The 49,935-nt window shown below is 68.4% G+C and carries 31 protein-coding genes (1 of these 31 cut by a window edge); 14 read left to right on the plus strand and 17 right to left on the minus strand.

Annotation, left to right across the window (positions count from 1 at the left end):
- The 3 genes from ACK4FB_RS03115 to katG form a co-directional block, all read right to left on the minus strand.
- Positions 1–679, minus strand: the 5' portion of a protein-coding gene (locus ACK4FB_RS03115) for a FecR family protein (RefSeq protein ID WP_409747741.1). 272 nt of this gene lie to the left of the window's left edge; only the first 679 of its 951 coding nucleotides appear in the window; the start codon lies at positions 677–679; the stop codon falls past the left edge of the window.
- Positions 676–1,149: an RNA polymerase sigma factor gene (locus tag ACK4FB_RS03120; RefSeq protein WP_409747743.1), complete on the minus strand. Its 474-nt coding sequence runs from the start codon at positions 1,147–1,149 to the stop codon at positions 676–678. Before ACK4FB_RS03120 ends, ACK4FB_RS03115 begins: the two co-directional genes overlap by 4 nt.
- A 163-nt stretch (positions 1,150–1,312) precedes the next feature.
- Complete coding sequence (gene katG, locus ACK4FB_RS03125) at positions 1,313–3,565, minus strand: catalase/peroxidase HPI (RefSeq protein ID WP_409747745.1); 2,253 nt, start codon at positions 3,563–3,565, stop codon at positions 1,313–1,315.
- 272 nt (positions 3,566–3,837) lie between these two features.
- On the opposite strand from katG, the gene ACK4FB_RS03130 reads away from it, so the two are divergent.
- Together ACK4FB_RS03130 and ACK4FB_RS03135 are read left to right on the plus strand one after the other, a co-directional pair.
- A complete protein-coding gene (locus ACK4FB_RS03130; RefSeq protein WP_409747747.1) occupies positions 3,838–4,227 on the plus strand; it encodes a BlaI/MecI/CopY family transcriptional regulator in 390 nt (129 codons plus the stop codon).
- On the plus strand, positions 4,224–5,834 hold the full coding sequence (locus ACK4FB_RS03135) for a M56 family metallopeptidase (protein WP_409747749.1): 1,611 nt from the start codon (positions 4,224–4,226) through the stop codon (positions 5,832–5,834). The genes ACK4FB_RS03130 and ACK4FB_RS03135 overlap by 4 nt, the downstream gene beginning before the upstream one ends.
- 18 nt (positions 5,835–5,852) lie before the next feature.
- Here ACK4FB_RS03135 and ACK4FB_RS03140 read toward each other — a convergent pair whose 3' ends face one another.
- On the minus strand, positions 5,853–6,260 hold the full coding sequence (locus tag ACK4FB_RS03140; protein WP_409747751.1) for a hypothetical protein: 408 nt from the start codon (positions 6,258–6,260) through the stop codon (positions 5,853–5,855).
- A gap of 130 nt (positions 6,261–6,390) precedes the next feature.
- Here ACK4FB_RS03140 and ACK4FB_RS03145 point away from each other — a divergent pair, with 130 nt between their 5' ends.
- Both ACK4FB_RS03145 and ACK4FB_RS03150 read left to right on the plus strand, forming a co-directional pair.
- Positions 6,391–7,596 (plus strand): pyridoxal phosphate-dependent aminotransferase, encoded by a 1,206-nt coding sequence (locus ACK4FB_RS03145; protein ID WP_409747753.1) that lies wholly within the window; start codon positions 6,391–6,393, stop codon positions 7,594–7,596.
- A 72-nt stretch (positions 7,597–7,668) separates the two neighbouring features.
- A complete protein-coding gene (locus ACK4FB_RS03150) occupies positions 7,669–8,916 on the plus strand; it encodes an NAD(P)/FAD-dependent oxidoreductase (RefSeq protein ID WP_409747755.1) in 1,248 nt (415 codons plus the stop codon).
- 259 nt (positions 8,917–9,175) lie between these two features.
- Here the strand turns inward: ACK4FB_RS03150 and ACK4FB_RS03155 are convergent, their stop codons facing one another.
- The 3 genes from ACK4FB_RS03155 to ACK4FB_RS03165 form a co-directional block, all read right to left on the minus strand.
- Entirely contained in the window at positions 9,176–11,335 is a 2,160-nt protein-coding gene (locus ACK4FB_RS03155; RefSeq protein WP_409747757.1) for an alpha-glucuronidase family glycosyl hydrolase, read from the minus strand.
- Positions 11,336–11,443: 108 nt separating this feature from the next.
- Positions 11,444–13,066, minus strand: a complete 1,623-nt coding sequence (locus tag ACK4FB_RS03160) for an alpha-L-fucosidase (protein WP_409747759.1) — start codon at positions 13,064–13,066, stop codon at positions 11,444–11,446.
- The gene (locus ACK4FB_RS03165; protein WP_409747761.1) at positions 13,063–15,273 is read right to left on the minus strand and encodes a WD40/YVTN/BNR-like repeat-containing protein; all 2,211 of its coding nucleotides are present in this window, start codon (positions 15,271–15,273) and stop codon (positions 13,063–13,065) included. Before ACK4FB_RS03165 ends, ACK4FB_RS03160 begins: the two co-directional genes overlap by 4 nt.
- Before the next feature lie 356 nt (positions 15,274–15,629).
- On the opposite strand from ACK4FB_RS03165, the gene ACK4FB_RS03170 reads away from it, so the two are divergent.
- Genes ACK4FB_RS03170 through ACK4FB_RS03180 form a run of 3 tightly spaced genes read left to right on the plus strand, consistent with a single transcriptional unit; the run spans position 15,630 to position 19,697 of the window.
- A complete protein-coding gene (locus ACK4FB_RS03170) occupies positions 15,630–18,176 on the plus strand; it encodes a glycoside hydrolase family 3 protein (RefSeq protein ID WP_409747763.1) in 2,547 nt (848 codons plus the stop codon).
- A 10-nt stretch (positions 18,177–18,186) separates the two neighbouring features.
- Positions 18,187–19,065 carry a 2-dehydro-3-deoxygalactonokinase gene (locus ACK4FB_RS03175; protein WP_409747765.1) on the plus strand — a complete coding sequence of 293 codons (879 nt, stop codon included), beginning with the start codon at positions 18,187–18,189 and terminating at the stop codon, positions 19,063–19,065.
- A complete protein-coding gene (locus ACK4FB_RS03180; RefSeq protein ID WP_409747767.1) occupies positions 19,062–19,697 on the plus strand; it encodes a 2-dehydro-3-deoxy-6-phosphogalactonate aldolase in 636 nt (211 codons plus the stop codon). Before ACK4FB_RS03175 ends, ACK4FB_RS03180 begins: the two co-directional genes overlap by 4 nt.
- A gap of 39 nt (positions 19,698–19,736) precedes the next feature.
- Here ACK4FB_RS03180 and ACK4FB_RS03185 read toward each other — a convergent pair whose 3' ends face one another.
- The 9 genes from ACK4FB_RS03185 to ACK4FB_RS03225 all read right to left on the minus strand — a co-directional run bounded on the left by ACK4FB_RS03185 (position 19,737) and on the right by ACK4FB_RS03225 (position 37,947).
- A complete protein-coding gene (locus tag ACK4FB_RS03185; protein WP_409747768.1) occupies positions 19,737–21,482 on the minus strand; it encodes a glycoside hydrolase family 9 protein in 1,746 nt (581 codons plus the stop codon).
- A gap of 220 nt (positions 21,483–21,702) precedes the next feature.
- Positions 21,703–24,627, minus strand: coding sequence for a TIM-barrel domain-containing protein (locus tag ACK4FB_RS03190; RefSeq protein WP_409747770.1), 2,925 nt, complete (start codon positions 24,625–24,627; stop codon positions 21,703–21,705).
- A gap of 14 nt (positions 24,628–24,641) precedes the next feature.
- The gene (locus ACK4FB_RS03195) at positions 24,642–26,345 is read right to left on the minus strand and encodes a DUF5597 domain-containing protein (RefSeq protein ID WP_409747772.1); all 1,704 of its coding nucleotides are present in this window, start codon (positions 26,343–26,345) and stop codon (positions 24,642–24,644) included.
- Positions 26,346–26,429: 84 nt separating this feature from the next.
- Complete coding sequence (locus tag ACK4FB_RS03200; protein WP_409747774.1) at positions 26,430–29,441, minus strand: TonB-dependent receptor; 3,012 nt, start codon at positions 29,439–29,441, stop codon at positions 26,430–26,432.
- Positions 29,442–29,699: 258 nt separating this feature from the next.
- The gene (locus ACK4FB_RS03205) at positions 29,700–30,980 is read right to left on the minus strand and encodes an MFS transporter (protein WP_409747776.1); all 1,281 of its coding nucleotides are present in this window, start codon (positions 30,978–30,980) and stop codon (positions 29,700–29,702) included.
- A 31-nt stretch (positions 30,981–31,011) separates the two neighbouring features.
- A complete protein-coding gene (gene manD, locus ACK4FB_RS03210; RefSeq protein WP_409747778.1) occupies positions 31,012–32,223 on the minus strand; it encodes a D-mannonate dehydratase ManD in 1,212 nt (403 codons plus the stop codon).
- A gap of 14 nt (positions 32,224–32,237) precedes the next feature.
- The gene (locus ACK4FB_RS03215; protein ID WP_409747780.1) at positions 32,238–33,383 is read right to left on the minus strand and encodes an endo-1,4-beta-xylanase; all 1,146 of its coding nucleotides are present in this window, start codon (positions 33,381–33,383) and stop codon (positions 32,238–32,240) included.
- The gene (locus ACK4FB_RS03220) at positions 33,380–34,693 is read right to left on the minus strand and encodes a cation:proton antiporter (protein ID WP_409747782.1); all 1,314 of its coding nucleotides are present in this window, start codon (positions 34,691–34,693) and stop codon (positions 33,380–33,382) included. Before ACK4FB_RS03220 ends, ACK4FB_RS03215 begins: the two co-directional genes overlap by 4 nt.
- Before the next feature lie 104 nt (positions 34,694–34,797).
- Entirely contained in the window at positions 34,798–37,947 is a 3,150-nt protein-coding gene (locus tag ACK4FB_RS03225; protein WP_409747784.1) for a TonB-dependent receptor, read from the minus strand.
- 363 nt (positions 37,948–38,310) lie between these two features.
- Here ACK4FB_RS03225 and ACK4FB_RS03230 point away from each other — a divergent pair, with 363 nt between their 5' ends.
- The 7 genes from ACK4FB_RS03230 to ileS all read left to right on the plus strand — a co-directional run bounded on the left by ACK4FB_RS03230 (position 38,311) and on the right by ileS (position 49,437).
- The gene (locus ACK4FB_RS03230) at positions 38,311–39,828 is read left to right on the plus strand and encodes a tryptophan halogenase family protein (protein WP_409747786.1); all 1,518 of its coding nucleotides are present in this window, start codon (positions 38,311–38,313) and stop codon (positions 39,826–39,828) included.
- A gap of 2 nt (positions 39,829–39,830) precedes the next feature.
- Positions 39,831–41,183 carry a tryptophan 7-halogenase gene (locus tag ACK4FB_RS03235; protein WP_409747788.1) on the plus strand — a complete coding sequence of 451 codons (1,353 nt, stop codon included), beginning with the start codon at positions 39,831–39,833 and terminating at the stop codon, positions 41,181–41,183.
- Positions 41,170–42,702 (plus strand): tryptophan halogenase family protein, encoded by a 1,533-nt coding sequence (locus ACK4FB_RS03240; RefSeq protein ID WP_409747790.1) that lies wholly within the window; start codon positions 41,170–41,172, stop codon positions 42,700–42,702. Before ACK4FB_RS03235 ends, ACK4FB_RS03240 begins: the two co-directional genes overlap by 14 nt.
- On the plus strand, positions 42,699–44,210 hold the full coding sequence (locus ACK4FB_RS03245) for a tryptophan halogenase family protein (protein WP_409747792.1): 1,512 nt from the start codon (positions 42,699–42,701) through the stop codon (positions 44,208–44,210). Before ACK4FB_RS03240 ends, ACK4FB_RS03245 begins: the two co-directional genes overlap by 4 nt.
- 86 nt (positions 44,211–44,296) lie before the next feature.
- Positions 44,297–45,997 (plus strand): glycoside hydrolase family 43 protein, encoded by a 1,701-nt coding sequence (locus ACK4FB_RS03250; protein ID WP_409747794.1) that lies wholly within the window; start codon positions 44,297–44,299, stop codon positions 45,995–45,997.
- A gap of 56 nt (positions 45,998–46,053) precedes the next feature.
- Positions 46,054–46,395: a phage holin family protein gene (locus tag ACK4FB_RS03255; RefSeq protein ID WP_409747797.1), complete on the plus strand. Its 342-nt coding sequence runs from the start codon at positions 46,054–46,056 to the stop codon at positions 46,393–46,395.
- 177 nt (positions 46,396–46,572) lie between these two features.
- Positions 46,573–49,437, plus strand: a complete 2,865-nt coding sequence (ileS, locus tag ACK4FB_RS03260; RefSeq protein WP_409747799.1) for an isoleucine--tRNA ligase — start codon at positions 46,573–46,575, stop codon at positions 49,435–49,437.
- A gap of 30 nt (positions 49,438–49,467) precedes the next feature.
- Here the strand turns inward: ileS and ACK4FB_RS03265 are convergent.
- Positions 49,468–49,935 (minus strand): TlyA family RNA methyltransferase (locus tag ACK4FB_RS03265; protein ID WP_409747801.1); only part of this gene is annotated, 468 nt, incomplete at its 5' end.

The following is a 49,935-nucleotide window of genomic DNA, read 5'->3' on the forward strand; positions in this document are numbered from 1 at the left end:
CCTGGGGCTCGGTCAGGCGCTCGCCGGGACGCAGGACCATGGCCGCGTCAGGCGCGCCCGGCGCCCCTTGCTCGCTTCGGCTGACCGCGACCTCCCCCTTGATCAGGGTGACGATGACCTCTTCGCGCGTGCGCCTGACGATGAACACCGTGCCCAGCGCCTCGATGCGGGTGTCCCCGGCGATCACCACGAACGGGCGGTCCGCGTCGTGCGCGACCTCGAACATCGCCTCGCCGCGATCAAGCCTGATGTGACGGCGGCTCTGGTCGAACTGGACCCCGACGCGGGAGTCGGTGTTCAGGGCGATGCGGCTTCCATCGCGCAGGGTCGCCACCTGTTGCTCGCCCGGGCTGGTGGAATACCGATCAGGCCCGCCCAGCGACCACCACAGCACTCCAAGGCCGAGCACCAGCGAGGCGGCGAGGGCCACGAGGGGTCGAAGACGCATCCCGCTGCCCGCCGTGCGGTGCATCCGGGCTTCTTCCTCGCCGTAGCGCGCCGCCCGCGGCAGGATCGCCCAGATCTCGCTCGCCCGCGCGAAGGCCGACGCGTGAGCAGGATCCTTGGCCAGCCAGGCGTCCAGCGCGGGAGACACGTGCGGATCAGGCTCCCCTTCCAGCCGGGCCAGCCATGCGGCGGCTTCAGCGTCGATACGCCGGGCGTGATTCAGGCGGCTCATGATCGCAAGCCCCCCTTCATGAGCTGGAGGGTGGCGCGGGCGACGGTCTTCTCCACCGCCGCAACGGTCATGTCCTCGGACATGGCGATTTCGGCGTAGCTCATGTTGTCCAGTCGGCGCTTCAAGAGAATCCGTCGTGTGCGTTCGGGCAGCAGAAACAGGTCGGTCGTCACCTGACGCAACCGGGCCCTCGCCTCCATTATGCGGGCCGGGTCGGGAGCGGCGTCGGCGATTTCGTGCAGTTCGGCCCCCTCCGCAAGGGGCATGAGACTGTTTCGCCGGCGGCGGTCGATGGACAGGTTCACCGCCGCCCTGACCAGAAGCGCTTCCTGGCTGCGAACCTCGTGAGCCTGTTGATAGCGCTCCACCTTCAGGAACGCTTCATGCACGATGTCATCGGCGTCGTGGGCGGATATCCCCTGACGTATCACGGCCCGTCTCGCTTTCCTGAGTATGTCCGTGAGCGCCATTCAAACCCCCGTCTCAACTTAAGCAGACGTTCGGGCCGGTGAAAACGGACGCGAGTGCGGGCCTAAATCTTTCCCGCTCCCCGCCGGGCTCAAAAAAAGCGACAGACAAAGGGACGGCCGGGCGCGCTGGGCGCCCGGCCGTCGATGGCCTTGCCGTGAGGCCTCAGGCCGCGCGGCGCAGGGCCGGGGCCAGGTCGAAGCGGTCGGCGTTCATCACCTGCACCCAGGCCGCGATGAAGTCCTTGACGAACTTCTCCCTGGCGTCCGAAGCGGCATAGACTTCCGACAGGGCGCGCAGTTGCGAGTTGGAGCCGAACACCAGATCGGTGCGGGTTGCGGTCCACTTCTCCTCGTGGGTCTTGCGGCAGGTGCCGAGGAAGACCTCGTCGCCCCGATCGTCCACTTCCTTCCAGGCCGTGCCCATGTCGAGCAGATTGACGAAGAAGTCGTTGGTCAGCTGACCCGGACGATCGGTGAAGACGCCGTGCTTCGAGCCGTCGTGGTTGGCGCCCAGCACCCGCAGGCCGCCCACAAGAACCGTCATCTGCGGGGCGCTGAGGCCCAGCAGCTGGGCCCGGTCCACCAGCACCTCCTCGGTCGGGACGTTGTAGCGCACGCCCAGATAGTTGCGGAAACCGTCCACCTTCGGCTCAAGCACGTCGAAGCCGTCGGCGTCGGTCTGTTCGGCGCTGGCGTCGGTGCGGCCGGGGGTGAAGGGAACCTGCGCCTCGTGGCCGGCGGCCCTGGCCGCCTGCTCGATGCCGACGGAGCCGCCAAGGACGATCAGGTCGGCGATGGAGACCTTGCGGCCGCCCGCCGCCGTGGCGTCGAAGTCGGCCTTGATGCGCTCGTAGACCTGCAGCACCTTGGCCAGCTGTTCCGGCTGGTTGACCTTCCAGCTGCGCTGGGGCTCCAGGCGGATGCGCGCGCCGTTGGCCCCGCCCCGGTGGTCGGACCCGCGATAGGTCGAGGCGGAGGCCCAGGCGGTGGTGACCAGCTCGGACACGCTGAGGCCCGAGTCCGCGATCTTGCCCTTCAGCGTCCTGATGTCGTTGGCGTCCACCACCGGGTGGTCCAGCGGCGGGATCGGATCCTGCCAGATCAGGTCCTCGGCCGGCACTTCCGGGCCCAGGTAGCGGGCCTTGGGCCCCATGTCGCGGTGGCACAGCTTGAACCAGGCGCGGGCGAAGGCGTCTGCGAACTGGTCCGGATTGGCGCGGAAGCGCTCGGAGATGGCGCGATACGCCGGGTCCATCTTCATGGCCATGTCGGCCGTGGTCATCATGGTCGGGACGCGCTTGCCGGGCGTATGCGCGGCGGGGGCCAGGGTCTCGTCGGGATTGCCCACCGGCTGCCACTGCTGGGCGCCCGCCGGACTGCGGACCAGTTCATACTCGTGGTCCAGCAGCATCTCGAAATAGGTCATGTCCCACTGGATCGGCGTGGGGGTCCAGGCGCCTTCGAGGCCCGAGGTGATGGTGTGGTCGCCCATGCCGCTCTCGTGGCCGGACTGCCAGCCCAGACCCTGCTGGGCGATGTCGGCGCCCTCGGGCTCGGCCCCGATCTTGGAAGCGTCGCCGGCCCCGTGGCACTTGCCGAAGGTATGGCCGCCGGCGGTGAGGGCGACGGTCTCCTCGTCGTTCATGCCCATGCGGGCGAAGGTCTCGCGGATGTCACGGCCCGACTGGATCGGATCGGGATTGCCGCCCGGCCCTTCGGGGTTGACGTAGATCAGGCCCATCTGGATGGCGGCCAGCGGGCTTTCCAGCACCATTTCCTTGTCCGGCTGGATGCGGGTCGGGGCGCCTTCGGAGCCGACCCACTCCTCTTCGGTGCCCCAGTAGATGTCCTTCTCGGGCTCCCAGATGTCGGCGCGGCCGCCGCCGAAGCCGAACACCGGCCCGCCCATGGATTCGATGGCCACATTGCCGGCCAGGATCATCAGGTCGGCCCAGGACAGCTGGGCGCCGTACTTCTGCTTGATGGGCCACAACAAGCGCCGGGCCTTGTCCAGATTGGCGTTGTCCGGCCAGCTGTTGAGGGGCGCGAAGCGCTGCGAGCCGGAGGTGGAGCCGCCGCGGCCGTCGCCGGTTCGGTAGGTGCCCGCCGAGTGCCAGGCCATGCGGATGAAGAAGGGGCCATAGTGACCGTAGTCCGCCGGCCACCAGGGCTGGCTGTCGGTCATCAGGGCGTGCAGGTCACGTTTGACCGCCTCGTAGTCCAGCGACTTGAACGCCTCGGCGTAGTCGAAGTCGTCGCCCATGGGATCGCCGCTGATCCCTTGCTGGTGAAGGATTTCCAGCGACAGCTGATTGGGCCACCAGTCGCGGTTCGTGCGTCCCAGAAGCGAGCGCAGGGCGCCCTGTTTCTTCATCGGGCAGCCGCCCAGGGGGTCGCCGTTCTGTTCACCGTCCATGATGTTCCTCCTTTATCGCTGGCCAGAACATGACCCTATGTGCTTTCGAAGCAAAGAGAAAATCGATAAACTTTTTTTGAAACTATAAAAAAATCTATCGCACCGTTCTGTTCCCTGAACAGAAGTCACAGCGCCCCCTGCCCTGAGACCTATCTGTTCCGGCCGGACACCGTCGGCCGGGGACGCCTGCCTGACCGCCTTTTCATGTCGGCGCCCCACTGCCGCCCCAATTCGCTACAAGTGTAACGCTACATTTGTAGAGGATGCGGCCAATGATCGAGTCCCTGCCCCGGCGCGAGCGGGAGGTGTTCGAAACTCTCTGTCGGCTTGAGGCCGCCACGGCGGCTGATGTCCGCGCCACCCTGTCCGATCCGCTCAGCGACTCCGCCGTGCGCACCCTGCTGTCCCGGCTCGAGGCCAAGGCGCTGGTGCGCCGTGAACCGGGCCAGGGCGGTTTCGTCTACCGCCCGGCGCCCCGCCCCGACGCCCTGGCCGCCGGCGCCCTCAAGCGCATGGTGGACACGTTCTTTGCGGGGTCGGCCGTCAGCGCCGCCACCGCGCTTCTGGGCATGGGCGACCGCCTGACCCCCGACGAGGCCGAAGCCTTGCGCCGCCTGATCGACAAGACCCGGACAGACGGCGCCAAGGGGGACGGCTCATGACCCTCGATATCCTCATCGCGCTTGCGGCCAAGACCAGTCTCATCGCGGGCGCGGGGCTGCTGCTGGCCCGCTTCACCACCCGCCGCCCCGTCGAGCGCGTCGACATCCTGCGCGGAACGGTGGTGATGCTGCTGGCGCTGCCGGTCGTGATGGCGGCGGGTCCGGCGCTTCGCCTCGCGGTCCTGCCCGCCGCCTCCGCACCGCCTCGGGCCGCCCCTCCGGTCTGGGCCGGGCAGGTTCAGCCGCTGGAAGGCGTGGCCATTTCCGGCGCGCTTCCCATGCCGGACGCCGCCGTCATCCTTGCCTGCATCTGGACCGTCGGCGCCCTTCTGATCGCCGTCCGCTTCGCCGCCGGAGTCTGGACCCTGCACCGCTGGACCAGCGACGCCGCGCCCGTACGCTGCCCCCGCTGGCTGGCGGCCCTGGCCGCGCATCGCCCGCCGCCCCGCCTGCTGGCCAGCCGCGACGCGCCCGGCCCCCTCAGTTGGGGCGTCCGTCCCGGCGTGGTCCTGATCGACATCACCAGCCTCAAGGCGCCCCACACAGCGCCCGCCGTGCTCGCACACGAGACGGCCCACCTGCGGCGCGGCGACTGGGTCTTTCTGATCCTGTCGCGCCTGACCCTGGCCCTGTTCTGGTTCAACCCGCTGGTCTGGCGCCTGCACGCCGACCTCGCCGCCCGCTCCGAGGAAGCCGCAGACGCCATCGCCGCCGGCCGCATGGACCGGGCCGAGTACGCCGGCGCCCTGATCGGCCTGGCGTCCCAACCCACGCCTTCGGCCGCCCTGGCCATGGCCGCCCGGCCCCACGCCCTGAAAAGAAGGATCGCCTGCATCATGACCGCCGTCCCAACCCGCCGCCGTCCCGTGGTCGCCCTCGGCGCCCTGGCCCTGCTGGCCGCCATCGCCGCCCCCGTGGCCGCCCTGGAGCTGCAGGCGCCGCCTGCGCCGCCCCCCGCGCCGGAAGCGCCCCGAGCGCCCGCGTCCCCGGAACGGCTGGATCTGGCGCAGTTGATCCCGCCCTCGCCCCCGGCCCCTCCGGCGCCGCCGTCAGCCGCACCTTCGCCGCCGCCTCCCGCGCCGCCTGCTCCGCCCGCTCCTCCGGCGCCGCCAGCTCCGCCCGAACGGGGCGCGTATTACCGGGTCGAAGCGTCTTCTCCCGAGATGCGCGCCCATGTGGAGGCGATCCGCGCCCACGCCGAGGAAGCCCGACGCCGCGCGGAGCAGGTCCGGGCGCAGGTCGCCGCCAATGCGCCCGCCATCGCCCGGGTCCGCGCCGACGCCGAAGTCGCGCGGGTCCATGCGGCGCAAGCCCGGGAACAGGCGGCGGTCGCGCGCGAACAGGCCCGGGTCCACAGGGCCGAGGCCCGCGTCCACATGCGCGACGGCGCCGAGCAGATGCGCCGGGGTGCGGAACAGATGCGTGAGGAAAGCCGCCGCCTGCGCGACCCGGCCTATCGGGCGCGTCAGATCGAGGAGAATCGTGAGCGGGGAAACACCGTGACCGATGAGGAACTGCTCGCCCTCTCGCACCGCCTTGCCGAACAGGCCGGGGAACTTGAGCGTCAGGCCGAGCGCATGGCCCGACACGCGCTGGACGACGTCTGACGGGCGGACACCCCCGCCTTAGTCACGCCTGTAGGTGGCTCGAATTTCGGTCTCGTCGTCGTTAAGCGTGACCCGGCAACGGCGGCCCTCGTCGATGAGGGCACACCCGTGCCATTCGACCCGCCAGTCCGATCCGACGTCATGGGCCGAAAGCACGATTTCGGAACCGGCGGGCCGGCGTATCCAGCAGAGGCGGGGGCTGCCTGAGGCAGCATAGCGATGTTCATGCGCACCGCACCGCACGCCGGACGGGTCGCTGCGAACCAGGCTTTCCACGTCCAGGTCGCCGTCCACCATGACAGTCAATAATGGATCAATGGGCCGGGCGACGACCGTCACGTCCGAGACTGTTGTGTAGCGGTCTTGCGTGGCGGGGGCGGGAGCTGGCGGCTGAATCAGCGCGGCGGCGAGCATCGTCACAAGCATTACAATCTCCTCAAGGCGACTGCTTTATGCCTTCGCGCCCGGTTCAGCCACCCCGCGCGACGGTTGTTTGCGCGTCCTTTCGCGGTTGCGTAAGAAAGCGTTCCTCCCCACGCCAAACCACGGATCGCCCATGTCCAGCCTGCAGTCCTCCGCCCTCGCGCGCGTCAAGCCTTCGGCCACCCTGGCCGTGACCGCCAAGGCGCGTGAGCTCAAGCGCGCGGGCCGCGACGTGATCGGTCTGGGCGCCGGCGAGCCGGACTTCGACACCCCCGACAACATCAAGCAGGCCGCCATCGCCGCCATCCAGCGCGGTGAGACCAAATACACCGATGTGGACGGCACGCCGGAGCTGAAGGCCGCCATCGTGGCCAAGTTCGCCCGCGAGAACGGCCTGACCTACGAGACCAGCCAGATCCACGTGGCGCCCGGCGGCAAGGCGGTGCTGTACAACGCCCTCGTCGCCACCCTTTCGCCCGGCGACGAGGTGATCGTGCCGGCGCCTTACTGGGTCAGCTATCCGGACATGGTGCTGCTGGCGGGCGGCGAGCCGGTGGAGATCGTGGGCGAGGCCGCCGACGGCTTCAAGCTGAAGCCCGAGGTGCTGGAAGCCGCCATCACGCCCCGCACCAGGTGGCTGATCCTCAACAGCCCCTCCAACCCCACCGGCGCCGCCTACACCCGCGCCGAGCTGGAGTCCCTGGCCGAGGTGCTGCGCCGTCATCCCCACGTCTGGGTCATGACCGACGACATGTACGAGCATCTGGTCTACGGCGGCTTCGAGTACACCACCATCGCCCAGGTGGCCCCGGACCTGTACGAGCGCACCCTGACGGTCAACGGGGTATCGAAAGCCTACGCCATGACCGGCTGGCGCATCGGCTATGCGGGCGGACCCAGGCCCCTGATCGACCTGATGCGCAAGGTGGCGGGCCAGACCACCTCCAACCCTTCCTCCATCAGCCAGGCCGCGGCCGTCGAGGCCCTGAACGGTCCGCAGGACTTCATGGCCGTGCGCCGCGCCGCCTTCGAAAAGCGCCGCGATCTGGTGGTCGCCATGCTGAACGAGGCTGAGGGAATCGAGTGCGCCACCCCCGAGGGCGCCTTCTACGTCTATCCCTCGGCCGAAGGGGTGATGGGCAAGACGACGGAAAGCGGCGTCGTCATCGACAGCGACGAGGTCTTCGCCCGTGAACTGCTCGAGGCCGAGGGCGTGGCGGTGGTGCACGGCGCGGCCTTCGGCCTGTCGCCCTTCTTCCGCATCAGCTACGCCACGTCGGAGGACGTGCTCGAGGAAGCGTGCAAGCGCATCCAGCGCTTCTGCGCCTCGCTTTCCTGAGCGTCGCCGGGGGCTGGCTTGAGCCGGTTCGCATGCCATATGTCGGGCTGAACCGCTGATCAGGGACGCCCCATGACCGACGCCGCCTATCCCGCCGACGCCCGCATCGTGATCGTTGGCGCGGGCCATGCGGGCGGCTCGGCGGCGGCGTTCCTGCGTCAGTACGGCCATGAGGGCCCCATCGTCCTGATCGGCGACGAGGCGGCCATCCCCTATCAGCGGCCGCCCCTGTCCAAGGCGTGGCTGAAAGGCGAGGCGGACATCGAGGCGGTCGAACTGCGCCCCGCATCCTGGTACGCCGGGAACCGGGTGGACCTGCGCACCGAAACCGCTGTCACCGCAATCGATCGCGGCGCCAGAATGGTCACGCTCAACGATGGATCGGCCCTGCCCTATGACGCGCTGATCCTGGCCACCGGCTCGCGCGCCCGGCGTCTGGAGATTCCCGGCGCCGGCCTGCCCGGCGTCCTGTCCCTGCGCACCTTCGCCGACGCGGAGGCCCTGAAAGCGGTGCTGAAGCCGGGCGCGCGGCTGGCCGTGGTCGGCGGCGGCTATGTGGGGCTGGAGGCCGCGGCCTCGGCCCGCGCGTTGGGCGCCGAGGCCGTCATCATCGAGCGCGAGGCCCGCTGCCTGGCCCGGGTCGCCTGCGGGCCCCTGTCCGACTTCTTTCAGGCCCTGCACCGCAGCCACGGCGTCAACCTGGAGCTGAACGCCGCCGTCGCCGGCTTCGAGGATGCGGAGGGGATCCTCACCGGGGTTCGGCTGGAGGACGGGCGCGTCATCCCTTGCGACATCGCCCTGGTGGGGGTGGGCGGCGCAGCCAATGACGAGCTGGCCCGCGCAGCGGGGATTCCTTGCGAGAACGGCGTGGTGGTGGACCATCAGGCCCGGACGGGCGACCCCGCCGTCTTCGCCATCGGCGATGTGACCCGGCGCCCCCTGCCCCTTTACGAGGATCGCGCGTTCCGCCTGGAAAGCGTGCCAAATGCGCTGGAGCAGGCGAAACAGGCCGCCGCCGCCATCACCGGTCGCCCGCCCCCGCCGCCGGAAACGCCTTGGTTCTGGTCCGATCAGTACGACGTAAAGCTGCAGATCGCGGGCCTCCCGTTCGAGGCCGACGATGTGGTGGTGCGCGGCGACCCGGCCGCCGGGACCTTCGCCGTGTTCCATCTGAAAGGCGATCGCCTCCGCGCCGTGGAAGCGGTCAACGCGGCGCCAGAGTTCATGATGGGCAAGCAACTGATCGCCAGATCAACGCCGGTGGACCGCGCGAAGCTGGCGGATCCGGCTGTGTCCATGAAGGCCGTGGCGCAGGCGTAATCCCCCGTTTTTCACGGCCAAAGCCTTCGCCCACAAAGGGGCGGGATCTAATTCAGCGGCTTTTTTCCCGCCGCGTATGCGGCAGGCTCATACTGCTGGGATGTCAGACTGTCTGCTTCTCCCTGCTTCATGTCGGCGCCTCCACGGGCGGCATACCGCTTTCCCGCCGACAGCCCGACGACCAGTGCAACGCAGATCCACGTTTTTGCTGAATTCAATGGAGAATTTTCGAAATCTTGCACTCCTGTTGCACTGTTTTTCAGTCCCAATGCCCCGGCGCGTGCGGAAAGCTCAAACCCCGATAGTGCTCCAGATCCTGCGCCGGGAGGGCGCTGCCCTCGGGAATCTCCAGACCGTTCAGGCTCTGCCAGTAGGCGATCGAGGAATCGCGCCACCAGCGGGCCTCGTTCTCCTGAATGGCCAGGAAGTCCGCCACCTCCGAATGACGTCGGGCATCCACATGTCGGGCCAGCCCGCCCCAGGTCCGGCGCATCTCGCCCACGGCGGCCACCCCCCGGTCATAGCGCGCCACCAGTTCCGCCCACAGGGGCCGACCCGATGGCATCGGGTGGTCCCACGGCAAATGGTGGAACCACAGAAGGAACCGCTCATCGATCTGGGCAGGATCGGCGAAGCGGGCCGCTGCCTCCGGCGCATACTGGCTCACCGCGTCGCTGCCCGAGGCCGTGCGGTCGAAGCCGATCCCGTCTGCGTCGGCCCGGTGGAAATAGGTGGGGTTCCAGTCGGCCCGCGGCAGGTCGTCCACCCACGGCCCCGGCCCGTAGTGGTGCCCTGTCGCCATCAGGTGGTTCAGGCCCAGCGGCGTCATGTAGTCCACCACCGCCTCGCGCGAGCCCATCATCATCTCGACCACCGGCTCCACGAACGACGGGTCGGGCGTGAAGGTCATGGCCGCCCATTCGCGCGCGATCGCCTCGGCGCCCAGCCCGGGATCCCACGCCAGCCGCCCGAACAGGTACCAGTTGGCCTGATCGAACTGGGAGCCGGACCAGTTGCGGTCGCTGCCCGTATTGGCCACCCCCGCCATGCCGGTCAGCCGGTGGCCGAACAGCGAGCCGTCCACCACCTCCGCCACCGTCGAGCCCGGCCCGCGCACATGGGTGTCGGCGTCCAGAACCTCTTCGTAGAGCGGCCCCAGATAGGCCAGGTGGGTGGCGAAGCCGAGGTACTCCTTGGTGATCTGGAACTCCATCATCAGCGGCGTTTCAGGCGTCGCGCCGAACAGCGGATGGAAGGGCTCGCGCGGCTGGAAGTCGATGGGGCCGTTCTTCACCTGGACGATGACGTTGTCGCGGAACCGGCCGTCCAGCGGCACGAACTCGTCATACGCCTGCATGGCCCGGTCGGTGGGCACGCCGTCGTCATAGACGAAGGCCCGCCACATCACGACGCCGCCGTGGGGGGCCACCGCGTCGGCCAGCATGTTCGCCCCGTCCGCATGGTTGCGCCCGTAGTCCTGCGGCCCCGGCTGGCCCTCGGAATTGGCCTTCACCAGAAAGCCCCCGAAGTCGGGAATGAGGGCATGGATCTCGTCCGCCTTGGCCCGCCACCACGCCTGCACGCGCGGGTCCAGCGGGTCGGCCGTGTCCAGCCCGCCGATCTCCACCGGCGCAGAGAACCGGGCCGACAGATAGACCCGGATGCCGTACGGCCGGAACACCCCGGCCAGGGCCGCGGCCTTCTCCAGCCAAGGCGCCGTCAGGCTCAGGGCGTCGGTGTTGACGTTGTTGATGACCGTCCCGTTGATCCCGATGGAGGCGTTGGCCCGCGCGTAGTCTGTGTAGCGCGGGTCCAGATGGTCCGGCAGCTTGTGCCAGTCCCACAGCGACTGGCCTGCGTATCCCCGCTCCACCGTCCGGTCCAGATTGTCCCAGTGGTTCAGCAGGCGCAGGTTCACCGCCGGCGCCTCGCGGATATCCAGATCCGTCAGCGCCTGCCGCGTCTGGATCAGGCGCAGGAAATGGAAGGCCCCGTACAGCGCCCCTGCATTCCCACCGCCCGCGATCACCGTCGCCGCACGCCCGTCCACGTCCACGCTGCGGATCACATAGCCCTCGGCGCCCAGCCCCGTCAGGTCCAGCCCCAGCGCCGCGATGGCCGCATCCCCCGCGCGCCCGACCAGCAACGCCCCGTCCCGGCTGACCGCCCTCGCCCGTTCCGGCGCCGCGCCCAGCAGGCCCGACAGTCCGCGCTCGATCTCGCCGACCGCTACGCCCAGGGTCGCGGACTCGCCGGCCGTCACCAGCTGCGTCGCCGCCGCCCGGTAGTCCGTCACCGCCCCGGCTTCCACCGCCTGATAGCGCAGCCACAGGTCATAGCCGTCCTCGGCCTTCGCCGACCAGGCGTTGGTCAGGAACAGAGCGGCCGCGATCATCGCGGCGAGCAGGGCCCGCGTCATGGTCGTCCTCCCGTCGCCCGAGCGGCGATCATCAGCGTCTTTGGACGCCTCTTGTTATCGCTACCATTTCACAGCCTTCCCCCGGCGCCAATGGGGGGCCGGGGCGGGTCAGGTCAGGCCGCGCACCCTCAGCACCGGCGCGAAGGCGACCGGGCGCGCTTCCGGCAGGGCCACGATCAGGGCGTCGTCCGTCTGCTCGAAATCCACGCCGCCGGCGCCCAGAAGCGCCACCGCCTGAACGGCCCTGCCCTGCGTCACGCGCCGCCCGAGGCTGGTGATCTGCAGCGGCCGCCCATCCTCCGGCCAGTCCATGGCGATGGCGTAGAGGAGGTCCCCCTTCGTCGTAAAGCGCACGTCGGCCGCGGTGAAGGGCCCCACGGCTCCCTCGCCGTGCATGCCCTCGCGGATTTCCGTGGGGCCCTCGCCCCAGACCCGCCAGGGCCGCGTGCCGTGGATGGCCTCGCCGTTGACCGCCATCCAGGCGGCCATGTCGCGCAGGATCGCCTGCTCCTCGGCGTCGATGGAGCCGTCGCCCCGCTGGGGGATGCTCAGCAGCAGGGCCCCGTTCTTGGACACCACGTCCGCCAGACGCTGGATCACCGCCTTCGCGGGTAGATAGGACCGGTCGCGGAAACGGGCGCGGTTGTAGTGCCAGTCGCCGATGCAGGTGCAGGTCTGCCAGGGCTCGTCGCGGATTTCGGTCAGGAAGCCCCGCTCCACCGACTCCGTGACGCCTCGCCGCTGGTCGACCGTCAGCCGCTTGCCCGTGACCACAGGCAGTTCGCCGCGCCAGTTCAGCGATGCGTTGTAAAGGTGGGCCGTCGCCTCCAGCCCGTGATGCTCCAGCGGCAGGCCGTAGTTGTCGAAATAGACGAAGTCGGGCCGGTACCTGTCCACCAGATCCCGCTGACGCAGCGCCCAGTTCACAGCAAAGCCAAGGTTGTCGGCGGGGATGGTCTCGATCCACTGGCCGCTGTTGGCGTCGTGGAAGGCGTTCATGGCCGCGATGCTGTCGATGCCGTCCGGGGGCGCCATGGTCGCGCCGGTGTAGAGCGCCTGCGGGTCCAGCCCCTCCCACCAGGTTCCGACCCCGTCCTGACGCCGCAGCCGCGTCGCGTCATAGCGCACGCCCGCGCGCGGGCCTTCGGGGTCATAGCCATAGGCCGTCTGCCACCAGTGCCAGGCATGGGCGCCATGGTTGGAGACGCCGAAGCGCAGGCCCCGTGCCCGCACCGCCCGCTCCCAGGTCCCGACGATGTCGATCCCCGGCCCCACGCGGGTGGTGTTCCAGTCTTGGTGAGCGCTGGCGAACATGTCCAGATTGTCGTGGTGGTTGGCCATGGAGACGATGTATTTCGCCCCCGCCTCCTCATAGAGATCCAGCAGCGCCTCGGGGCTCCAGGCGTCCGCCCGCCAGCGCCCGATGAACTCGATGAACCCGAACTCCGACGGATGCCCGTATGTGGCCAGGTGGTGATCGTAAACCGGGTTGCCCTGCTGATACATCTGGCGGCCATACCAGTCCCCGGCCTCGGGCACGCACTGGGGGCCCCAGTGGGACCAGATGCCCAGCTTGGCGTCGCGGAACCAGTCCGGCGTCCGGTAGCCCGCGATCAGGGAATCCCAGTCCGCCCGGAACGGACCGCTCGCCGCCGGAACGCTGGCGCATCCCGCCAGAGCCAGTCCGCCCGCGCCGGCCAGCAGGCTGCGTCTGGAAAATTCGCCCGTCATCTCGGTTCTCCATAGACCACGCCCCGGCCGTCGGTGGCCACGTAGACTCGCCCCGGGATGCGCGGATCGCCCGCCACGGTCCGGTAGCGGCGGCCATACTCATGCCGGTCGTCGTTGACCCTCAGCCATGACCGGCCCGCATCGTCCGACCGATAGACCCCCAGCACGCCGTCCCGCTCGCCGATGGCGTAGAGCGCCGGATAATCCTGCCCCGGCATCGGGGCGCCGAAATCCATGGACCGCACGGCCAGATCACTGTCGACCCGCCGGAAGCGCTGGCCGCCGTCTGTGGAGCGGTAAAGCCCGCGCGTGGACACGAACCACAGGTCGCCGTCCCGCCCCGGCGTGGCGCGCAGGGGAAAGGCGATCTCGCGCCAGTGGGGCTGGTCCCGCCACAGCTCGTCGGGCAAGCCCCGGCTGGGCACGGGCGCGAAGGTCGCCGCACCATCGACACTGACGAACCAGTCGCCCGTGGCGAAGTCCAGGGCATAGAACAGCAGCGGATCGTGCCGGTCCGCCACCGGACGCGCCAGCAGCGGCAGGCCCTGCACCGCCCGCCAGGTCGCGCCCCGGTCGCGGCTTTGGATCGGCCGGGGCGTGGCGACCACGAAGGTCTCCCCGTCCGCCGACACGGTGATGGACGCATCGCGGTACAGGTCCATGCGGGGGTTTGCGGCCGCCTCGGGATCGGCGGCGGGCGACGGGCGTCCCAGCGGTCGCCAACTGCGCCCATAATCGTCAGACCAGGCCAGGGTCGAGCCGTCGGCGTCGTCCGAGCCCACGCCCTCGTGCGGCGTTCCGGAGCGCACCACGATCTCGGGCGCATGCCAGGCGTAGTCGATGCCGTTGGTGTTGCCGAAAACCGGGGTGGTGAACTGCAGCGTCGGCGAGGTCTCCAGATCCTCATGGGCGAAGCCCGAGATGTCGCCGAAGCCGGTCAGCAGGGGCGGTCCCTCTCGCGGGCTGATGAGGGTGATGACGGCGGTTTGCTCGATGCCGTCCACCCAGGGCCGCCAGAGTGTGGGAGCGCCCTGATCCGCCGCACCCAGATTGCGCGTGGCGTACAGCGTCGCCCCGGTGCCGTAGACCATGTGGTCCGCATCGAACGGATCGATGGCCAGGGCCGCGATCCACCACCCGAAGTCCGGCTCGTCCCGCCCCCAGTACAGGAACGGCGTCTCGCTCACATCCCGCACCGCCTGTTCGCGCAGGCTGGTCCAGGTCGCGCCGTCGTCAATTGTGCGCCACAGGGTGTCGCCGGGCCGCCAGCGGTTCAGGGTGGAGACCACCACCACGCCCGGTTCGCCCCGCGCCACATCCACGCCCATGAAACCGCCGCTGCCCGGCTCATGGGGCGGGGTGATGTCGCGCCAGTCGCCGCTGTCCAGATCCAGCCGCCAGACCGCCCCGTCCGTCACCCCGTTGGGCCCGACGCCCCAGGTCCAGGTGGTGTAGAGCACGCCCCGCGCATCGATCACGCCCTTGACCGGCGACAGGCCGCCCGACCCGCCGTCCAGCCGCCGCCAGCTCTGGCCGCCGTCGTCCGAACGATAGAGGCCCTGCGCCCCCTCGTCCGCCACACCAGCCAGAATGACCGCGCTGCCCTGACCGGGCGCCCCGCTGCGGGCGTCGAACAGGACGAAGCTGATCCCCGGATTGGTCGGCTGACCCTGAGGCGGCACGCCGAGCCCCGCGTGAGGAAAGCTCTCCACCCGCCGCCAGGTCCGGCCGTGATCGCCGCTACGCTGAAGCCCGTGATGGCGCGAACCGAAGTAGAGCACCGCCGTGTCGTTGGGATCGACCGCCAGCCGTTCGCCCAGACCCCGGCCGTCCTCATTGCCGCCCATGGGGAAGTCCACGGGATGGGTGGTCCAGGTCTCGCCCCGGTCGGCCGAGCGCAGCATGGCGGCGCGCCCGCCCCGGTGCATGCCCACCGCCGCATAGACCACATCAGGATCGACCGGATCGAGGGCGATGCTCTCCACGCCGTAGAAGCTGGATTCCGCCTCGTCGTCCTGCAGCGGAACCCAGCGCCCGTGCGCTGCGTCGAAGCGATAGGCCCCGCCCATGTCCGACCGGGCCCAGGCCAGACCCGGCTCCAGCGGGCTGAACACCACCCCGGGAATGAAGCCGCCCCCGCCCACCGTCACATTGCGCCAGACGTAATCCGCATCCTGCGCCGTCGCCGCTCCCGCAGGCCCGAGCAAGGCCAACATCATAATGAGCACAAAGCGTAGATTCATCGCGGTCCCTCCCCAGGGCGGCAGTTCGCGGTTGCCGTTCCGGCCCACTCGCGCGACAGTGATAGCGCTAACGCAATAATAGTTGACACGATTGCCACCTATGCATCAAGTTTGCACTGGTAAAAACGAGAGCCGCCGTTCGAGCTGGCTCCGGGGGAGTGAAATCTGCATGGCCGACGGCCGCGCCCTTCCCCTGAGTCCGCGTCGCGCGACGACCCGCGTATTTGCGTCCGAACCCTGAGCGAACTTCCGGCGCGATCGCACCCGCGGTCGCGCCGTCCCTTTGTCCGCCCACCAAAATCAGTCCTGGGGAGGTCCTGATGATCCATAGCCGCCGCTTCCTGACCGCGACCACGGCCGTCCTGGCCCTGTCCGCCGCCGCCTGCGCCTCGGCGCAATCGGTCGATTTGCCCGATCCGGTTCCAGCCGGCGCGGACATCCCCGTGCCCGACGAGGCGCGCGCCGATCCGACGATCTGGCCCGCAAGCGCCACGCCGGACGCCATTACGGACGCGGCGACCGAGGCCTTCATTACCGAGCTGATGAGCCGCATGACGCTGGAGGAGAAGGTCGGCCAGACGATCCAGGCGGACATCTCGGCCATCACGCCCGAGGACCTCGCCACCTATCCCCTGGGCTCCATCCTGGCGGGCGGCAACTCCGAGCCGGGCGGCGACGCCTACGCCTCGCCCCAGGCCTGGCTGGATCTGGCGGTTGCGTTCCGCGAGGCGGCGGCGGCACGCGGCGGGACCGCAATCCCGCTTATCTTCGGCATCGACGCGGTGCACGGCCACAACAATGTGGTCGGGGCCACCCTCTTTCCCCACAACATCGGCCTGGGCGCCGCCCGCAACCCGGACCTGATCCGCCGCATCGCCGAGGCTACGGCGCTGGAGGTGGCGGTCACCGGCGCGGACTGGACCTTCGGCCCCACGGTGGCCGTGCCCCGCGACGACCGCTGGGGCCGGGCCTACGAAGGCTATGGCGAGCATCCCGAAATCGTGGCGTCCTATGCGGGCGCGGTGACGCTGGGCCTTCAGGGCGAGCTGATTTCCGGGCAGCCTCTGGCGGCGGGGCGCATCGCCGGGTCGGCCAAGCACTGGCTGGCCGACGGGGGTACCCTGGACGGCATCGATCAGGGCGACGCGCAGATCACCGAGCGCGAGTTGATCGACATCCACGCAGCGGGCTATCCGCCCTCCATCGACGCGGGCATCCTGACGGTCATGGCCAGCTTCTCAAGCTGGAACGGGGTCAAGCACACCGGCAATCCCACCATCCTGACCGACGTGCTCCGCGGGCCGCTGGGCTTTGACGGCTTCGTGGTCTCGGACTGGAACGCCCACGGCCAGATCCCGGGCTGCTCCAACGAGAGCTGCGCCGCCGCCTTCAACGCCGGCATCGACATGTTCATGGCGCCGGACAGCTGGCGCCCTCTCTACCAGAACACCCTGGAGCAGGCCCGCTCCGGCGAGATCGGCATGGCGCGTCTGGACGAGGCCGTGCGCCGCATCCTGCGGGTCAAGGTCAAGCTGGGCCTGTTCGAGCCCGAAGGCCCGGCCAGCCGCGCGCTCGAAGGCCAGTTCCAGTATCTGGGCGCGCCCGAGCACAGGGCTGTGGCCCGCGACGCGGTGCGCCAGTCGCTGGTGCTGCTCAAGAACGACGGCGTCCTGCCCATCCGCGCCAACGCCAACATTCTGGTGGCCGGGGCCGCGGCGGACGACATTGGCCAGGCCTCGGGCGGCTGGACCCTGACCTGGCAGGGCACCGGCAACCGGCGCGAGCACTTCCCCAACGGCCAGTCCATCTGGGAAGGGATCGAGGAAGCCGCGACCGAAGCGGGCGGCGCCGCCACCCTGTCGGCCGACGGGTCGTTCGAGACCCGTCCGGACGTGGCCATCGTCGTCTTCGGCGAAACCCCCTATGCCGAGTTCCAGGGCGATGTGGAGCATCTGGACTTCGTGCCGGACGAGCCGCTGGAGACCCTGCGCGCGCTGCAGGCCCAGGGCATCCCCACCGTCTCGGTGTTCCTGTCCGGGCGGCCCATGTGGACCAATCCGGAGATCAACGCCTCCGACGCCTTCGTGGCCGCCTGGCTGCCAGGCGCCGAGGGCGGCGGCATCGCCGACGTCCTGATCGGTGACGCCTCGGGTGCGCCGCGCCACGACTTCACCGGAACCCTGTCCTTCTCCTGGCCGCGCACGGCGGTGCAGGGCCCGCTGAACGCCGGCCAACCCGGCTATGACCCCCTCTTCGCCTACGGCCACGGCCTGTCCTACGCCCGGCCCGGCGAGGTTCCGGAACTGAGCGAGGAGTCCGGCGTCACCGGAGCGGCGGCCAACCCCGACCGCTACTTCACCGAGGGCCGCTTCACCCCGCCGTGGTCGCTGGCCCTGCGCGACGCAGGCGGTGAGCGACGGCTGGGGCAGGAATCCTCCGGAGCAAGCCCGCGGGGCGGCGTGACCGTGCGCTCCGCAGACGGCTCGGCCCAGGAATCCGCCCGCGCCCTGGTGTTCTCCGGCGACGGGGGCGCGGCCAACATCTCGGCCGCGCCGGTGGACCTGACTCGCCAGACCAACGGCGAGATGGCCATCGGATTCCGCTACCGCGTGGACGCGGCGCCCGCCGGCCCGGTGTTCCTGACACTGGACGAGGGCAGCGTGGACATGAGCCGCATCTTCGGGGCGGCGCCCATCGGCGAGTGGCGCGAGATCAAGGTGCGCCTGTCCTGCCTGCGTGATGCGGGGGCCAATGTGGCCGAGGTGTCCGAGCCCTTCGGGTTCAGCACGGAATCTGCCTTCGCCGTCAGCTTCGAGACGGTGCGGCTGACCTCCAACGAAGGCGACGCGGTGTGCCCGACGTCCTAGACTGGCGGCCATGAGCGAATGGACCGCCATCGCCCTGGTCGGTGTCGACTGGGGCACCACCAACCTGCGCGCCTTCGCCCTGGACGGCGAAGGCGCGGTGCTGGGCCGTCGGGCGGACAATCGCGGCGCGGCGGGCCTGTCGCCGGACCGGTTCGCCGCCGTGCTGGATGACGTGGTCGGTCACTGGCGGGCGGACGGCGCCCCGGTGCTGGTCTGTGGCATGGCCGGCGCGCGCGGCGGCTGGGTCGAGGCGCCCTATGTGGAGACCCCCGCCGCCCTCGCCGACTTGGGCGCGCACCTGATCGAGGCTGCTTCGGGCGTCCGCATCGTCCCAGGCGTCTGCAAGCGGCAGGACGGCCGCCTGATGGACGTCATGCGCGGCGAGGAGGTTCAGGTGTTCGGCGCCCTGACCGACGGCGTCGCGGTCTGTCCCGGCACCCATTCCAAATGGGTGCGCATGACGGGCGGCCGCATCACCGACCTGCGCACGGCCATGACCGGCGAACTGTTCGCCGTGCTGCGCGCCCACTCCATCCTGGGGCGCAGCATGACCGAAGGCCCGTTCGACCCGGAGGCCTTCGACGCGGGCGTGGACCGGGGGCTGGGCGACCCCGCCCTTACCGCCGCCCTGTTCTCGGTGCGTACGGCGGAGCTGGACGGCCGTCTGGCGCCCGGCGCCGCCCCCGACTATCTCTCGGGCCTGCTGATCGGGTCAGAGATCGCGGGCGCGGGCGGCGGGTTCGAAGGCCCGGTTCACCTGATCGGCGCCCCGGCTCTGAACCACCGCTACGGCCGCGCCCTGGCCCGCGCCGGGCGCGCGTCGACACCGATCGACCCCGAGGCCGCCGTCACGCGCGGCCTGTGGCGTCTGTGGAAGGAAACGGCATGACCGATCTGGAGACCCTGGACGCCCTGCCCCTCATCGCCATCCTGCGCGGGCTGACGCCGCAGGAGGCTCCCGCCGTGGGCGACGCCCTGGTCGAGGCGGGGTTCCGGGTGCTGGAGGTTCCGCTGAACTCGCCCCGGCCGCTGGACAGCATCCGGATCCTGGCCGGGCGCTTCGAAGGCCGCGCCCTCGTCGGCGCCGGCACGGTCCTGACGCCCGAGGCCGCGCGCGAAACGGTGCAGGCCGGCGGCCGCATGATCATTTCACCCAACGCCGACCCGGCGGTGATCGCCGAGACCCGCCGGCTTCAAGCCCTGTCCCTGCCGGGCGTGTTCACCCCCACCGAGGCCTTCGCGGCTCTGGCCGCCGGCGCCCACGCCCTGAAGCTGTTCCCCGCCGAGATCGCCGGACCGGCCGGGCTGAAGGCCCTGCGCGCCGTGCTGCCGTCGGACACGCGCCTGTACGCGGTGGGCGGGGTGGCGCCGGACACCCTGGCCGACTGGCGCCGCGCGGGCGCCTCGGGCTTCGGCATCGGCTCGGCGCTCTACAAGCCGGGGATGGACGCGGCCGAGGTGGGCAAGCGCGCCCGGGCGTTCGTCGCGGCGTGGAAATCTTCCTGGGCGCGAATGATCTGAGCCGGATCGGCTTGCGCCGACCCGACCGATTTCGCGCGGCTACTGATCCAGCCAGGCCGCCACCCAGACCAGCGGCGCGTTCCAGTTCACGGCCACCTCGTTCAGGGCATAGGACCCCACATCGTCGGCCCAGCAGGCCTGGGGCGCGCACGTGCCACGCATGGCCTGGGCCACCGGATCGGCCATGGATCGGCTGTTCGGTCCGCCGGACAGCGCCCCTGCGGGGGGCGCGGGATAGCCGGGCGTGGACGGGGCCCAGAAGCGGTGGTGCGGATGCTGCATCGGCCGCGCGCCCCAGCCGCTGACGAAGGACTGGTCCAGCACATTGCGGCCCAGTAGATAGTCCGCCGCATCCACCACGGCCTCGCGGTATTTCGCCTCGCCCGTCAGATCATGGGCCACGGCCAGGATCATGGCCCGGTTCAGGATGTCGCCGCTGGAGCCCCAGGTGTAGTCGCCCGCCCCGAAGGGAATGGCGTAGCCCTCGCCGTCCCGCAGCGCCACATAGCGGTCCGCCGCCCCGATCAGGGCCGCCCGCGCCCGCGCCACGTCCGCCTCGGCCAGTCCGGTCTCGACCGTCGCCAGGGTGATCGTGCCCAGCGCCCCTACCGAGGGCCAGCTGATGTTGCCGGTGTTGGCGCGGGCGTCGCCGGGCGCGCCCAGCCAGTGAGGAGAGGCGCGCATCCGCTGCTCGTACGCGGCCTCCCCGGTCGCGGCGTAGAGCTCCACCGCCGCCCAGTAGAACTCGTCGCGGACATCGCTGTCGCCATAGTCGCCGCCGCCGTGGAACTGACCCACGGCGTAAACCTCCGGATTGCGCTCGGCCGCCGCGAAGGCGCGCCGGGCGGCGGTCAGGCACCGCGCCGAGAACGCCGGGTCCACCTCTCGCCAGACCCGCGCGCACTGCGCCGCGGTCGCCGCCAGATTGAGGGTCGCGGCGGTGGTCGGGGCATAGAGGAAGCGGGGCTCCGGATCATCGTGGGGCGCCATGGGCAGAGCCGTCCAGCGCACGTCATGGGCCTTGTGGTGGGCCATGCCGCCCGCGTCGATCTCGGTGAAGGTCAGCGCCGCGCCGCGCCCGAACCGGCCCACCGGCACGCTCAGACCCGCGCCGTCGGGGACCTGCATGGCCAGCATGAGTTCCATCTGCCAGCGCGCCTCGTCCAGCAGGTCCGGCACGCCGTTGCCCGCCTCCGGCAGCGCGAGGGCGCCGTCCACGAAGGTCGTCGTTGCGAACCGCTCGTGAGCGTTGAGCAGGGTCCACAGGGCGATGCCCCCGTTGACCACATACTTTCCGTGATCCCCCGCGTCGTACCAGCCGCCGCCGACGTTCAGTTCATAGTCACAGCCCGGCCAGACATTGCCGTTCATGTCCTCACCCGAGAAGCACGTCAGGGTCTCGTCCACATGGGCGGCCGGGCGGGCCAGATCGGCGCGCTCCACATACGCCGCCGCGATCTCGACGCCGCTGCGGTTCTGATAAAAATAGCTGGCCGCATCCGCCGCCAGACCAGCCCAGGGCCGCTCGGTGATCGCGAACGGGCGGCTCTCCATGTCGCCGACGATCAGGCGATAGCCCTCGCCCGCCGCCGTGACGCCGCTGAAATCGACGCGGTGGAGCGCCTGGCCCGAGGCGTCGTCCATGCCGAAGGGCTCGCTGGTCCCCGACGCCGCAACGTCGCCGGACGCATCCACCACGCGCCAGTCCAGCGGCGCCGCCCCCTCGCTGGGGACCACCGCGATCTTGCGGCCGTCCGTTTCGAAGCCGACCTGGCTCAGCCTCACCGGTGGAATCGGCGCCTCCTGCGCCACAGCGTTAGCGCTAACATTCAAAACCAGAATACTGGCCGCGATTATCGCCTGCAGGCGCATGGGGTCCTCCTCCCGCGTGTGGTTCCCTCATCGCCGTCGTTCTGCGCGACGGCGGGGGCTCCGGGCTTCAGCGTCCCGGATCCCCGCCTGCAGCTTGCCCGCAAAAAGCGCGGTCCGTCCAGATGGACCGGCGCTAGCGCCGCAACGTCACCGCCTGCCCCGCATACTCCACGGTCTGATGCGGCGCGGCGTCCACGGACCACGGCGCATCACCGGTCCCGTCGATGAAGCGCACATGGATCGTCTGGCTTCCGGGCAGGCCCGGATAGTCGCCCTGGCGGGCGCCGATGGTCAGCACCCCGGCGGCGTCGTCCCAGGCGATGGGCATGGTGGCGAAGGCGCCGCGCTCATAGCCGTAGGTCGTCCCCTCGTCCTGATAGAGATCGAACGATCCGTCCGCGCCCACATAGACGTTCAGGGTGATGGGGCCGTCCAGCGCCTCGGCCGTGTGCTGGATCGCCGGGCCCGTGGGCACGATTGACCCGGCCCGCACGAACAGGGGCATGCGCGCCAGCGGCGCGTCCGCCGTGATCGCCTGACCGCCTCCGTGACGCGCACCGCTGTTGAAGTCGTACCAGTCCGCGCCCCGGGGCAGCCAGACCTGACGGCTGCGCGCCCCATGCTGATGCACGGGGGCGACCAGGAAAGCCCGGCCGAACATGAACTGGTCGTTGACCTCTCGGGCCCGCTCGTCCTGCGGGAAGTCCATCACCAGACCGCGCATGATGGTGCCGTCGCGGTGATAGGCCTCGGCGCCCAGAGTGTAGATGTAGGGCATCAGGCGGTAGCGCAGGCGCAGATAGTCGCTCAGCGCCCTATAGACCTCAGTGCCTTCCGGCGCGATCTCCCAGATCTCGCGATAGGGAAACTCCCCGTGCGACCGGAAGATGGGCGTGAAAGCCCCGAACTGGAACCAGCGCAGGTTCAGCTCGCGCCACTCAGCCTGATCCTCGGCGGTGATGTCCTCGGTGGTGTAGCGCTCCTCAACCGAGAAGCCGCCGATGTCATGGGTCCAGTTCGGAATACCCGACAGGCCCACCTGCACGCCCGCCGAAATCTGCTCGCGCAGGTCGTCCCAGCGCGGCACCACGTCCCCCGACCACAAGGTCGAGGCCGTGCGTTGCAGTCCGCCCCAGGCGGCGCGGGTCAGGATGTAGGCGCGCCGGTCCGGCTGGGCCTCGCGCAGGCCCTCATAGACGCCCTCGGCGTTGACCAGCGGATAGGAGTTGAACACCAGCGCCGCCGGGCCGGCCGCTGTCGGGCCCATGCGCAGGGTGCGCTCGCGCCGGTCCAGGTTGGAGTGCATGTCCGGCTCCACCGAATCCAGCCACCAGCCGTCGAAGCCGAGCCCGTGCAGATGCTCGCGGATCTGGCCCCAGTACAGCGCTCGCGCCTCCTCGTGATACGGGTCATAGAAGCTGTTGTTGTAGCCCGGTCCGACCCAGTCGCGGGCCCCCACCTCGACATTGCGGGTGTACATGCCGCCGATGGCCTCGAGCTCGCGATAGTGCTCGGTTGTGGGATAGAATTTCGGCCAAACCGAAATCATGATGTTGATGTTCTGGTCGTGCAGCTGGTCGACCATGCCGCCCGGATCCGGGAAACGCGACGCCTCGAATTCGTGGCTGCCCCAAGCGTTCTCGGGCCAGTAGAACCAGTCCTGCACGATGTTGTCGATCGGCAGGTTGCGGCTGCGATAGCCCTCGGCCACCGCCAGCACCTCGCCCTGGGTGTTGTAGCGCTGGCGGCTCTGCCAGAAGCCGTAGGCCCAACGCGGCATCATCACCGCGTCGCCGGTCAGGTCGCGATAGCCGGCGATCACCTGATCCAGATTCTCGCCGCCGACGAAATAATAGTCCACCGCATGGCCCACCTCGGACCACAGCGACAGAGCCTCGTCCTGCTCGGCCGGCAGCGGGTCCAGATGGCGCAGGGCCAGATAGCCGTCGTTGGGAATCCACTCGACCCGGATCGGAACCCGGCGGCCCGCCTGCATCTGGACCTGGAAGTCGTGGTTCCACGGATTCCAGTTCTGGCGCCAGCGATCCATGACCAGTTCGCCGTCGACCCAGACCTTCACATAGGACGAGGCGTACAGGCGGAATTTGTGCTCGCCCGAGACGGTCGGCTCGAGGGTGCCTTCCCATGTGACGGTGACGCCCGGCTGGCCCGAGCGGCCCATGTCGCCCACCTGCGCCGGCTGGCCCGGCTGCACCTTGAAGCCCGGCGGCCAGCGCTGCTGGTCGCGGATGAACTCGTAGTTGATCTGGTTCTCGATGCGCGACAGCGCCAGTTCGCCGTCCTGGAAATAGCTGGCCGTCAGCCCGCCGAAATTGCCCTCGGAGTCGCGCACGATCAGGCGCTGATCCAGCATGCCGTATTCGCGCGGGTCGCCGAACCGGGTCAGGCTGTTGTTCTCCCACAGCACGCCATAGCCGCGGCTGGAGGTCATGAAGGGCACGCCGGAATCGATGTTGTGCTGGGTCAGTTCAACATCAGCGCCGCGCTGGTTCATCAGCCCCTGCTGGTGCTGGCCCAGGCCGTAGATGGCCTCGTCCGGCGCGGCCTCGAACACCTGACGCACGGAGTGGAAAGAATGCACCCCGTCCTGGTCCTCGACCATGAAGGGGCTGATCTCGCGCCCGCCATCGCGCTCGGCCAGCATGACCTCGCCGTTCGCATCCAGGAACCGCACCCGGCCCGTGGCGCGCGACACCTCGGCTGTCATTTCCGGCGTGGAGACGAAGACATAGCCGTCCCGCGTCGTGACCTCGAACCCGGCCCCGGCGGGCTCGGCCGTCACCATCAGGCTGTCGGGCAAGTTCTCGAAATCAGCCGCCGGCGTCGCCGTCACATGAATGATGCGCGGCCCCATGACCCGCAGGCGGACCCGCCGCGCCGGCCCCTCGGCCGGGGTCACGATCACGCCGGTGGCCGTGCGTTCGACGCCGGCCTCCTGGGCCTGCACCACCGCCGCGGCCGGCGACGGGGCGAGCATCACCCCCGCGGGGACGCCCAGGGCCAGCGCCATGGCGGCGCCCGTCAGCAAATGTCTCATGGTTTCCACTCCCGTCAATTCTGGTCGGCGCCCACTGCGCGCACCGCGCCCGCCCGCGCCTGATCGCTCAGCCGGACCCGCAGAAGCACGGGCCGGTCGGTGAAGTTCAGGCCATAGTCGGTCTGGTCGCCGTTCCATCGGCGCTCGAACACCCACTCACCCTCGTCGTTGAAGTGGCCCTGCTCGACCCGCAGGATCTGGCCGCTGCGCCCGTCATCCAGCGGCTTGCGGTCAAAGCTGACCCGCGCCCAGCGGCCCGTGACCACGTAATCATCCTGTCCCAGCCTAGCCACGATTGCGCCGCCGTTCGGGTGCTCGCGTTCGCGGGGCGGAATCTCGCCCAGCCACGTCCAGTCGTGCATGCCGAACTGCCACAGCCGAAACCGCACCGTCGCGGTCCATTCGCCCAGGTCCAGCACCTGCTCGGCGCTGTCGTCCGGCTCCCCTGCTCCCCAGACATCGCCTTCGAAGGCCGCGCGCGCCCACACCCGCTGCCACGACCCGACCAGGCGATAGAAATCGCGGAACGGGGTCAGGGTCTCTTCCGTCACCTCTCGCGCGCCGAGGGGGAAGTTGGCGTAGCCGGTGTAGTCGACGCCGAAGGGCGAATAGCCGATGCCGCGCCGGCCCATCACATCGAACAGGTAGCGGGCGTAGGGCGCATCATTGCCCGTCTCGGCCACGAACAGGGCGTTGTCGGGCCGGGCGTAGCGGTCCAGATGCCCCTCATAGACCACCGAGCCGCGCTCATAGATGTCGGGCGACAGGAAATCGATGGCCGGAGCCGCAGCCTGCCACACCTCGATCACGTTCCACGTCGGCCCGCCCGAGGCATAGGTCATGGGATCCTGATAATTGACCGGATCGCGCAGGGCCGCATTGGCGTACATGGGCAGAGGGTATTCCGCCTTGCCCGCCTCGGCCACCTGACCGACGTACCAGCCGATGGACCAGGCGTGGAAGAACTCGTCGGCGTCCTCGCCGAACACCTCGACCCAGCTTCCCGGCTGGCGGTCCAGCCGCTGTAAAAGGGCCTGCGGTACGGGGCCGTCGAACAGGGCCTGGGCCGCCGGGGAATAGTCGCGCACCGAACCGTAGGTGCCGGTCTCGTTCTGGGGCTGGACCATGATGACGGTGCGATGGGCGGAATCGATGTCGCGGATATGGGCCATCAAGGCTGAGAAGGCGCGCCGGTCGGCCGCCAGGGTCTCGGCCCCGTGCGGCGACAGGGCGTAGGAGGGGGTCCCGTCCTGCTGGATCAGGCGCGGAAACCGTTCGGTGTCCAGCTTGACCCACTCGGGCGCGTATTTCGGCGCCGTGTTCTTCCAGGTGGCGAACCATAGCAGCACAAGCCGCACGTCGTGCTCGCGGGCCTGCCGGACCAGCGTGTCCACGAAGGAGAAGTCGAACTGGCCCTCCACCGCCTCCACCTGCTCCCAGGCGATGGGAACCTGCACGGTGTTGGCGCCGATGTATTCCACCGCCGGCCAGACGTCGGCCAGCGCCGCCTCATAGTTGGACGAGTTGTTGACCTGCGCCGCCAGCATGAAGAAGGGCGCGCCGTCCACCATCAGGGCGTGGCGACCGTTCCGCGTGACGATCTCCGGGATCGGCTCACCCGCCCCCTCCCCGCACGAAACGGCGGCGAGTATCAGTCCCGCGCCTGCCAGGGCGGCCATGACGGGTCTCAGAAAGCGGAAGCGGGCGGAAAAGGTCATCAAAATCTCGGCCGTCGTCGACAGGAATGGCGGCGGTCGCACGCCCCGGGCGAGATCATCGCCCGGGGCGCGGTCTCGGTCACGTCAGAAGCGCGCGCGCAGCACCACCGCCACGCGCCGGTCGGTGTCGACCCAGCTGTAGCGGGGCATGCGGTCCCCGTAGCCCACCCGAAGGATGGTGCGTTCCTGGGTCAGGTTGGTGCCCTGCACGCCCAGCTTCACGTTCTCGGTCACATCGAAGAAGATCGACCCGTCCAGCTGGCCATAGTCCTCGGCCCAGACCGGGGCCTCGATGTTTGCGGCCGAGGTGGTCAGCAGATACTGCTCGCGCCAGTTCCAGGCCAAGCGCGCCGATACGCCATGGCGCTCGTAGAGGGCGGCGATGTTGTAGCTGGACGGCGACATGCCCTCCAGCGGCAGGGCCAGGCTGGCGGCGTCCACCTGATCGGGGTCGAAGATGTTGACCGCCGTGTTCGCACCGCCGTCGCTGTCGATGTAGGTGTAGTTGGCCTGGACGCCGAACCCGTTCAGCCAGCCCGGCAGGAAGTCGAAGAACTGCTGGTAGGCGATCTCGAAGCCGCGGACCGTCCCTTCCTCGCCGTTCTGCTGCTGGGTGACGTCGAAGGTGTAGGTGACGCCGTTGTTGGTGTAGGTCTGCTGGCTCACACCCGAGTAGATGTAGTCCTGCACCTTCTTGTAGAACACCACGCCGGTCAGGCTGCCCTGGGGCGCGAAATACCACTCCAGGCTCAGGTCGAACTGGTCAGCGATGATGGGCCGCAGGTTGGGGTTGCCGGCGACGCCGGTGAACGGCGCAACCGGATCCAGGGTGAAACCGTCTCCGGTGAAGTTGATCCTCAGGTCGGTGTAGGGCTGCATCTGGTTGAAGTCCGGCCGCACCATGGCGCGCGACGCGGCGAACCGCAGTTGCACTTCGGGTGACAGATGGGCCCGGATGTTCAGACTGGGCAGGATGTTGCTGTAATCACCACCGGCCGGAACCGCGTCCAGCACGCCGCCCTGGCTGAACTGCTGGGCCGCGTTGAAGGCCGCGCACTGTTCCGGGGTGGGCGCCGGGCAGGCCCCGGCTGAAGGAACCGGCAACTGCACCCGCCCCTCGGTGGCCGTCTCGGTGCGCACGAACCGCACGCCCACATTGCCGTCGATGGCCCAGGGCAGGGCTGTGTCATGACCGAAGCGGAGCATGGCGTAGGCCGCCTGGGTCTCTTCGTCCTGCCGGGTCACGCCGCCGCTGGGATTGTCGGGATTCGGGCTGAAATTGTCCCAGTCCGGAACCAGCGGGGCCCAGCCCCAGCCCTGGCCCTGCGGCCACGGCCGCGAGGTGATGGGGCTCAGCAGGCCATGAGCGTACTGGGTGCCCTGGCTGACCAGCGAAGCCGACGGCAGCCAGAAGCCGCCCGGCACGGCGATATCGCCGCGGAAGAAGTCATTGAAGCCGTAGTATTCGGCATGGCCCGGCAGCCCGGCGCTGGGCGAGGAATCATCCAGATAGACGGCCGGATAGTGCCAGACGCCTCCGTCCTCGTTGGCGAAGCCCCAGTACTGGGCCGACAGGATGCTCCAGTTCCAGTTGGACTGGCGGGTGATGTAGGTCTTGTCGGTGGCGCGATAGCCGAAGCTGATGTTGCGGATCCACTCGTTGGACGCGTCGAAATGATAGGTGGCGTCGCCGCGCCAGGACAGGGAGTCCGCCTCGTTGGCCTCGATGTGGTCCATGGCGAAGCCCCAGTAGTAGTCCGAGGCCCGGTTCAGGTCGTCGCCGGTCACGTTGATCCTGGGTACGCCCCCGCCGATATCGATCATGGCGGAAAGAGGCGCCGTCCCCAGCATGGAGCGCTGGGTGCCGACGGTGAAACTCAGGATGTCGGCGGTGGATTCCACATACTGGACGTCGCCGCTGAAGTCCCAGCTGCCGGCGGAGTACTCCAGCCGCAAGGCGTAATCCGAGGTGGTCTTGTGGTCCTCGCCATAGCGGGTGTTGCCGTCATAGGTGATGCCCTCCATGGTCCCGCCCTGGGGACCGCCCACCACGTTGCCCGTGGGCCAGCAGCCCCAGCCGCCTTCGTGATAGCCCGTCAGGGTTCCCCCCACGAGCACGCCGTTCTGGTACTCCAGGCCCGCGCTGGGGCACAGGGTCGTGGCGTCCTGGATGCCCGCCACACGCTCTATGTTGGTCGGATCAGCCTCGGAGTGGAATCCCTGGAAGGTCAGGGTGAGGTCCGCGGTCGGGCTCCACTGGAGCGCCAGGGCCACGGCGGTGCGTTCCTGCTCCCAGCGGCCGTCGCGCCAGCCGAGATACTTCGGATGGAAGACCGTCGAGCCATCCAGTTGCTCGACCGGGTCAAAGCGGTCGGTTGTGATGCTGTTGGTGCGGTTGCCGACGCTGGAATAGCTGATGTTCGCCAGAAGGCCGATTTCTCCCGCGCCGGTCATCCAGCGGTCGCTGAAGATGGCGGAGCCGGACCAGTAGCCCTCCTCCATCATGTCGCCGTAGTTGTAGTCGGTGGTGAAGGCCAGCAGGCGATCGGCCTGATCAAAGGGAAGGCGGGTGCGGAGGTTGACCGTTCCGCCGACGCCGCCCTCGATCTGGTTGGCGGCGGGGTTCTTGTAGACGTCGACCCCGGCCAGCAGATCGGCCGAGATGTCCTCGAAAGACAGGCCCCGACCATTCCGGGCCGAGAAGATGTCACGGCCGTTGGTTTCGGAGCGCACCCACGACAGGCCACGGATAAAGACCCCGCCGCCCTCGGCGGCCAGACGGGCCGGGTCCCGGGCTTCGTTGGTGCGCTGGAGAGTGACGCCGGAGATGCGCTGCAGCGCCTCGGAGACTGAGCGATCGGGCAAGGCGCCGATGTCGACGGCGGTGATCGAGTCCACGATCACTTCAGAATTCCGCTTGATCTCCTGGGCGCTCTGCAGACTGGCGCGGATGCCGGTGATGACCACCTCCTCGACTTCCGTGGCCTGATCCGGCTGTCCAGCCGTCTGGGCCAGGGCCGGGGCGCTGACGCCCAGGGCGATCACAGACACGCCCAGCGACAAGGCGAATTTCGAGACGCGTTTACCTTGAGACATTTAATGCCCCTCCCCGTTTCAAATGCCCCTCGACGCCTGTAGCCGGCGCTTGAAGGGTGCTCTCCCGTGTGCACATCCGCGCCAGTGTCTCACCTCACCGGCCTTTTCAAATATGCAATAATTTTCCAATACAGCGTCTATTTTGTTAGCGCAACCAATTGCTGCTGGTGAAAGTCCGTGTTCGGCGCCGGATGGACCAACGAAAATCGCCCGCCGGGCCAGGGCCGGGCGGGCGATAAACGAAGGGTTGGCGGCTCGTCAGACGGTTCTGACCGCCCTCAGTCCTGGCGTGAGCAAGTGGATGATCCCCAAGGCGATCAGATAGGTCACGCTGGCGAAGGCCAGCAGCGGCACGTAACTGCCGGTCGCCTCAAGCGTCCAGCCGGCGACCTTGGCGATGAACATGCCGCCCACCGCGCCGGCGAAACCGCCGAGGCCCACCACCGTCGCCACCGCATGTTTGGGGAAGGTGTCGGACACCAGGGTGAACAGATTGGCCGACCACCCCTGGTGGGCCGCCGCCGCCAGGCCGATCACCGCCACGGCGGCAAACAGATTGTCCGCAAACACCGCGATTGAAATGGGAGTCACGCACAGGGCGCAGACCAGCATGGCGGTCTTGCGTCCCCGGTTCACCGACCAGCCCCGGTGGATCAGACGCGACGACAGCCAGCCGCCGCCCACGCTGCCCACATCCGCCAGCAGGTAAACCGCCACCAGGGGCGGGCCGAAGGTCAGCAGGTTCAGTCCGTAGGTCTTGCCGAAAAAGTCCGGCAGCCAGAACAGGAACAGCCACCAGACCGGGTCGGTCAGGAATTTCCCGACGATGAAGGCCCACGCCTCACGTCGCCTGAGCGCCTGCGCCCAGCTGATCTTTCCGGGTGCGTCCGGCGGGTCGCTTTCGATATGCGCCAGTTCCGCGGTCGTCACCCGGGGATGCTCGCGCGGGCGACGATAGACCAGGAACCACAACGCCATGAGCACGAGGCCGGACAGGCCTGTGATGATGAAGGCCGCGCGCCAGCCGAAGGCGAGCACCAGGATGGGCACAAGAATCGGCGTCAGCAGGGCGCCGACGTTGGAGCCGGCGTTGAAGATGCCGGTGGCCAAAGCCCGCTCGCGCTTGGGAAACCACTCCGACACCGCCTTGACGGCACCCGGAAAGCCGGCGGATTCTCCCACGCCCAGGGCGAAGCGGGCCATGGCGAACTGGATCACCGAGCTGGCCCCCGCATGGGCCGCCGCCGCCAGACTCCAGACCCCGATGGCGACGCCCAACCCCCAGCGCGCGCCGACGCGGTCGATCATGCGGCCCACAAGCAGAAGTCCAATGGCGTAGGCGCCCTGGAACGCCACCACGATGTTGGCGTAGTCGCTCTCGCTCCAGCCGAACTCGACCTCCAGCACCGGCTTCAACACGCCGAAGATCAGCCGGTCCACATAGTTGATGGTGATGGCGAGGAACAGCAGGGCGCAGATCACCCAGCGATACTTGCCCCGAAAGGCGCGCGGACCGCGTTCGACCGGACTCTCGCTCATCTCGTGCTCCCTCCTCGCGCGGCGCGGCGTCTCACCAGTCGGTCATGGATCCATCGGACAGGCGCGCGACCGGCAGACTGGCGGGGCTGTAGGCGTGCTGCGCCGCCAGGGCCTCGTCGATGTCCACGCCCAGCCCCGGCGCCTCGCCCGGGTGCATCACCCCGTCCGCGAAGCTGTAGGCGTGGGGAAACACCGCGTCCGTCTTGGGGGTGTGACGCATGTATTCCTGAATGCCGAAGTTCGGGATCGACAGGTCGAAATGCAGGGCCGCCGCCATGGCCACCGGCGACAGGTCCGTCGCCCCGTGGCACCCGGTGCGCACCTTGTAGAGATCCGCCAGGGCCGCGATCCGGCGCAGGTGGGTGATCCCGCCCGCGTGCACCACCGTCGCGCGGATGTAGTCGATCAACTGCTCCTCGATCAGGGTCTTGCAATCCCAGATGGAGTTGAACACCTCCCCCACCGCCAGCGGCGTGGTGGTGTGCTGGCGGATCAGGCGGAACCCGGCCTGGTTCTCGGCCGCTGTCGCGTCCTCCATCCAGAACAGGCGCCAGGGCTCAAGATCCTTGCCCAGCCGCGCCGCCTCGATGGGCGTCAGCCGGTGGTGCACGTCGTGCAGCAGATGCACATCCCAGCCCAGCGCCTCGCGCGCCGCCTCGAACAGCTGCGGCGCCGTCCTCAGATAAGGCTCGGTCGCCCACCGGGTTTCCGTCGGACGAGCCGCGTCGGCGGGCTCGTAGAACATCTTGTCCTTCGAGACCCCGTAGGTTCCCTTCACCCCCGGCACGGCGGTCTGCAGCCGCACCGCCTTGTAACCTTTGGCCACATAGTCCGCCGCCTGGGCCACGGTCTCGTCCACCGTCTCGCCGTTGGCGTGGCCATAGACCATCACCCCGTCACGGCAGGCGCCGCCCAGCAGCTGGTAAAGCGGCAGCCCCGCCACCTTGGCCTTGATGTCCCACAGCGCCATGTCCACCGCCGCGATGGCGGTCATGGTCACCGGCCCCCGCCGCCAGTAGGCGCCCCGGTACAGATACTGCCAGATGTCCTCGATGCGGTGCGCGTCCCGCCCGATCAGGCACGGAATGACGTGCTCGGCCAGATAGGCGTCCACCGCCAGTTCGCGCCCGTTAAGAGTGGCGTCGCCCACTCCGCTGATCCCCGCGTCGGTCTCGATCTTCAGGGTGACGAAGTTGCGCCCCGGACAGGTGACGAGGGTGCGGGCGGCGGTGATGACGGGCATGGGACCAGAATGACCTAGCGCGCCGGGGCGGCGATGAAGGCGTCGGCGATGGCCTGGCGCAGGGCCTTGGGACGATAGTCCGGGCCATAGGGCGTGGGTCGCTTGGCGATCCCGTCCGGCCGCACCCAGTGAGTCTGCAGCCAGGAGTAGGAGTCCATCATGCCCCACGCCAGAACATCCTTGGTCTGCGGATAGCTGAGCATCAGATCAAGATATCGCCGCCCCAGCTCCGCCACAGCCTGATCCCGGGAGGGTATGTCGGCGGGCAGGTTCTTGTCGTGCACGTCGAACTCGCTGATGACGATGTCCAGGCCCATGCCCGTGACCTCGTCCATGAAGCGACGCCAGTTGTCCTCGCGAGCCGTATCGAAGCCGACGGAGTCGTCGCTGTTGCCCGAGCCGATGTGGCTCTGGATTCCCAGGGCGTCGATGGGCACCCCGCGCGCCTTCATGCCTTCCAGCATGCGCAGAACGCCGGCCTGATGCTGCTCGTGGCCGGCTTCCCAGCTCATGTAGTCATTGTAGACCAGCTGGGCGTTCGGCGCCGCCTCCCGGGCTGTGTGGAAGGACAGGTCGATGATTTCCTGATGGCCCAGATGGCGCGACAGGGCCGTCTCGCGCAGGGCCCCGGTATTCTCGTCCACGGTCTCGTTGACCACGTCCCAAGAATCGATGCGGTCGCCGTATCTGTCGACGATGGCGTTGATGTGCTCCACCACCAGGCGCTCGGCCTCGGCCGCGGGACGCGCGCCGTAGTCGTGGGTCTCCAGCCATTCGGGGAACCAGCGCGGATGGTGCCAGACCAGGGTATGGCCCCGCACGCCCATGCCGTGCTCCGTCGCGAAATCCATGATCCGGTCCGCCCGGGCGTAATCGAAGGTGGAGGCGTCAGGCCGCAGGACATACCATTTCAGTTCATTCTCATGGACCAGGACGCCGCACTCGTGGGCGAGGATCTCGCGATAGCGCGGGTCATCAAAGGACGCTGTGACGGTTCCCGGCTGACCAGCGCCGACGGCGCTGCCGAAACGCAAGCCCTTGGCCTGCGCCAGATCGTGCAACGAGGGGGTGGGCAGGGTCTCTCCCTGCGCCGACGCGCTCTCGCATGCGGCCAGCAGACCGGCGGCTGTCAAAGTCAGGGCCTGACGACGATTGATCATGATGTCTCTCTCACGCTTGCGGCGCCGGGAGGCGCGCCGGGTTCAGGGTCAGCAAGGTCGCCCAGTTCGCCACGCGCGCGGGCCTTGCGGCCATAGACGCGCTCGAACAGGGGCGAGGCCATCAGGGTGGTGACGATGGCCATCAGCACCAGGATGGAGAACAGGGCCGGACCGATCAGGCCGCGCTGCAGGCCGATGTTGATGATGATCAGTTCCATCAGACCGCGCGCGTTCATCAGGGCGCCGATGCCCAGCGCCGTGGCGTTGTCCTGGCCCGTCAGGCGCGCCGCCGCCCAGCAGGCGCCGAACTTGGTCAGCACCGATCCGGCTAGCACGACCAGGGCGATGACCAGCAACGGCCAGCTGTCTACCGCCGTCAGCTGTGTGTTGAGGCCCGAATAGGTGAAGAACAGCGGCAGCAGCACCACCACCGTGAAGGGCTCCAGTTGCTTGCGCACCTGTTCGGCGAACAGGCCTCTGGGCATCACCGCGCCCAGCAGGAACCCGCCGAACACCGCGTGAATGCCGATGGCGTCCATGGCGAATGCCGACAGGGCGAACAGCATCAGGGTCACGGCCATCAGCCCCGGTCCCACGCCGCCCTCGCGCTCGGCGCGATCACCGAGCCGGGCCAGCAGGCGTCGCCCGATGGTGGTCATGAACACCATGAACAGGGCGGCTCCGCCTACCGCCGTGATCGCCATGCCGGCGCCGGCGCCGAAACTGGCCAGCACGATGGCCAGGATGATCCAGGCGCCCGCGTCGCCGATGGCCCCGGCCGACAGGGACAGCGTCCCCAGCGGCGTCCCCGACAGCCCGCGCTCGTGGATGATGCGCGCCAGCATGGGAAAGGCCGTGATGGAGATGGCGGCGCCCATGAACAGCATGGCCTGGGCCAAGGTCGCCCGATCGCTGAACAGGCCCGGCGTGTTGAGCAGCCATGGGGTGATCAGCACCGCCAGCAGGAATGGCGCCGCCGTGCCGGCGAAGGACACCGCCGCGGCGCTTTTCGCCTGGCTCAGGAAGTGATCCGTGCGGAACCCCAGTCCCACCAGGAACATGTAGAGGCCTACGCCCAGCTGTGCGCCGACGTACAGGATGTCTCGGGATTCCGCGGGAAACAGCATGCCCTGGATTTCAGGCGCCAGCAGGCCGAACAGCGACGGCCCGAGGATGACCCCCGCGATCATCTCGCCCACCACCTGCGGCTGGCCAAGCCAGCGCTTCGCGGCCCAACCCACGATCCGGCAGACGGCCAGGATCACGGCCAACTGCAGGAAGAAGATCACGCTCATTTCAGCGGCCGTCATCACGCCCCTCCATCACCCGGCCAGATTGGGCCGGGGGACGAGAAAGAAAAAGGGGCGGCTCGCCGGCGCACCGACGAACACGCCCCCAGTTGGACCGTCCGGGATTAGAATGACGCGCGCAGCACCACGGTGAAGCGCCGGTCGTTCATGAACCACGATCGCCCGGCCCTCAGGAGGTCATTGTTAAGGACCTGGCTCGTGCGGGTGATCTCGTTCGTCAGATTGACGCCCTGCACCCCGAGCTTCCAGTTGTCGTTGAGGGTGTAGAAGAACGAACCGTCGAGCTGGCCCGTGTCCTCCTGCATGATGGGCGCGTAGGGCACGATCACGTCCCGCGTCGTCACCAGGAATTCCGACCGCCAGCTGTAGGCCAGGCGGGCCGAGACAGGCCCCTTCTCGTAGAACACCGCCAGATTGGCCGTGTGCTCCGACAGACCCTGCAGAGGCAGAAGGCTCACATCGACATTGGCCACCCGGCCGGCTCCCACGTCCGGATCGGTAGAGGACAGCGTGCTTTGCTCGACGCCATCGGAGTCCACGAAGGTGTAGTTCGCGTTCAGCCCCAGACCATCCCAAGGGGACGGCAGGAAATCATAGGTCTGCTGATAGGCGACCTCAAATCCGCGCACGGAGCCGGTGTCGTCCGAGTTCGTCGGCTGCGTCACCACGGCGTCGAAGGAAGAGCCGTTATTGGTGAAGGTCTGCCGCGTCGCGCCGTTGGTGATGACGTCTTCCAGGCGTTTGTAGAAGACCGAGAAGGTCAACTGACCCACGTCCGCGAAGTAGTACTCCACCGAGGCGTCGAAGTTCGTGGCCAGGATCGGCTTCAGATAGGGATTGCCCACCGTGAACCGGCCCGTCGGCTCGCCATCGACCACATTCTCCGCAAGGGCGGACAGGGTGACGTTGTAGTAGTTGCGCGTCAGGCCCACATCAGGCGGCGTTATGGCTCGGGAAGCGCCGAAGCGGAACTGAAGCCCGTTGTCGAGCCGCAGGCGGACATTCAGGCTCGGCAGCCAGTAGTCGTAATCGCTGCGGGTATCCACGGCCGAGATCGAACCGTTCGCGAAGTTTCGGGCTCCCTGCCGCACGTCCGGCGCGAAGGTGCAGAAGGTCGGCGGGGCCTGGTCTGGCGGCACCGCAGCGCACTCCGCCTCCGACGGGAAGGACACGAAGGTGAAAGCGCGGAAACCTTCGGTCGTGCGATCCGTACGGGTGTAGCGCAGGCCCACGTTGCCGCTCAGCTCGGCGCCGTTGTTCAGGTCCGTCCGGAAGCGCAGCATCCCGTAGGCCGACCGCGTGATCTCCTCCATCGGGTTGATTTCCTGCGGCAGGAAAGGAGTGCCTGCGATGGCGTCGCATCGCATGAAAGCCGGCACCCAGTTTTGCTGGCAGCCCTCCTCGTTCAGGCGATCACGCCAGCTGTCGCCCACGCCAAGAGCGTAATCGATCAGGCGCTGATAGTCGTTGATGGCGCTGGTGTTCCAGAACAGCCGCGACTGACCGCCTGTGGGAACGGGGACCTGCCCCCGCATGAAGTTCCCGAAGTCGAACGGGCTGTGATAGTCGGCCAAGGCGCCGAGACCAGCCACCGAACCGTCCAGCCACCGCGGTCCGCCGGGCTCACCGCCCCACTGCTCGCTGATGACGCCCCAGTTATAGGCGCTGAACCGGGTCGTCTGATCCCGAACAGCGCCCCGGACCCCGAAGCGGATCGAATCGATCCAGTTGCTGTCCGGGAACGCGTAATCGTAGTCGAACCGCAGGGCGTGCAGGGTGCCCTCGCTGTCCTCGTAGTGGTCCATGGCCGACCGGGTGAAGGTCGCGCCCGGCGCACCAAGGTCAGTGAAACCCGGGTAGTTCGGACAATGCTGCGCAGTGACGTTGCAAGGCGTGCCCGGCGTCCCCTGCGCCGGATCGTCAGGATTCGCGTCCCCGCTCCACAGACGGCGGGGATTCTCGAAGGTGACGATAGGAATGCGCGACCCGCGCAGTTCGATCGAGGCGTTCTGATAGGTGGAGTTCCAGAGCGTGTTGTCCTCGACCTCCACGGTCGAATCCACGAACTGGTAATCCAGGTTCATCCGCACCCGCTCCGTGGGCGTGTAGACCAGATTGAACCCGACATCGGTGGTGATGTAGCGCTGCCACTGGTCGCGGCGGATGTTGTTGCTCTGCAACCCCCAGTCCGGCACCCGCGGGTTGCCGTTGTTCTGGTCCGCGCGCCAGCCGGTGCGGCCGGTGATCACGCCGTCGGTGAACACCCCGCCGGGACCAAAATTCAACTGGGTGCCCTGCAGGGCGCGGGAGTCCCCGTTGTCGGTGACATTGTCCGTGGCGATCTCGATCGCATATTCCGTCCACGACTGGGTCGAGTCCGACCGCATGAACTGGGCGGTGGCGACCATGGTCCGGTCAGGGCTCCGCCACTGGCCGGCGGCGGCATAACCCTGACGCTCCCGCTCGAAGGTTTGCGTGCGCATGGCTGCGCCGCGCGGGAACCAGACCGAGCCCACTTCCGTGCCGTCCGGCCCCACCACGTCGCCGTTGGCGTACAGCGTGCGCGGCCCGAAGTTGGAAATCTGCTGGCCGTCGCTTCGGGCGATCAGTTCGGAGTTCACGAAGTTCAGCAACAGACCGAATTCACCCACTTCGGTGTCGAAACGGTCGCTCCACAGGGCCGAGTAGGTGGGCGTCCATTCCTTGGCGAAGTCGCCGTAGCTGCCCTCGATCGACCCCGCCAGAACGCGGCCCGGCGCATCGAACGGCACACGGGTGCGCAAGTTGATGCTGCCCGAGATCCCGCCCTCGATCATGTCGGCGGACTGGTTCTTGAACACGTCCACGCCGCCCATAAGCTCGGACGGCACGTCCTGGAAGCTGAGGCCCCGGCCGTTGGTGGCGCTGAAGGTGTCGCGACCGTTCAGCTCGCTGCGCACCCAGGTCAGGCCGCGCACCACGACGCCCGAGCCCTCGATGGAGAAGTGGTCCGGGTCAACACCGGCCCGGAAGCGGTCGATGGACACGCCCGGAATCCGCTGAAGCGCCTCGGTGACGCTGCGGTCGGGCAAGGCGCCGATATCCTCGGCGGTGATGGAATCAACAAAGACCTCCGAGTCCCGCTTGATGGCCTGCGAGCTGCGCAGGCTTGAGCGGATCCCTGTCACGACGACTTCCTCGACCTCCGTAGCGCCGTCTGGCTGCGCATCCTGCGCCAAGGCCGGCGCGGCGGCCAGCATGGCCGTGATGGCCATAACCGAAGCCCCTGCCTTTAGCCCCGCTCCGAAGCGGACAGAGTCCGCCCGCATGTTTCCTGAAGTATGCACCCGATTTCCTCCCCAGCATTTTCTTTATGTTAGCGCTACCAACGTACGGCGACGCCAAATGTCTGATTAATGAAGTCGTAGCCCAGCTTTTAGACCTCCGCAAGCCCTCCTTTCCCTGACGTAATGGCCGCCGCATTTCAGCCATGCCGCACCCTCGAAGTTCCTGCCTATCCACCCACCCCCTTTATAAAGAGGCGTTTACCGACCAACCCAGCACCGACAGACGCCATTGACCCCGCCTTTTTTCTGCCCATAGATGGAAAGAAAGCGCTGTGGGGAGAGCGCGACAGCATGTCGGACAAATGCATCAGGCGCGTTCTGGTCGTCGGCGGCGGAACAGCCGGCTGGATGACCGCGGCCGCCTTGTCCGAATCGCTCAAGGGACTGGGTCTCCACATCCGCCTGGTGGAATCCGAAGCCATCGGCACCGTGGGCGTCGGGGAGTCCACCCTTCCCCATATCCGCCACTTCAACACCCGCCTGGGAATCCACGAGCCGGACTTCCTGTCCCGCACCCATGCCACCTTCAAGCTGGGCATCGAGTTCCGCGACTGGGGCCGGTTGGGTGACAGCTACATACATCCATTCGGGGCCTACGGCGTCGATCCCGCCGCCCATGAGGCCGAACTGTTCCACCATCTGTGGACCCGCGCCGGCGCGCCCGAAACTCTGGAAAATTACAGCCTGCCCGTCGCCCTGGCGCGACGCGAGCGCTTCACCCATCCCTCGACCGATCCAGCCTCGCCCCTGTCGACTTTCTCCTACGCCTACCAGTTCGACGCCGCGCTCTACGCGGCGTATCTGCGACGCTATTCCGAGGCGCGGGGCGTGGTGCGCACCGAGGGCCGCATCGCCGACGTCGCCCTGCACGGGGAGACCGGTTTCGTCACCCATGTGACGCTTGAGAGTGGCGAGCGCATCGACGCCGACCTGGTCATTGACTGCTCCGGCTTCCGGGGCCTGGTCATCGAGCAGGCCATGAAGACCGGCTATCAAGACTGGACCCGCTGGCTCCCCTGCGACCGGGCCGTGGCTCTGCCTTGCGAGCACGGCGGCGCATTCCCACCCGCCACCCGCGCCACCGCGCAGAAAGCGGGCTGGATATGGCGCATCCCGCTGCAGCACCGCGTGGGCAACGGCCATGTCTATTGCAGCGCCTTTATGGACGATGACATGGCCGAGACCATGCTTCGGGACCAACTTGAGGGCGCCGCACTGGCCCCGCCCAACCACCTCCGGTTCCAGACCGGCAAGCGGAAGCTTCAGTGGAACCGCAACTGTGTGGCGATCGGTCTCTCGTCGGGCTTTCTGGAGCCGCTGGAGTCCACCTCCATCCACCTGATCCAGGCGGCCATCGGCTATCTGCTCGACCTGTTTCCCACCGGTGAATGGGACCCGGCTGACGCCGCAGAGTTCAACCGCACCATGGACATGGAGTACGAGCGCATCCGCGACTTTCTGGTGCTGCACTATCACGCCACCACGCGCGACGATTCGGAGTTCTGGAATCACTGCCGCACCATGACCATCCCCGATTCCCTGGCCTCGAAGATGGAGTTGTTCCGTGAGCGCGGCGTGGTGGCCGCCTACGAGCATGGGGTCTTCCTGCATCCCAGTTGGGTCGCGGTCTATGTGGGCCAGAATATCATGCCCCGCCGATGGGACCCGCGTCTGGACGGCCTGGACCTTGCCGCCGCACGCGCCGGTCTGGACGACCAGCGCCGCCGCATCGCCGCCCTAGCCGAGCGCCAGCCTCGCCACGCCGACGTTCTTGGCGCCGCCCGCGCCGCCGTCATGGCCGAGGCCTGAGCATGGTCACGGAATCCGTCATCGTAGGCGACGGCCCCGCCGCCTGGATCATGGCTCTGGCCCTCGCCCGTCATGCGCCCACACGGGTCACGGTCATCGCCCACCGCTCGCCGGACGATGTGGATCCCTTCGGCCCCGCCATGGTCGCGCCGCCTGCTATCCGCCGCCAGCACGCCATGCTCGGCCTCGCCGCCGCAGAAGTCATGGCCTGCGCCGCGCCGGTTCTGGGCTTCAGCTTCGATGGCCCAGACAAGGAGAGCGGCTTCGCACCGTTCGGTCAGATTGGCGCAGACATTGGCCCTGTGGCGTTTCACCAGCAACTGGCCCGGCTGGGGCACCTGGACGCCCTGGCCGAGTATTCGCTGGCGGCCCAGGCGGCGCGGCTGGGTCGCTTCGCGCCCCCCTCCCCCGACCCGGCGTCATTCCTGTCCACACTGGACTACGGCCTCAGCCTCGAAGCGGAGCCCTATGCCGCCCTGCTCCGCAGCCAGGCGCAAGCCCTGGGTGTGGCGGTGCGATCCGGCGCGGTCACCGGGACGCAGCGTGGCGCCGACGGCCGCGTGGAGGCGGTGGCCCTGCAGGACGGCGCGTCTGTGAGCGGCGACTTCTTCATCGACGCAAGCGGAGCGCAGGGCCTTCTGACGGACGCGCCCTTCCTGCCCTGGGCCTCGCTGTTTCCGCTCGACCGGGTCCGGGTGGAGATCGAGAACGCCCGGACGGTTCCCCTCGTGCATCTTGATTTCCGGAACGGCGAAGCGACGCTCAGCCGCACCGCGCCTCTGCCCGGGCGGCAGGTGCGCATCAGGCTGACAAAGGACGGGGGAGGTACGCTTTTCGTCCCCGGACGGCGCCAATCCTTCTGGGACCGTAATGTGATCGCCGTGGGCGCGGCCGCCCACGTGTCGCCGCCGCTGGGCGCCGGCGCCCTCCAACTGATCCACCGCGCGGCCGGCCATCTGATCGCCCTGTGGCCCGCCAGCGCCGGGGGTGTGGAGGAGGCCCGAGAGTTCAACCGCCTGATGATCGCCGAGGTGGAGGCTGACCGCGATCTCGGCCTTGTGCTGATACGCCCCTCCGGCGTCACCCTTCCCGACGCCGCCGCGCATCGCGTGGCGCTTTTCGAAAGCCGGGGTCGCGTCAGCCGCCGTGAGCACGAAGGCTTCACAGCCGGGTTCACCGCCGCCGCGCTGCTGGCCTCGGGCCTGAGGCCGCGACGGCACGACCCTCTGACTGACGCGCTGGATCTCGCCATGCTCGCCGCTCGCGCCGACCGCATTCGCCATATGGCCGCCTCGACCGCCGCCGTCCTGCCGTCCTGCCGTCCTGTGAACGTTCAGGCGCATGATCCAGACTGATCTGATCCGTAACATCGTCATCGTCGGCGGGGGCACAGCGGGGTGGATGGCCGCCGCCGCCCTGTCGCGGCTGACCGCCAATGGCGTCACGCGCATCACTCTGGTGGAGTCCGACGCCATCGGAACCGTCGGCGTGGGCGAGGCCACCATTCCGCCGATCCGCACCTTCAACGCGATGCTGGGGATCGACGAACGCGAATTCCTCAAGGCCACCGGTGGATCGTACAAGCTGGCCATCGAGTTCGTGGACTGGACCCGGCCGGGCCACAGGTATCTGCACCCCTTCGGCCCCTTCGGCGCTGATGCGGAAGGGGTCAAGTTTCATCAGATCTGGCTGAAGATGCAGCGCGAGGGCCGCGCTTCAGCATTCGGCGACTACAACCTTTGCGACGTGGCCGCCCGCCTCAATCGCTTCGGCGCCGTGCCGCCCCAGATGCGCTCTCCGCTCACCAACGTGGTCTGGGCCTATCACTTCGACGCCTCCCGCTACGCCCGCTTCCTGCGCGCCTATGCCGAACAGAGGGGCGTCGTCCGCACGGAAGGCAAGATCCAGTCCGTCGAGCAGCGTCCAGACGACGGCTTCATCGACGCCGTCGTGCTGGAGGACGGCCGGCGCATTGAGGGCGAGCTGTTCATCGACTGCACGGGCTTCCGCGGCCTTCTGATCGAGCAGACCCTCAAGGCCGGGTTCGAGGACTGGAATCACTGGCTGCCGTGTGATCGGGCCGTGGCGGTGCAGTGTCTGAACGAGAACGCCATCTCGCCCTTCACCCGGTCCACGGCGCGCGAGGGGGGCTGGCAGTGGCGCATCCCCCTGCAGCACAGGGTTGGAACCGGCTATGTCTATTCCAGCGCCCATATCTCCGATGAGGCCGCCGCCGAAACCCTGATGGCCAACCTCGACGGGAGGGCCATGACCGAGCCCCGGCTACTGCATTTCCGCGCGGGAAGACGGAAAAAGGCCTGGGTCAAGAACTGCGTCGCCCTGGGTCTGGCGTCGGGCTTTCTCGAGCCGCTGGAGTCCACGTCGATCCACCTGATTCAGGCAGGCATCACCAAGCTGCTGGCCCTGTTCCCGCACCAGGGCTTCGACCCGGTGGCGATCGAGGAATACAACCGCCTGACGAATGTGCAGATCGAGCAGATCCGCGACTTCATTATCCTGCACTACCACGCCAATGAACGCACCGGTGAGGACCTCTGGGACCATGCGCGGACCATGGAGATTCCCGACAGCCTGCGGCGGAAGCTGGAACTGTTCAGGAGCGCCGGCGCCTTCTTCCGCCATGAAGACGAACTGTTCGCAGAGTCCAGCTGGCTGGCTGTGCTGATCGGCCAGAACGTCATGCCCGAACGCTACGATCCCCTGGTCGATTCGCTGCCGGAGGCCGGCGTCGCCAGGGCCCTGGAGGAAATGCGCCGCGCGGTACGTGTTGCGGCTGACGCCATGCCCGACCACGCCGAATTCCTGGCCCGGCACTGCGCGGCCCCGACCCCGAACCCGCCTGAGGCTGCATGACCCAGACCGACCATCGTATCCGGAAGATCGTCATCGTCGGCGGCGGCACGGCAGGCTGGATGACCGCCGCCGCCATGGCCAGGCTTCTGGGCCGCGATTACGCCGACATCACCCTGGTGGAGTCCGACGAGATCGGCATCGTGGGTGTAGGCGAGGCCACCATCCCCCAGATCGGCATCTACAACCGCATGCTGGGCCTCAACGAAGACGAGTTCATTCGCCAGACCCGGGGATCGTTCAAGCTGGGCATCCAGTTCGTGGACTGGGGCCGAAAGGGCCACACCTATTTCCACCCCTTCGGCCCGTTCGGCGTGGACATGGAGGGGGTGTCCTTCCACGCCTACTGGCAGCGGCTTCACCTTGCGGGCGATCCGCACCGGCTGGAGGACTACTCGCTCCAGGCTGTTGCGGCGGCGGACAACAAGTTCATGCGCGCCATCGACGCGGGCCGGTCACCCCTGTCGAGCATTGACTACGCCTTTCATTTCGACGCCGGCCTCTACGCCCGCTTCCTGCGCGGCTTCGCCGAGGAACAGGGGGTGATCCGCCGCGAGGGCAAGGTGGTCCATGTGGAACAGCGCGGCGAGGACGGCTTCATAGAGGCGGTGCAGCTGGAAAGCGGCGAACGCATCGAGGGCGAGCTGTTCATCGACTGTTCCGGCTTCCGGGGCCTGTTGATCGAGCAGACACTCAAGGCAGGATATGAGGACTGGACCCACTGGCTGCCCTGCGACCGGGCGGTCGCCGTGCCCTGCGAAAGCGGGCCCGATTTCACCCCCTACACCCGCTCCACCGCCCGGGACGCAGGCTGGCAATGGCGCATCCCGCTGCAGCACCGCATCGGCAACGGCTATGTCTATTCCAGCAACCACATCACAGACGATGAAGCCGCCGGGACCCTACTTTCAAATCTCGACGGCAAGCCTCTGGCCGACCCGCGCTTCCTGCGCTTCGTCACCGGACGCCGGAAACAGGCCTGGGTGGGCAATGTGGTGGCCATCGGCCTGTCCTCAGGTTTCATCGAGCCGCTGGAGTCCACCAGCATTCACCTGATCCAGAGCGGCGTCGCCAAGCTGATGCAGATGTTCCCGGACAAGCGCTTCGAGGCCGCCGACCGCGAACGCTACAACCGCATGACCCAACTCGAAATGGAGCAGGTCCGCGACTTCATCATCCTGCACTACCACCTGACCGAACGGGACGACACGCCGTTCTGGGACCGCTGCCGCACCATGGACGTGCCCGACAGCCTCAAGGAAAAATACCGCCTGTTCGAGGGCTACGGCCGGATCTTCCGCGAGAACGACGAGCTGTTCAACGACACCAGCTGGATGGCCGTCATGGTCGGCCAGGGCCTCAAGGCGCGAGGTTACGACCCCGTCGCCGACGTCCTCAGCCTGGACGAGACCCGCGCCCGCCTCGAGGAAATCCGCCGCGTCATGCGCACCTCCGCCGACTACATGCCCCTGCAGACCGAGTTCATCCGCAACAACTGCGCGGCGGGGTGAAGTTCGGCGCGATGACTGGACAGGGGCTCCGTGAGCTTACATGATAGCGCTAACAATGACGCCGCCCGGCGGCGCGGGAGGACATCATGAAACATGCCATAATCGCCCTCGCGGGCAGCCTCGCCGTTGGTGCGCCCGCCTTCGCGCAGGACGCCCCCACCGCACGCTTCGACTGGTTCGCCTATGAGGGCGCCGACCCGGAACACGCGGTGGTCCAGCCCGGCCCCGGCCAGTTCCGCAATCCGATCCTGTCCGGCTTCTATCCCGACCCGTCCAACACCCGGGCGGGCGAGGACTATTATCTGGTCACCTCCACCTTCGCCTACTTCCCCGGCCTGCCCGTGTTCCACAGCCGCGATCTGGTCAACTGGACCCAGATCGGCAACGCCATCGACCGGCCGGACCAGGTGGATTTCGGGACTCTCGGCCTGTCGCGCGGCCTGTTCGCCCCGACCATCGAGCACCACGAGGGGACGTTCTACATCCTGAACACCTGCGTGGACTGCGGCGACAATTTCGTCATCACCGCCACCGATCCGGCGGGGCCGTGGTCCGACCCGGCATGGCTGCCGGATCTGGCGGGCGGCATCGACCCGGCCCTGTTCATCGACGAGGACGGCTCGGCCTGGATCCTCAACAACGGCCCGCCGGACCGCGAGCCGGAATACGACGGCCACCGCGCCATCTGGATCCAGCGCTTCGATCTGGAGACCCTGTCCACCCATGGCCCGCGCACCCTGCTGGTGGACGGCGGCGTGGACTTCTCCACCCAGCCCATCTGGATCGAGGGGCCCCACATCTACAAGATCGACGGCCGCTATGTGCTGACCGCGGCCGAGGGCGGCACCGCCGAGGCCCACTCCCAGGTCGCCCTGGTGGCCGACCGGCCCGACGGACCCTACACGCCCGACCCGGACAATCCCTTCCTGACCCAGCGCGACCTGCCGCGCGACCGGGACTTCCCCATCACCTCGGCGGGCCACGCCGACCTGGTCCAGACCCCTGACGGCGACTGGTGGGCCACCTTCCTGGCCGTGCGCCCCTATGGCGACGACTTCTACAACACCGGTCGCGAAACCTTCCTGATGCCCGTGACGTGGGAGAACGGCTGGCCCCGCATCACCGCGCCGGGCGAGGTCATCCCCCACGTGCTGGACCGCCCCGATCTGCCGCAACAGCCCGCGCCCGACCTGCCCACCACCGGCCCGTTCAGCGTCAACGAGTCCTTCGACGGCGACACCCTGCCCATCCACTGGCTCACGGTTCGCAATCCGCGCTCGGACTGGTTCCGTGTCTCGGACGGCGCCCTGCACCTGAGCGCCCGGCCGCAAGGGCTGGGCGACATGGCCAATCCGTCCTTCGCCGCCCGCCGTCAGCAGCACATGACCGCGGCCGCTTCCACCGAGGTGCGTTTCACTCCCGCCCATGACGGCGACCGCGCGGGCCTCGCCGCCTTCCAGAGCGATGACTTCTGGTGGTTCATCGGCGTCGGCCGCCATGAAGGTCAGGACGTGGTGCTGGTTGAGCGCCGGGCCGGGCCGGACGATCCGGCGCGCGGCGTCATCGTCGCTTCCGCCCCCCTGCCCCTGGCCCCCGGCGAACCCCTGCGTCTGCGCGCCAGTGTGGATGTGGGCGAGATCGACCTGGCCTTCGCCGCGCCGGACGGCGACTGGACGCCGCTGGTCACCGACGGCGACGCCAGCATCCTCAGCACCCGCACCGCCGGCGGCTTCGTCGGGTCGGTGTTCGGGGCCTACGCCTATTCGCCCGCCGGCCCCGCCGATTGATGCAGCCAATCCCGCCGGCGCGCGCTATGCTCGCGCCGGTTCAAAGGGAGGCCCTCATGGTCCGTTTCATCGTCCAGTGGCTGGTCACGGCCCTGGGGCTGTGGTTGTCGTCGGTTCTGATCGCGGGCATCGAGTTCCGCAACACCACCGTGCTGATCCTGGCCGCCCTGGTGCTGGGCCTGATCAATGCGGTGATCCGGCCTATTCTGGTGATCATCACCTTCCCCATCACGGTCATCACCCTGGGCCTGTTCCTGCTTGTGGTGAACGCCGCCATGATCGGCCTGGCCTCGGCCTTCTTCGACGGCTTCACGGTCAGCGGCTTCTGGCCCGCCATCTGGGCCGCCGTGGTCACGGGCGTGGTCAGCTGGATCGCCGGCGCCTTCATCCGCGACTGAGCGTCCTTCCCGGACTGGCTTCACGCGGGCGCGCCTGCTAGACCGCGCCCATGCTGGTTCGCGCGCCCATTATCGTGATCTCGATTCGCCGCCCGGCGTAGCGTTTCAGGGCCTCGCCCCACGCACGCCGGGTTCGACAGATCACTCGCGCAACCACGATCAAAGCCTGAGACACCCATGGCCGACGCCCCCCAGACTCATGAAGACCGCGACTATCGCGACACCGTCTTCCTGCCCGACACCCCGTTCCCCATGCGCGGCGGTCTGCCGAAAAAGGAGCCGGAGATCCTGGCCGCCTGGGGCGACCTCTACGCCGACCTGCGCAAGCAGCGTCAGGCCGAGGGCGCACCCCTGTTCGTGCTGCACGACGGCCCGCCCTACGCCAACGGCGACATCCACATCGGCCATGCGCTGAACAAGACCCTCAAGGACTTCGTGGTCCGCTCGCAGTTTCTGCTGGGCAACGATGTAGACTACGTCCCCGGCTGGGACTGCCACGGCCTGCCCATCGAGTGGAAGATCGAGGAGCAGTTCCGGGCGAAAGGCCGCCGGAAGGACGAGGTGTCCAAGGCTGAGTTCCGTCAGGCCTGTCGCGACTACGCCGCCGGCTGGATCGACGTGCAGCGCGAGCAGTTCAAGCGCCTGGGCGTGATCGGAAACTGGGACGGCCGCTACGCCACCATGGACTTCGCCACCGAGGCGGCCATCGTGCGGGAATTCCACAAATTCAAGAACTCGGGCCAGCTCTATCGCGGCTCCAAGCCCGTCATGTGGTCGCCGGTGGAGCGCACGGCCCTGGCCGACGCCGAGATCGAGTACCACGAGCACAACAGCCCCACGATCTGGGTCAAATTCCCGGTCACCGGCGCCACGGACGATCATCCCGACGACCTGCTGGCCTTCCGCCACGCCACGCCCGCCATCGTCATCTGGACCACCACGCCGTGGACCATCCCGGCCAACCGCGCCATCAGCTACGGCCCCGAGATCGACTACGCCCTGTATGAAGTGGTCGCGATGGAGGAAGGGCTGGAGTTCGAGCCCTGGGCCAAACCCGGCGACCGCCTGATCCTCGCCGACAAGCTGGCCGAAGAGGTGTTCAAGGCGGCGAAGATCGCCACATGGACCCGCGTCGACGCGGTCAATCCCTCCGGTCTGGAGTGCGCCCACCCGCTGGCCGCCCTGCACCCCGGCTTCGGCTATTCGGTGCCGCTGTTGGCCGGCGACCATGTGACCGATGAGGCGGGCACCGGCTTCGTGCACACCGCCCCCGGCCACGGCGCGGACGACTATGAGGTCTGGCGCGCTCACGGCCATCACGAGATCCCCGACACCGTCGATCCCGACGGCGCCTACTTTGAGCACGTGCCCCTGTTCGGCGGCCTCAAGGTGCTGGAGACCGAGGGCAAGAAGACCGGCAAATTCGGCCCGGCCAACCCCGCGGTGATCGAAAAGCTGATCGAGGCCGGGACCTTGCTGGCCCGCGGACGGATGGAGCATTCCTATCCCCACAGCTGGCGCTCAAAGGCCCCGGTGATCTTCCGCAACACCCCCCAGTGGTTCGTCCGCCTCGACGGCGAGACCGGCCTGCGCGACAAGGCCCTGGCCGCCATCGACGCCACCACCTTCCACCCGGCGGGCGGGCGCAACCGCATCCGCTCCATGGTCGAGACGCGTCCCGACTGGCTGATCAGCCGCCAGCGCGCCTGGGGCACGCCCCTGGCCATGTTCGTGGACAAGCAGACCGGCCAGCCCCTGCACGACGACGCCGTGGACGCCCGCATCGTCGAGGCCGTCCAGGCCGAGGGCGCCGACGCCTGGTTCACCCGTCCCGACAGCGACTTTCTGGGCGCCGGCCACGACCAGGACCGCTACGAGAAGGTCGAGGACATCCTCGACGTCTGGTTCGACTCCGGCTGCACCCACGCCTTCACCATCGAGGACCGCGAAGATTCAAAATGGCCCGCCGACCTCTATCTGGAAGGCTCCGACCAGCACCGCGGCTGGTTCCAGTCGTCCCTGCTGGAGGCCTGCGGCACCCGCGGCCGCGCGCCCTATGAGGCGGTTCTCACCCACGGCTTCACCCTGGACGAGAACGGGGAGAAGATGTCCAAGTCCAAGGGCAACACCGTCAATCCCCTGACCGTCATCAACGAGTCCGGCGCCGACATCCTGCGCCTGTGGGTGTCGGTGGTGGACTACGCCGAGGACCAGCGGATCGGAAAGCAGATCCTGCAGACCACGGTGGACGCCTATCGCAAGCTGCGGAACACCGTCCGCTATCTGCTGGGCGCCCTTAACGGCTTCGACGAGGCCGAGCGCCTGACCGACCTGGACCAGTTCCCGCCGCTGGAGCGCTACATCCTGCACCGCCTGTGGGAACTGGACGGCCAGGTGCGCGCCGCCTACGCCCGCTACGACTTCCAGGACGTGGTGCGCCCGGTGCTGGAGTTCTGCTCCGGCGATCTGTCGGCGCTCTATTTCGACATCCGCAAGGACAGTCTGTACTGCGACCGCCCGGACAGCATCAAGCGCCGGGCCGTGCGCACCGTCATGGACGAGGTCTTCACCCGCCTCACGGCCTGGCTGGCCCCCCTGACCCCCTTCACCATGGAGGAGGCCTGGACCACCCGCTTCCCCGATGCGGGCTCCAACTGCGCCCGCGTCATCCCGGCGACGCCCGCGGAGTGGGAGAACACGGTCGAGGCGGCGCGCTGGGCCACGGTCGACACGGTGCTGGAAGAGGTCAACGACGCCTTGGAGGCCGCCCGCCGCGACAAGCTGATCGGCGGCGCTCTGGACGCGTGGCCCTCGGTCACGGCCCCCGCGGACGGCATCAGCGCCTTCGACGGTCTGGACCCGGCCGAGGTGTTCCGCACCTCCGGCGCCGAGCTGTCGGCCGGTGAAACGGCGGTCACGGTCAAGGTCGCCGACCATCCCAAATGCCGCCGCTGCTGGCGCCGCATGCCGGACTTCAGCGAATCCAGCGGCCTGTGCGGCCGGTGCGAGGATGCGGTCGCGGCCATCGACGCCGCAGCCTGAGTCCAGTCGGGCGGCCTGCGGGCCGCCCGATCAGGCCCGGGTCGCCCAGACCAGATACTCGCGATTGCCGTCGCCGCCCGTGATGGGGCTGTCCGTGGTCTCGCGCACGGTCCAGCCCTGTTCGCCCAGCCAGGCCACGGCGCGGTCCAGAGCGGCGGCCCGCGCCTCGGCGTCACGCACCACGCCCTTGCGGCCCACCTCGCCCCGGCTCTCCATCTCGAACTGCGGCTTGACCAGGGTGACCAGATCCGCCCCCGGCGCCGCCAGCGACAGGGGCGCCGGCAGCACCTTGGCCAGGCCGATGAAGCTGACGTCGCAGACGATCAGCTCGGGCGCCCGGTCGATGATGTCCGGCGTCAGGGTACGAGCGTCGGTCCTCTCCAGATTGACCACGCGCGGGTCGTCGGCCACCGCCGGGTGCATCTGGGCGTGGCCCACATCCACGGCGTAGACCTGCGCGGCGCCGCGCTCCAGACACACCTCGGTGAAGCCGCCGGT

It is taken from the genome of Brevundimonas sp. (genome assembly GCF_046299535.1).
In the GTDB taxonomy this organism is placed as follows: Bacteria; Pseudomonadota; Alphaproteobacteria; order Caulobacterales; family Caulobacteraceae; genus Brevundimonas.

Bases quoted from the DNA above. Each gene is read 5' to 3' on its own strand.
- ACK4FB_RS03215 (WP_409747780.1), bottom strand. From the start codon at position 33,383: ATGATCAATCGTCGTCAGGCCCTGACTTTGACAGCCGCCGGTCTGCTG.
- ileS (WP_409747799.1), top strand. From the start codon at position 46,573: ATGGCCGACGCCCCCCAGACTCATGAAGACCGCGACTATCGCGACACC.
- ACK4FB_RS03235 (WP_409747788.1), top strand. From the start codon at position 39,831: ATGGTCACGGAATCCGTCATCGTAGGCGACGGCCCCGCCGCCTGGATC.
- ACK4FB_RS03240 (WP_409747790.1), top strand. From the start codon at position 41,170: ATGATCCAGACTGATCTGATCCGTAACATCGTCATCGTCGGCGGGGGC.
- ACK4FB_RS03250 (WP_409747794.1), top strand. From the start codon at position 44,297: ATGAAACATGCCATAATCGCCCTCGCGGGCAGCCTCGCCGTTGGTGCG.
- ACK4FB_RS03130 (WP_409747747.1), top strand. From the start codon at position 3,838: ATGATCGAGTCCCTGCCCCGGCGCGAGCGGGAGGTGTTCGAAACTCTC.
- ACK4FB_RS03195 (WP_409747772.1), bottom strand. From the start codon at position 26,345: ATGACCTTTTCCGCCCGCTTCCGCTTTCTGAGACCCGTCATGGCCGCC.
- ACK4FB_RS03155 (WP_409747757.1), bottom strand. From the start codon at position 11,335: ATGACGCGGGCCCTGCTCGCCGCGATGATCGCGGCCGCTCTGTTCCTG.
- ACK4FB_RS03190 (WP_409747770.1), bottom strand. From the start codon at position 24,627: ATGAGACATTTGCTGACGGGCGCCGCCATGGCGCTGGCCCTGGGCGTC.
- ACK4FB_RS03120 (WP_409747743.1), bottom strand. From the start codon at position 1,149: ATGGCGCTCACGGACATACTCAGGAAAGCGAGACGGGCCGTGATACGT.
- ACK4FB_RS03200 (WP_409747774.1), bottom strand. From the start codon at position 29,441: ATGTCTCAAGGTAAACGCGTCTCGAAATTCGCCTTGTCGCTGGGCGTG.
- ACK4FB_RS03225 (WP_409747784.1), bottom strand. From the start codon at position 37,947: ATGGCCATCACGGCCATGCTGGCCGCCGCGCCGGCCTTGGCGCAGGAT.
- ACK4FB_RS03160 (WP_409747759.1), bottom strand. From the start codon at position 13,066: ATGACGGGCGAATTTTCCAGACGCAGCCTGCTGGCCGGCGCGGGCGGA.
- ACK4FB_RS03205 (WP_409747776.1), bottom strand. From the start codon at position 30,980: ATGAGCGAGAGTCCGGTCGAACGCGGTCCGCGCGCCTTTCGGGGCAAG.
- ACK4FB_RS03140 (WP_409747751.1), bottom strand. From the start codon at position 6,260: ATGCTTGTGACGATGCTCGCCGCCGCGCTGATTCAGCCGCCAGCTCCC.
- ACK4FB_RS03135 (WP_409747749.1), top strand. From the start codon at position 4,224: ATGACCCTCGATATCCTCATCGCGCTTGCGGCCAAGACCAGTCTCATC.
- ACK4FB_RS03170 (WP_409747763.1), top strand. From the start codon at position 15,630: ATGATCCATAGCCGCCGCTTCCTGACCGCGACCACGGCCGTCCTGGCC.
- ACK4FB_RS03175 (WP_409747765.1), top strand. From the start codon at position 18,187: ATGAGCGAATGGACCGCCATCGCCCTGGTCGGTGTCGACTGGGGCACC.
- ACK4FB_RS03145 (WP_409747753.1), top strand. From the start codon at position 6,391: ATGTCCAGCCTGCAGTCCTCCGCCCTCGCGCGCGTCAAGCCTTCGGCC.
- katG (WP_409747745.1), bottom strand. From the start codon at position 3,565: ATGGACGGTGAACAGAACGGCGACCCCCTGGGCGGCTGCCCGATGAAG.
- manD (WP_409747778.1), bottom strand. From the start codon at position 32,223: ATGCCCGTCATCACCGCCGCCCGCACCCTCGTCACCTGTCCGGGGCGC.
- ACK4FB_RS03230 (WP_409747786.1), top strand. From the start codon at position 38,311: ATGTCGGACAAATGCATCAGGCGCGTTCTGGTCGTCGGCGGCGGAACA.
- ACK4FB_RS03150 (WP_409747755.1), top strand. From the start codon at position 7,669: ATGACCGACGCCGCCTATCCCGCCGACGCCCGCATCGTGATCGTTGGC.
- ACK4FB_RS03180 (WP_409747767.1), top strand. From the start codon at position 19,062: ATGACCGATCTGGAGACCCTGGACGCCCTGCCCCTCATCGCCATCCTG.
- ACK4FB_RS03245 (WP_409747792.1), top strand. From the start codon at position 42,699: ATGACCCAGACCGACCATCGTATCCGGAAGATCGTCATCGTCGGCGGC.
- ACK4FB_RS03220 (WP_409747782.1), bottom strand. From the start codon at position 34,693: ATGACGGCCGCTGAAATGAGCGTGATCTTCTTCCTGCAGTTGGCCGTG.
- ACK4FB_RS03255 (WP_409747797.1), top strand. From the start codon at position 46,054: ATGGTCCGTTTCATCGTCCAGTGGCTGGTCACGGCCCTGGGGCTGTGG.